The organism is Marinobacterium alkalitolerans, from assembly GCF_017776525.1.
In the GTDB taxonomy this organism is placed as follows: domain Bacteria; phylum Pseudomonadota; class Gammaproteobacteria; order Pseudomonadales; family Balneatricaceae; genus Marinobacterium; species Marinobacterium alkalitolerans.
On sequence record NZ_JACVEW010000007.1, the window covers coordinates 1 to 57,671 of the forward strand.

Annotated in this window: 43 protein-coding genes and 1 tRNA gene (1 of these 44 running past the window's edge); 20 read left to right on the forward strand and 24 right to left on the reverse strand. The window is 58.3% G+C overall.

Annotated elements, in window-relative coordinates; all coding sequences use genetic code 11:
• Positions 1–273: 273 nt before the first annotated feature.
• The gene (locus H9C73_RS05835) at positions 274–1,704 is read left to right on the forward strand and encodes a two-component system sensor histidine kinase NtrB (protein ID WP_236014116.1); all 1,431 of its coding nucleotides are present in this window, start codon (positions 274–276) and stop codon (positions 1,702–1,704) included.
• Positions 1,705–1,769: 65 nt separating this feature from the next.
• Here the strand turns inward: H9C73_RS05835 and H9C73_RS05840 are convergent, their stop codons facing one another.
• The 4 genes from H9C73_RS05840 to H9C73_RS05855 form a co-directional block, all read right to left on the reverse strand.
• Entirely contained in the window at positions 1,770–2,150 is a 381-nt protein-coding gene (locus H9C73_RS05840) for a RidA family protein (protein ID WP_209286870.1), read from the reverse strand.
• A gap of 71 nt (positions 2,151–2,221) precedes the next feature.
• On the reverse strand, positions 2,222–3,784 hold the full coding sequence (locus H9C73_RS05845) for a BCCT family transporter (RefSeq protein ID WP_209286871.1): 1,563 nt from the start codon (positions 3,782–3,784) through the stop codon (positions 2,222–2,224).
• Positions 3,785–3,886: 102 nt separating this feature from the next.
• The gene (locus tag H9C73_RS05850; protein ID WP_236014117.1) at positions 3,887–4,885 is read right to left on the reverse strand and encodes a dipeptidase; all 999 of its coding nucleotides are present in this window, start codon (positions 4,883–4,885) and stop codon (positions 3,887–3,889) included.
• 13 nt (positions 4,886–4,898) lie between these two features.
• A complete protein-coding gene (locus H9C73_RS05855) occupies positions 4,899–6,341 on the reverse strand; it encodes an aldehyde dehydrogenase family protein (RefSeq protein ID WP_209286872.1) in 1,443 nt (480 codons plus the stop codon).
• 126 nt (positions 6,342–6,467) lie between these two features.
• On the opposite strand from H9C73_RS05855, the gene H9C73_RS05860 reads away from it, so the two are divergent.
• From H9C73_RS05860 to H9C73_RS05875, 4 genes are all read left to right on the forward strand, one after another.
• Positions 6,468–7,373 carry a LysR family transcriptional regulator gene (locus tag H9C73_RS05860; RefSeq protein WP_209286873.1) on the forward strand — a complete coding sequence of 302 codons (906 nt, stop codon included), beginning with the start codon at positions 6,468–6,470 and terminating at the stop codon, positions 7,371–7,373.
• A 252-nt stretch (positions 7,374–7,625) separates the two neighbouring features.
• Positions 7,626–9,335 (forward strand): hypothetical protein, encoded by a 1,710-nt coding sequence (locus H9C73_RS05865; protein WP_209286874.1) that lies wholly within the window; start codon positions 7,626–7,628, stop codon positions 9,333–9,335.
• Between the two features lie 10 nt (positions 9,336–9,345).
• On the forward strand, positions 9,346–10,083 hold the full coding sequence (locus tag H9C73_RS05870) for a DUF3726 domain-containing protein (protein ID WP_209286875.1): 738 nt from the start codon (positions 9,346–9,348) through the stop codon (positions 10,081–10,083).
• 90 nt (positions 10,084–10,173) lie between these two features.
• Positions 10,174–10,935, forward strand: coding sequence for a sulfite exporter TauE/SafE family protein (locus H9C73_RS05875; RefSeq protein WP_209286876.1), 762 nt, complete (start codon positions 10,174–10,176; stop codon positions 10,933–10,935).
• Between the two features lie 15 nt (positions 10,936–10,950).
• On the opposite strand, the gene H9C73_RS05880 is transcribed toward H9C73_RS05875, so the two are convergent.
• The 7 genes from H9C73_RS05880 to H9C73_RS05910 all read right to left on the reverse strand — a co-directional run bounded on the left by H9C73_RS05880 (position 10,951) and on the right by H9C73_RS05910 (position 20,247).
• A complete protein-coding gene (locus H9C73_RS05880) occupies positions 10,951–11,733 on the reverse strand; it encodes an enoyl-CoA hydratase (protein ID WP_209286877.1) in 783 nt (260 codons plus the stop codon).
• Positions 11,734–11,801: 68 nt separating this feature from the next.
• Complete coding sequence (gene ttcA / locus H9C73_RS05885; RefSeq protein WP_209286878.1) at positions 11,802–12,725, reverse strand: tRNA 2-thiocytidine(32) synthetase TtcA; 924 nt, start codon at positions 12,723–12,725, stop codon at positions 11,802–11,804.
• Between the two features lie 98 nt (positions 12,726–12,823).
• Positions 12,824–14,398 (reverse strand): BCCT family transporter, encoded by a 1,575-nt coding sequence (locus H9C73_RS05890; protein ID WP_209286879.1) that lies wholly within the window; start codon positions 14,396–14,398, stop codon positions 12,824–12,826.
• Between the two features lie 124 nt (positions 14,399–14,522).
• On the reverse strand, positions 14,523–16,562 hold the full coding sequence (locus H9C73_RS05895; protein WP_209286880.1) for an ATP-binding protein: 2,040 nt from the start codon (positions 16,560–16,562) through the stop codon (positions 14,523–14,525).
• A gap of 9 nt (positions 16,563–16,571) precedes the next feature.
• Positions 16,572–17,753, reverse strand: coding sequence for a response regulator (locus H9C73_RS05900; protein WP_209286881.1), 1,182 nt, complete (start codon positions 17,751–17,753; stop codon positions 16,572–16,574).
• A 150-nt stretch (positions 17,754–17,903) separates the two neighbouring features.
• On the reverse strand, positions 17,904–19,379 hold the full coding sequence (locus H9C73_RS05905) for a DUF3360 family protein (protein ID WP_209286882.1): 1,476 nt from the start codon (positions 19,377–19,379) through the stop codon (positions 17,904–17,906).
• 82 nt (positions 19,380–19,461) lie between these two features.
• The gene (locus H9C73_RS05910) at positions 19,462–20,247 is read right to left on the reverse strand and encodes a CLCA_X family protein (protein ID WP_209286883.1); all 786 of its coding nucleotides are present in this window, start codon (positions 20,245–20,247) and stop codon (positions 19,462–19,464) included.
• A gap of 58 nt (positions 20,248–20,305) precedes the next feature.
• Between H9C73_RS05910 and H9C73_RS05915 the strand changes: the two genes are divergently transcribed.
• Positions 20,306–21,973, forward strand: coding sequence for a VRR-NUC domain-containing protein (locus tag H9C73_RS05915; RefSeq protein WP_209286884.1), 1,668 nt, complete (start codon positions 20,306–20,308; stop codon positions 21,971–21,973).
• Between the two features lie 71 nt (positions 21,974–22,044).
• Here H9C73_RS05915 and H9C73_RS05920 read toward each other — a convergent pair.
• A tRNA-Ser gene (locus tag H9C73_RS05920) sits at positions 22,045–22,132 on the reverse strand.
• Between the two features lie 209 nt (positions 22,133–22,341).
• Here H9C73_RS05920 and H9C73_RS05925 point away from each other — a divergent pair.
• Positions 22,342–23,319 (forward strand): calcium/sodium antiporter, encoded by a 978-nt coding sequence (locus H9C73_RS05925; protein WP_209286885.1) that lies wholly within the window; start codon positions 22,342–22,344, stop codon positions 23,317–23,319.
• Positions 23,320–23,333: 14 nt separating this feature from the next.
• The gene (gene corA / locus H9C73_RS05930; protein ID WP_209286886.1) at positions 23,334–24,287 is read left to right on the forward strand and encodes a magnesium/cobalt transporter CorA; all 954 of its coding nucleotides are present in this window, start codon (positions 23,334–23,336) and stop codon (positions 24,285–24,287) included.
• On the opposite strand, the gene H9C73_RS05935 is transcribed toward corA, so the two are convergent.
• Positions 24,282–27,146, reverse strand: coding sequence for a bifunctional diguanylate cyclase/phosphodiesterase (locus H9C73_RS05935; protein WP_209286887.1), 2,865 nt, complete (start codon positions 27,144–27,146; stop codon positions 24,282–24,284). The genes corA and H9C73_RS05935 overlap by 6 nt on opposite strands.
• 131 nt (positions 27,147–27,277) lie before the next feature.
• Positions 27,278–27,748, reverse strand: a complete 471-nt coding sequence (locus tag H9C73_RS05940; RefSeq protein WP_209286888.1) for an Lrp/AsnC family transcriptional regulator — start codon at positions 27,746–27,748, stop codon at positions 27,278–27,280.
• A gap of 209 nt (positions 27,749–27,957) precedes the next feature.
• Between H9C73_RS05940 and H9C73_RS05945 the strand changes: the two genes are divergently transcribed.
• From H9C73_RS05945 to H9C73_RS16330, 10 genes are all read left to right on the forward strand, one after another.
• Positions 27,958–31,473 carry an indolepyruvate ferredoxin oxidoreductase family protein gene (locus H9C73_RS05945; RefSeq protein ID WP_209286889.1) on the forward strand — a complete coding sequence of 1,172 codons (3,516 nt, stop codon included), beginning with the start codon at positions 27,958–27,960 and terminating at the stop codon, positions 31,471–31,473.
• On the forward strand, positions 31,466–32,659 hold the full coding sequence (locus H9C73_RS05950) for an amino acid aminotransferase (RefSeq protein ID WP_209286890.1): 1,194 nt from the start codon (positions 31,466–31,468) through the stop codon (positions 32,657–32,659). The genes H9C73_RS05945 and H9C73_RS05950 overlap by 8 nt, the downstream gene beginning before the upstream one ends.
• A 92-nt stretch (positions 32,660–32,751) precedes the next feature.
• Positions 32,752–34,137 (forward strand): sodium-dependent transporter, encoded by a 1,386-nt coding sequence (locus H9C73_RS05955; protein ID WP_209286891.1) that lies wholly within the window; start codon positions 32,752–32,754, stop codon positions 34,135–34,137.
• Between the two features lie 173 nt (positions 34,138–34,310).
• Entirely contained in the window at positions 34,311–35,273 is a 963-nt protein-coding gene (locus H9C73_RS05960; RefSeq protein WP_209286892.1) for a GlxA family transcriptional regulator, read from the forward strand.
• A gap of 213 nt (positions 35,274–35,486) precedes the next feature.
• Complete coding sequence (locus H9C73_RS05965) at positions 35,487–36,137, forward strand: ABC transporter permease (protein ID WP_209286893.1); 651 nt, start codon at positions 35,487–35,489, stop codon at positions 36,135–36,137.
• Between the two features lie 39 nt (positions 36,138–36,176).
• Entirely contained in the window at positions 36,177–37,337 is a 1,161-nt protein-coding gene (locus tag H9C73_RS05970) for an ABC transporter ATP-binding protein (RefSeq protein ID WP_209286894.1), read from the forward strand.
• Between the two features lie 11 nt (positions 37,338–37,348).
• Entirely contained in the window at positions 37,349–38,080 is a 732-nt protein-coding gene (locus tag H9C73_RS05975) for an ABC transporter permease (RefSeq protein ID WP_209286895.1), read from the forward strand.
• A 36-nt stretch (positions 38,081–38,116) separates the two neighbouring features.
• A complete protein-coding gene (locus H9C73_RS05980; protein ID WP_209286896.1) occupies positions 38,117–39,004 on the forward strand; it encodes a glycine betaine ABC transporter substrate-binding protein in 888 nt (295 codons plus the stop codon).
• Positions 39,005–39,056: 52 nt separating this feature from the next.
• The gene (locus H9C73_RS05985; protein ID WP_209286897.1) at positions 39,057–39,893 is read left to right on the forward strand and encodes a nitrilase-related carbon-nitrogen hydrolase; all 837 of its coding nucleotides are present in this window, start codon (positions 39,057–39,059) and stop codon (positions 39,891–39,893) included.
• Positions 39,894–39,937: 44 nt separating this feature from the next.
• Positions 39,938–41,269 carry an MmgE/PrpD family protein gene (locus H9C73_RS16330; protein ID WP_209286898.1) on the forward strand — a complete coding sequence of 444 codons (1,332 nt, stop codon included), beginning with the start codon at positions 39,938–39,940 and terminating at the stop codon, positions 41,267–41,269.
• 54 nt (positions 41,270–41,323) lie between these two features.
• Here H9C73_RS16330 and H9C73_RS05995 read toward each other — a convergent pair whose 3' ends face one another.
• A complete protein-coding gene (locus H9C73_RS05995; protein WP_209286899.1) occupies positions 41,324–42,205 on the reverse strand; it encodes an amidohydrolase family protein in 882 nt (293 codons plus the stop codon).
• Between the two features lie 90 nt (positions 42,206–42,295).
• Complete coding sequence (locus H9C73_RS06000; RefSeq protein ID WP_209286900.1) at positions 42,296–43,186, reverse strand: alpha/beta hydrolase; 891 nt, start codon at positions 43,184–43,186, stop codon at positions 42,296–42,298.
• A gap of 225 nt (positions 43,187–43,411) precedes the next feature.
• Between H9C73_RS06000 and H9C73_RS06005 the strand changes: the two genes are divergently transcribed.
• Positions 43,412–44,809, forward strand: coding sequence for an MFS transporter (locus H9C73_RS06005; protein WP_209286901.1), 1,398 nt, complete (start codon positions 43,412–43,414; stop codon positions 44,807–44,809).
• Positions 44,810–44,888: 79 nt separating this feature from the next.
• Here H9C73_RS06005 and H9C73_RS06010 read toward each other — a convergent pair whose 3' ends face one another.
• From H9C73_RS06010 to peaA, 8 genes are all read right to left on the reverse strand, one after another.
• The gene (locus H9C73_RS06010) at positions 44,889–46,304 is read right to left on the reverse strand and encodes an aldehyde dehydrogenase family protein (protein WP_209286902.1); all 1,416 of its coding nucleotides are present in this window, start codon (positions 46,302–46,304) and stop codon (positions 44,889–44,891) included.
• A 75-nt stretch (positions 46,305–46,379) separates the two neighbouring features.
• Positions 46,380–47,726, reverse strand: a complete 1,347-nt coding sequence (locus H9C73_RS06015; protein ID WP_209286903.1) for an alginate export family protein — start codon at positions 47,724–47,726, stop codon at positions 46,380–46,382.
• Positions 47,727–47,879: 153 nt separating this feature from the next.
• Positions 47,880–49,799: a sigma-54-dependent Fis family transcriptional regulator gene (locus tag H9C73_RS06020; RefSeq protein ID WP_236014118.1), complete on the reverse strand. Its 1,920-nt coding sequence runs from the start codon at positions 49,797–49,799 to the stop codon at positions 47,880–47,882.
• A gap of 213 nt (positions 49,800–50,012) precedes the next feature.
• Entirely contained in the window at positions 50,013–51,314 is a 1,302-nt protein-coding gene (locus H9C73_RS06025; protein WP_209286905.1) for an alginate export family protein, read from the reverse strand.
• Between the two features lie 106 nt (positions 51,315–51,420).
• On the reverse strand, positions 51,421–52,545 hold the full coding sequence (peaD, locus tag H9C73_RS06030) for a quinohemoprotein amine dehydrogenase subunit beta (RefSeq protein ID WP_209286906.1): 1,125 nt from the start codon (positions 52,543–52,545) through the stop codon (positions 51,421–51,423).
• A gap of 19 nt (positions 52,546–52,564) precedes the next feature.
• On the reverse strand, positions 52,565–52,891 hold the full coding sequence (qhpC, locus tag H9C73_RS06035; protein WP_010323735.1) for a quinohemoprotein amine dehydrogenase subunit gamma: 327 nt from the start codon (positions 52,889–52,891) through the stop codon (positions 52,565–52,567).
• A 1-nt stretch (position 52,892) separates the two neighbouring features.
• Positions 52,893–54,323, reverse strand: a complete 1,431-nt coding sequence (gene peaB, locus H9C73_RS06040) for a quinohemoprotein amine dehydrogenase maturation protein (RefSeq protein WP_209286907.1) — start codon at positions 54,321–54,323, stop codon at positions 52,893–52,895.
• A 68-nt stretch (positions 54,324–54,391) separates the two neighbouring features.
• The gene (gene peaA, locus H9C73_RS06045; RefSeq protein WP_209286908.1) at positions 54,392–55,987 is read right to left on the reverse strand and encodes a quinohemoprotein amine dehydrogenase subunit alpha; all 1,596 of its coding nucleotides are present in this window, start codon (positions 55,985–55,987) and stop codon (positions 54,392–54,394) included.
• A gap of 451 nt (positions 55,988–56,438) precedes the next feature.
• Here peaA and H9C73_RS06050 point away from each other — a divergent pair, with 451 nt between their 5' ends.
• Positions 56,439–57,671, forward strand: the 5' portion of a protein-coding gene (locus tag H9C73_RS06050) for an aldehyde dehydrogenase family protein (RefSeq protein WP_209286909.1). It continues 258 nt past the right edge of the window; only the first 1,233 of its 1,491 coding nucleotides appear in the window; the start codon lies at positions 56,439–56,441; its stop codon lies beyond the right edge, outside the window.

Below are 57,671 nucleotides of genomic sequence, written 5' to 3' on the forward strand. Positions count from 1 at the left end.
GAGCGTACAGCGCATTATGCGAACACTTCAGGTGAGCTTGTTCGAACGCATGCCCCTTTGGGCTCTGCTTAATCCTCCTCCACTAAAGCCACAAAAAAGGGACCCTCAAATGAGGATCCCTTTATGATCGAAAACTATGGGACAGCAGTGGCCTGCGGGCGCTTTTTTGTTGCCCTGGTTGCATAAGCGTCGCCAGACCCGCGCCCTGACGCCTATCTTTCGTTATAATCCGCTGAGAACAGGTTTCATTTACGGGATAACGGATCTCTATTCATGATAATGCGCTTTCTTTTGCCAACCGCGCTGCTGCTGCTTTCACCGCTGACTCAGGCAAGCCTGCTGGCCCCCTTTCGTAACGAAGACGGCAGCACCCGCTGGCAATATGTCGCCAACTTCTCCAGTGGCGTGCTGATTATTCTGCTGACCATCGTCGTCATCACCCTGTTTATCACCTGGCGCCGTGCACGCCGGTATAACATCGAACTGGAAGAGATCCGTGGCCATCTGGAGGAGCGGGTACAGGACCGCACCGCCAAGCTGGAACAGGAAGTCTCCGAACACGTTATTACCACCCAACGGCTGCAGGCGTCAGAAGCCTACATCCGCAACATTCTGAGCTCCATGCCGCTGGTACTGGTGGGGCTGGACGCGGACGGCACCATCACCCAGTGGAATCGCCGTGCCGAAGAGCGCTCGGGCATTGCGGCCGATGAGGCCATCGGCCAGAATCTCTGGTCGATCTATCCGGATATTACGGTCACCCCCAAGCATATCGAGCAGTCGCTGGAGCGAAATGAATCGCTGACGCTCAGGTACAGCCAGCCCGGCAGCTACCACATGGACATCACCGTGTATCCGCTCGAGCATACGCAAACACCCGGCGTGGTGATTCTTGTAGACGATGTCACGCGCCAGGTGATCGCGGAAAACATGCTGATCCACCATGACAAGCTGTCATCCATGGGTGAACTGGCCACCGCCATGGCGAACGATATCAACCCGCCGCTGCAGGCGATTCTGTTTGACCTGCGCAACTTCCAGAGCCTGCTGGAGTCGGGCCGATTGCAGGAAGGACAGAACGGCCAGCAGGCCGAAGTGGAGCGCGTGCAGCAGTTGTTGGAAAACGCATCCGAAAACGGCCGTCAGGTAGAATCCGTCATCCGCAACCTGCTGGAGTTCGCGCGGGGTCGCAGCAGCAAGGCCCATGACGCCAATGTGGTCGATATTCTTGAGCACTCTGTCGAGCAGGCCAGCGACGCGCTGTCTCTGCCCAACGCACAGCCGTTTCGCAATATGCAGATTGAGCGGCATTATGAAGACAGCCTGCCCATGGCACCCTGCTATATCACCGAGCTGCAGCAGGTATTCCTGAGCCTGTTCCGCCATACCTATCAGGCTCTGGTCGACAAGGCCAGGCGCAGCGATGCCGACTTCACGCCGACCATCAAGCTGTTCGTATCCGAGTGCTATGACGCGCTCTCCATTCGCATTCAGCACAATGGCACCGGCCTGACCAGCGAAGAACAGATGTATCTGTTTGAGCCCTACCTGCACAAGGGCAACGAAGCCAAGGCCGCCGAAGATGCGGACAAGCGACTCTCCTTCCCCTATTTCGTGATTACCGAGCAGCACAAGGGACATATGGCCGTGACCTCTGACCCGGAGATCGGTACAACCTTCCACATTCAGCTGGAGCTGCACTGAAACGACGGTGGCGCCACAAGGGCGCCACTAGGGGAACAACTCATTTTACACTTGAGCCTGTCAGCTCAGTCTGAGGGCACTGCTGCGTAGGCAACGATTTCGCACAGCATCTCCTCTCGCGCCAAACCGGCCACGACCATGGCCGCCCGGTTCGGGTAGGGCGCTTCAAAGTACTCAGCATAAACCTGATTGAACACGGGAAGCTGAGCTCGATCGGTAACGTAGATTAGCACCTGTGTGACATGCGCCATCGTCAGCCCTGCCGCTTCGATGGTGTGCTTGAAATTCTCCATGGTTTGACGCGCCTGGGCTTCTATACCACCCGGGACGACCTGCCCCTGATCATCAATTGGAATCTGTGCGGTGGACAGCATGCCATTGGCAATCACGGCCCATTCCAGCGGTGCCTTGGAGGCAAAAAGATCAGTTTTAACAGCTGTTTTCATAACCCTCTCAACAGTTGGATAGATATCGAGGGAAGAGGCCGGGCGGCATCCCGCACCGCCCGGCATCACAATCAGAGCCCCTGCTCTTTCGCCATCTGACGTGCGATGCGGGGTGCGACCCACAGCGATGGCAGCAGGACCAGCGATACGGGTACGGCTGTCACTACGATGAATGACTGCAGGGCCGAGATCCCCCCTGAACCGATGGAGATCAGCAGGGCAGCCATTACCCCCATCATCACGCCCCAGAAGATGCGCACGCTGGTTTGCGGGTGGTCGGTTCCGGTCATGACCATAGAAACCGCATAGGTCATGGAGTCACCGGTCGTGGCGACAAAGATCGTGGTCAAAATCAGGAAGAGTACCGAGATCAGGAAGCCGGCGGGCAACTGTTCGGTAATAGCCATCAGCGCTGCCGGCAGGTTGAAGCCGGTGAAGGGCTCGGAAATCACACCCGGGTTGTTGAGCTCGAATGAAAGCCCGGCACCACCCACAATGGTGAACCAGAAGCAGGTGATCACCGGCGCGACCACAGAGATCAGCAGCACCATTTCACGAATGGTACGACCACGTGAAATACGCGCCACAAACATCGCCATCAGCGGCCCATAACCCAGGAACCAGCCCCAGAAAAAGACGGTCCACCAGTCCAGCCAGCCGGTATCGGCCCGGAAGGTTGCCATCGGAATGAACTGATCCAGATAAATGCCAAAGGAGTGCAGGTAACCATCAACGATGAAGCCGGTGGGCCCCATCAGCAGGATGAACAGCATCAGCCCCACGGCCAGGATCACATTGGCACGGCTGAGAATCTGAATGCCCCGGTTCACACCACTCACCGCCGAAAGCGTATACAGGCCGATCAGACCCACGAGAATGAACACCTGCGTGCCATAGGTATTGGGAATGCCAAACAGTTTTTCCAGTCCAAAGCTGACCTGCAGCCCCAGAAAGCCGATCGGTCCCACCGTCCCTGCCACTACCGCCAGTACGCAGCAGGAATCAACAACGGCACCCAGCGGGCCTTTCATGACACGCTCCCCAAGCACCGGATACAGCAGCGTTCTTGGCTTCAGGGGCAGACCTTTTTCGTAGTGCAGGTACATGAAGATGATACCGGTCAGGCTGCCCAGAATCGCCCAGGCCAGGAACCCCCAGTGCATGAAGCTCTGTGCCAGCGCATTGTAGGCCGCCTGAAGCGTCCCGGTTTCACCACCGAACAGAGGCGGAGGCGAGGTAAAGTGGGCCATCGGCTCGGCCGCCGCCCAGAAAACACCGCCCCCCGCCAGCAGCGTACACATGATGATGGAGATCCACTGGAACGTGGTGATATCGGGGGTATCCGTCCCGCCCATCACGACGTTGCCGGTTCGGCTCAGGCTCAACACCAGGCCGATCAAAAAGGTGAGCAGGAGCAATACCTGCCAATAGGCACCAAACACTTTGGTCGACGCGGCAAACGCCGTATTGACCCAGTTCGACACCAGGTCGATATCGTAGAGTGCAAATGCAGCAAACAGGACCAGAATCCCGCCGCTAATCAGGAAAACGGGGAGATCCACACCTGACAGCCATGACTTTTTGGGCATATCAAGCTCCTGACTGCTGGCTGCAGCCTGAGTAGTTGTATTCATCTTAGTCTCCTGGCGAGCTTTTATATTTATGGTTCGGAGAGTCGGTGGGGGCATATGCCCCGGCCTCCACAGCCGGGACACTTGGATCAGAGGCAGTACTCGTCACTGAGGACGAAGCGCGTCCTCAAGGAAATTAAGCCAGTTGAGGCCCATGATGCGTGCCACATCCTCGTCACTGAACCCGCGCGCCTGCAGGCCGGCGGTCAGATTGGGGAAGTCGCGGCTGTCACGGAACCAGGACAGTGGGCGCGGCCAGTCCGCATTGGACTTGGAGCCTTCGCCGTAATCCATCTCTTTCGACCAGCGGCCATTGCGCATCCACTCCAGCACCGACAGCGGCTGCTCCTGACACAGGTCGGTGCCAATACCGATGTGCTCGATACCCATCAGATCGGCGGTGCTGGCGACCATGTCGCAAAACTCTTCCAGCGTGCAGTCAGACCCGTTTTTCAAATGGAACGGATAGAGGCTGAACCCCAGCAGGCCACCGGACTCACCCAGTGCCTTGAGCACGGTATCCGACTTGTTGCGCTTGGCCGCATGGAAGCTGGTCGGGTTGGCATGCGAGATCACAATGGGCCGTTCGGACAGCTCAATGGCATCCAGCGTGCTGCGCTCACCACTGTGGCTCATGTCCACCACCATCCCGACACGGTTCATCTCGCGAATCACCTGTTTGCCGAATCGGGTCACGCCACTGTCTTCCGCCTCATAACAGCCGCAGGCCAGCAGGCTCTGGTTGTTATAGGTCAGCTGCATGATCATCAGGTTAAGCTCACGCATCACCTCGACCATGCCGATATCATCCTCGATGGGCGAACAGTTCTGCGCCCCGAACATGATGCCCACCTTGCCCAGCGCCTTGGCGCGACGGATATCCTCGGCGGACTTCACCGGCATGATCAGGTCGCGGTTGTGCTCAAAGTGGCGATTCCACTCGGCGATACGCAACAGGGTTTCGCGGATCTGCTCGTGGTAGACGATGGTGACATGCACCATGGTCACGCCCCCCTCGCGCAACTGTTCAAAGATCTGTCGGTTCCAGTTGGAGTACTGGAGCCCATCCACCACGATCAGGTCTTTGTGCAGGTTCTGGTTCATGGCCCGGCTCCCGTTACGCACGCATGTAGGTGGTTTTGACGACGGTGTAGAACTCTTTTGCATAGGCGCCCTGCTCGCGCGGACCGAAACTGGAATCCTTGCGACCACCGAAGGGCACGTGATAATCGGTGCCGGCAGTTGGCAGATTGATCATCACACAGCCGGTTTTGGCGCGGCGTTTGAACTCGGTGGCATATTTCAGCGACTGGGTGCAGATGCCGCCTGTCAGGCCAAAGTTGGTGTCATTCAGGGTTGACAGCGCTTCTTCAAAATCCTTCACCTTGATCACACAGGCGATGGGCGCAAAGGCTTCTTCACGGTTGATGCGCATATCATTGGTGGTACCGGTAAACAGCGCCGGCTGCATGTAGTAGCCTTCTGTGTCTTCCTGCAGGACCTCGCCACCGTATACCAGCTCACCGCCTTCACGCTTGGCCAGCTCCAGGTATTCCAGGTTCTGCTCCATCTGGCGGGCATCCGCCACGGCACCGATGTGCACGCCCGCTTTCAGAGGATGCCCCACCACCAGCTTCTGCATGCGGGCTTTAACCGCCTCTACAAAGCGATCATGAATACCTTCGGTGACGATCAGGCGGGAAGAGGCAGTACATTTCTGGCCGGTGCCGCCGAATGCACCGTTGACGGCACACTCAACCGCGTTGTCCAGATCAGCATCGTCCAGTACCACCAAGGCGTTCTTGCTGCCCATCTCCAGCTGGCACTTGACCAGATTCACCGCTGTAGCCGCCGCCACCTTGCGACCGGTTTCCAGCGAGCCAGTGAAGGTCAGCGCATTGATGTCACGCGAGTTGATCAGTACATCACCCACCTGGGATCCCGGCCCCATCACCAGATTGAAGGTGCCAGCGGGCAGGCACTGACGGGAAATGATTTCGGTCAGCGCCCAGGCGGATGCGGGTACCTGGTTGGCCGGCTTCCAGACCACGGCGTTACCAAAAGCCAGTGCCGGTGCGATTTTCCACGCCCCGGTTGCCGTCGGGAAATTCCAGGGCGTGATAATGCCCACGACACCGACCGGTTCACGGCGAGTTTCGATCTCAACGCCCGGGCGCACGGAATCGGTTGATTCCCCCATCTGGCGCAGTACTTCAGCCGCGTAGTAGTGGAAAAACTGACCTGAACGGTAGATTTCGCCGGCGCCTTCAGCCAGCGTCTTGCCCTCTTCACGGGCCAGCAACTCACCTAGCTCATCCTTGCGAGCGATCAACTCGTCACCGATCGCCATCAGCACCGAATAGCGCTGTTCCAGACCGCTTTTTTGCCAGGCTTCCTGCCCCTGAATGGCAGCAGCGATGGCCGCTTCTGTCTGGGCCTTGTCTGCCTGAGCGTAATGGCCAATCACATCATTGATGTCGGCCGGGCTGATATTGGCGACCGTTGCGGTACCCTCTACCCACTCACCAGCGATATAGTTGCGAAAGATTGATTCAGACATGATGACCTCCAGCAAAATTGTTGGACTCATCATAGGCAGGGTGATGTAATAATAAAAATTAATAAATAAAATTTCAGGATAAGGTTTACTTATCAAAGTAAACCACTGTCGATAGAGGTCATGCCGATGCTGCCGGAACTCAAAATTGCCCAGCTCAGGCACTTTGTCTGGGTCGCCGAACTCAAGGGGTTTCATGCCGCAGCCGAGCGCGCCCACCGCACTCAACCTGCCATCTCCCTGTCCATCAAGGATCTTGAAAACAAGCTGGGCGAAGCCCTGTTTGAAAAGCGCAATGCCAAATCCAGCAATGCAGAACTGACGCCCTTTGGACGCCACTTCTTGCCACAGGCCAAAGAGCTGATCGCCCATCATGACCGTGTCGCTCAGGATATGACCCTGATGGCCGAGCATAAAACCGGCCACCTGAGGCTGGCATCAGTTCCCTCTGTCGCCAGCCGAATGCTGCCTGACATTCTGTCCCGCTTCATTGCCGACGCACCTGATCTGCATATCAGCTTTTTCGACGACAATGCCGCTGCCGTTCTCAATATGGTGGAGCAGCAGCAGGTGGATTTTGGCATCGCCAGCGCCTGGCGGTCCGATGAACACAGCGACAAGACGTTCATTCCCATCTGGCAGGACCATGTCGGCGTTGTCTGCCGCCATGACCATCCTCTGGCAGAGCAGGCAGAGGTGCATTGGCAAAGCCTCAACAAGCACCGCCTGATCAGCAACGGTACCTCACGCCTGCTGGAAGGCACTGACGCCGAAGCCTTGCTGGGAAGCAGCCAGTTTTATGTCTCCAACATGATTTCACTGATCGCGATGCTGGAAGCGGGACTGGGCATTACCACCCTGCCCCGGTTTGCGTTTCCGCGCGACAACCCGCTGCTCACATTCATCCCGTTGACCACACCGGAAGTCGTCAGGCATCTGGGAGTGGTCAAGCTGATCAACAAATCACTTTCGCCTGCGGCCGAGGCCCTGGTGGCATTTATTTTGAAGAACAGCTCGATCCCGGACACCACCTGATAACAGAAAAAATAATGTCTTAGCCTCATTCGATAAGCCCCGCTTATCAAATGATAGATCCTTTTCATTTGTCTGGCTGCCTTGCATTCACGAAGATAATGCCGTCACCCACAGGGTGCACCTCTCCTCTGCCGACTATAACTAAACAGGAAGCGAGCAGAGTCTGTAAGAGCAAGGCTTCCAACACATCCAAGTGTCCCAACACCTTTCAGGCCAATACACGAGATGTGGAGCAAATAGAGGATCATAATAATGACAACGCCTGCTGCCATTCACACTACGCTTTGCGGAGACAATGCCCTCCCGTTGCGCCCTGCCGAACAGGTGATGCATCTGGAGCGACTCGGTTCGATGCATCAGAGCCGCCTGAGTTTCATGCGCACCCTGATTCGCCATATCATGCGAGAACGCTGGCAGATCGACCCTGTACGTTTCGAGCTCGACCCCGAGGGTTTCGGCACGGTCATTTACGAAATCAAGGCCCCTCACGGGCTGTACAGCTTTGTACTGTTTTCCAATTACTTGTCACCGGAAGCGCGCAACGACCGCGTCATTGCCACCGAGTGGGACCTGACCATGGCACTGGTTACCGGCAAGGTAGACGATCTGTACCTCGAAAAGCTGCGCCAGAATGTCCCCAAACAGGAAGCGGGCCGAGTGGATGCTCGAGTCTTCGTCCTGTCACGGGCCAACCGCAGTGCTCGTAACTTCAGCTATGTGGTAGACCAGCTTGCCCAGGGCGAGCAACCGGCCGTCAGCCAGATTGCCAAAGTGGGCTATCTGTACCGGACCACTGCCGTCTATGGCAGCGGCAAACTGGGCATGGCCGACTGGGACAAGGTCAAGACACATTACAAGGATTTCGCCCGCCCCTTTGCCGCCGAAATGTTTGTCTGCCTGATGCTGCGCAACTTCAGCCTGATTCAGGTTGAACACATTGCAAAGCACCGTGCACCCGACACTTTCAAACCCATGCAGCCGGAGATCAAGCGCTACTTCGGTATCGGCAACTCAACCGGCCTGGGTATGGCACCCTATCTGGTGAACCACCCCATTCTGATCAACCGCTGGATCGAGATGCGCGAGCTGGCACTCGCCCGTGTCCGCGTGCTGGGCGACATCTCCCCGCGTATCCGTCAGCAACTGGGAGAACTGCTGGAGCGCTGCATTCAGCACACCCGGGAAACCTGGACCGAAGACGAATGGCAGACCCGCAACAACCAGCAGGTCCTGCAGGATCTCGAAGCGATCACCGCTCAGGTCGCACAACCGTTTGAAGACTGGGATGCACTGATTCGCTGGAGCGAAGAACAGTGTTCACTGCAGGGACAGGAAATGCTGGTGTCCATTTTGCTGGAGCTCTATCCGGAACTGGTAGACGATCTGGAAGACTACCACTGCGCCGAGGAATTTCTGGACCTGGATCCCTTGATGCCGCTGCCCGCACTCAAAGAGATCATCGAAACCCGCTACGCTTGGTCGCTGGCGATCGATTTCAATGCCGAGGGAGCCCGTGAAACCTGCTGGTACCGTTCCGAAGAAAAAATGGAACCGCGCCTTGGCAGCGTCGCGGACATGGAAGCCAAGAAGAAACAGATGGCTCTGGGCGTGGGGTATGCCGTTCGACGCTGCTACGAGCAGCTCTGCGAATACATTGAGCAGCACCCGGACCACAACACCGCACGCTTCATGGTGGCCCGTCCCAAGCTGCGCGGGATCGTAAGGCGGATACAGAGCATGAACCGCTGTGTCTACGGTGATATCCAGGCCAACCTGCTGGATCGCAACGTCCTGCCCATGCACCTGTTGAGGTGCAAGTTGGCGTTCTTCGGGGTCAGCAAGTTTGATCCGCGCTCACGCCTCTGGGTGCGCAACACCATGTTCCAGGGAGCCCCGCTTCTGGAAGATATCGGTAACCGCTTTGGTGATGACTGGTTCATGCCACTGGCCCCCAAGCAGTAAGGAGCAGCCCATGAATATTTCGATGAACGAACTGAAAGCGGCGCTGCGCCGTTGCTTTGAAGCCTGCGGCTACTTTGTCGGCAACTATGAAGACGCCGCCAATATGGTGCTCTGGCTCGAAAAGCATGGCCTAAATGGACTGACAGAACTGGAACGTGCACTTCCCTTCATAGACCGCGACAGCGACAAGCCCTTGAGCAGCGTGGTGTATGAAGACAGCACCTCCGCCATTATCGACAGCCATGGCCGCAGCGCCCTCAACTGCATTGCGGCTGCCGTTGACCTGGCCCACGCCAAGGCACTGGAAGTCGGCATTGCTACCGTGACCGTGCACAACTGCCACAACCGCATGTTCATTTTGAAAGCACTGACCGACTGTGGTCGTCGCGGCATCAGCGTTGCCGCCTACTGGCAGAACGGCAACGACAATATCACGGAGCATACTGCCGCCATTGCAGCAGGTGAGCGTTATCCCAGCTACAGCGATGCCACCACCTGTCTCAGCGCCAGCCCGGATGACAAACAGGCTTTGACGATTGTGTGCAGCTCCCGCATCAATCTGGCGACGACCCTCAAGCACCGCAATACACGCATGCTCAGTGCAGCTCAGGTTGAGCAGAACAAGGAGCACAGCGTGAATCAGGGGATCGAGATCAAACCCGCGCTGTGGGAGGAGATCAACCGGATTGGAGCCGCGGTACTGGTTGAAAACAGTGAACTGTCCCGTGCCGATGCCGGTGGCCGCTAGGCCCTGATACCACAACCGCTGAGCAAAGCCCTCTGAGCTGGACCCGCACTAGCCACTCAGGGGGCTTTTTTAACGCCTGGACTCATGCACATGTCCCCCTTTGTAAGCGACGCGCTTGCCATCGCCATTGTAACGACCGGTGTCTTAATTCAGTCACGCATCGGCATCGGCTACGGACTGTTGGCGGCTCCCCTGCTGTTTTCGATCGACCCGGCGTATGTACCCGGCCCTATTCTGGCGGTCGGATTCTGTCTTGCACTTCTGACCGTGACGGCCGCACAGCAGACGCTGAGCTGGTCCCGTGTGTTTCCCGCAATCCTCGCACGTATTCCCGGCGCCTGGCTGGGCGCTTCGCTCATCATGCTGATGAGCCCTGCCACACTGGGCCTGTTGTTGGGTGGCATGCTGCTGGTGGGTGCGCTTATCAGCTGGAGAACACCTGCGGTGAAGACCAGTACCGCCCACCTGGCGCTGGGTGGCTTCACATCCGGCGTACTCGGTACCGCCACCAGTATCGGCGGGCCGCCCATTGCGCTGGTCTATCAGTCACAACCACCGGCTACCGCCCGATCAGAACTGGCCGCCTTTTTTCTGGCCGGCACCCTGATTTCACTCGTTATGCTGGGACTGAATGGCCAGCTTGCCATGGCGCATATCTGGCTGACCATCAAGCTGCTGCCCGGTGTTCTGCTGGGGTACTACCTGGCGCTTCTGTCGGAACAGACCTGGGTCATTCGCAGCCTAAAACCCTGGGTACTGCTGATCTCGGTGCTGGCGGCTCTGATGCCCATTACGGAAGGGGTCTTGGCCCTGTCGGCTGATCGCACTGCGACAGCAGCGACAGGGCCATAAAGGAGGGGGTTTCGATCAGCGATGCTTCCACTCGGGCTTGCGCTTATGGATAAAGGCATCGATCCCTTCCTGCGCATCTTCGGTCAGCATATTGCCCACCATCACCTCACTGCAATGATCGTAGGCATCTGCCAGTGACATTTCGCGCTGGCGGTAGAACGCCTGCTTGCCGATCTGAAGTGTCTTGCGCGACTTGGAAGCAATGGTATCGGCCAGCTCATCCACGGTGGACTCCAGCTCTGATTCAGGCACCAAACGGTTTACCAGCCCCATTTCGTAGGCACGTTCAGCCCCGACAAGCCGTCCGGTCAGCAGCATCTCCATGGCATGCTTGGGCTGAATCGCACGGCTCAGGGCCACCATGGGGGTTGAACAAAACAGTCCGATATTGACGCCCGGGGTCGCAAAACGCGCGGTATCGGCGGCAACGGCCAGGTCCGCACTGGCCACCAGCTGACAACCGGCAGCCGTTGCCACACCGTGAACCTGTGCAATGACGGGAACCGGCAGGCTGACCACACGCTGCATCAGGCGGGAGCAGGTATCGAAGGTGCAGCGATAGAAGTCTTCCTCCCCGGCGCCCAGCATCTGCTTGAGGTCATGACCGGCACAGAATCCCTTGCCGCTGCCACGGATGACGACACAGCGTACATCCTGATCGCTGGCAATGCGGTCAAGCTCGGCATGCAGCGCCTGCATGAGTTCAAGTGAAAGGCTGTTATAGGCATCGGGGCGTGTGAGCGTCAGGGTGGCAGTACCTGCCCGGTCCTGGCGCTCAAGCAGTGTGGTATCCGACATGTTGGCTCCCTTTTATTGTTATTCGGGTTTACCCGAATATCAGTCAAAGGGGGCTTCAGGTCAAGCCACTACACGGAGAGAATATCGATCTTTTCCATCACCTGAACGCCGGAGCCGTTCGCGCCGGTGTCTTCATCTTCACCCAGCGGACCGGGTGCTGTCTGGCTGCCCGGAACAATGCCGTGCGGAAAGCCGAGCTGCAGCCCCTTGAAGTCGAACAGTTCATTATCCGCCAGATGTGAAGGCACCACGTTACAAAGGGCACGGAACATGGTTTCAATCCGGCCCGGGTGTGACTTGTCCCAGCCCTGCAACATCTCCTTGATCACCTGTCGCTGCAGGTTTTCCTGTGAGCCACAGAGGTTACAGGGGATGATCGGGAACTGACGCAGCTCCGCATAGGCCGAGATATCCTTCTCACGCGCATACGCCAGCGGGCGAATCACCATGTTCTTGCCATCGTCCGATACCAGCTTCGGCGGCATGGACTTGAGCTTGCCGCCGTAGAACATGTTCAGGAAAAAGGTTTCCAGAATATCGTCACGGTGGTGGCCCAGCGCAATCTTGTTGGCACCGATTTCATCGGCAAAGCCATACAGGGTGCCGCGACGCAGGCGCGAGCAGAGACCGCAGGTGGTTTTGCCTTCCGGGACCACCTCCTTGACGATAGAGTAGGTATCACGCTCGACGATGTGATAGGGCACGCCAAGTGAGTCCAGATACGCCGGCAGCACCTCTTCAGGGAAGCCCGGCTGCTTCTGATCCAGGTTGACCGCTACCAGCTCGAACCGAATGGGCGCGCTCTTCTGCAGGTTCAGCAGAATATCGAGCATCGTGTAGGAATCCTTGCCACCGGACAGGCACACCATCACCTTGTCGCCTTCTTCAATCATGTTAAAGGCTTCAATGGCCTGCCCTACCTCACGGCGCAAACGTTTTTGCAGCTTGTTCAGGCGGGTTTTGGTCTGCTTGTCGAGGCTATCGGTATGCATAGGACGCTTCGTGAATCACTGGTTGAAAATCGAGCGCGAAGTATACAGCAAAGCGGCACCTGTCATAAGGTGCCGCCAACAAGGTGCAAGGTTTCCGGTCAGACCAGACCTTGCTCTCGTGCCATCTGACGGGCAATGCGCGGGGCAACCCACAGCGAGGGCAACAGCACCAGCGACACCGGCACCGCCGTCACCACGATGAACGACTGCAGGGCCGATATGCCTCCCGATCCGATTGAGATGAGAATGGCCGCCGTCACCCCCATCATCACGCCCCAGAACACACGCACACTGGTTTGCGGATGATCCGTACCGGTCATGACCATCGACACGGCATAGGTCATGGAATCACCGGTTGTCGCCACGAAGATCACCGTCAGGATCAGAAAGAGCACCGATACCAGCTGCCCAAGCGGCAGCGACGAGGTGGTGGCCATCAGGGCCGCAGGCAGGTTAAACCCGCTGAACGGTTCTGAAATAACCCCCGGGTTGTCCAGCTCAAAGGAGATGCCCGCACCACCCACAATGGTGAACCAGAAACAGGTAATTACCGGGGCAACCACGGAGATGAGCAAGATCATCTGCCTGATCGTGCGGCCTCTTGAGATCCGCGCCACAAACATCGCCATCAAGGGTCCATAGCCCAGAAACCAGCCCCAGAAAAAGACGGTCCACCAGTCCAGCCAGCCCGTATCGGCCCTGAAGGTTGCCATGGGGATGAACTCATCCAGATAGATGCCGAAGCTGTGCAGAAAACCATCAACAATAAAGCCGGTGGGGCCCATAACCAGAATGAACGCCATCAGCAGCAGCGCCAGCATCACATTGGTGCGGCTGAGTATCTGAATCCCGCGGGTAACCCCACTCACGGCAGACAGGGTGTACACCAGAATCAAACCGATCAGCACACTGACCTGGGTGCTGTAGGCATCTGGAATACCAAACAGAAACTCCAGCCCGAAGCTCACCTGCAGCCCCAGAAAGCCGATCGGACCAACGGTACCGGCCACCACCGCCAGCACACAGCAGGCATCGACGACAGCCCCCAGCGGACCTGACATGACGCGCTCCCCCAGCACCGGATACAGCAGGGTGCGAGGCTTCAAGGGCAGCCCTTTCTCATAGTGCAGATGCATGAAGATAAGACCGGTCAGGCTGCCCAGAATCGCCCAGGCCAGGAACCCCCAGTGCATGAAACTCTGCGCCAGGGCGTGATAAGCGGCCTGAGCCGTTCCCGCTTCTACACCCTGAGCCGCAAACGCGGGTGGAGGTGACAGAAAGTGCGCCATGGGCTCGGCTGCGGCCCAGAATACACCGCCGCCGGCCAGCAGGGTGCACATGATGATCGAGGTCCACTGGAAGGTCGAAATCATCGGTGTCGAGGTGCCGCCCATCACCACCCCTCCGGTGCGCCCCAGCGCCAGTGCCAGACCGATAAAAAACGTGGCCAGCAGCAACACCTGCCAATAGGCGCCAAACAGCTTTGTTGAAAAGGCGAATGCCGAATTTACGAGCCCGGAAACAAGCTCAAGGTCATACACGGCCAATAACGCGAACAGAACCAGTGCCCCGCCACTGATCAAAAATACGGGGAGATCAACGCCAGCAAACATTGATCGATTGGGTGTGTCCATCTCCCGGCAGCGCGCTGCTGCCTGAGTGGTTGTGGTCATAGTGGCCTCCCGGCCGATTTGGAGCATTAATTGCCGGGCAGCGCAGAGCCCGCCCGACAGCGAGCGGCGCATTGTACGCATACTTTCGACCAAAGGCTCGGTTGACTTTCAATCCAGCTTTCGTTCAACCCTTCCCTTCAATACATTGAGGCGAGGTGCCTCGCCGTGAGCCCCTCAAAAGCTTCAGAGCTTTCGGAAAGTTGAAACTCTCTACAGCTTGCAACAGGCCACCAAACTGGCTCCCCAAGCAGGTCTTAAAGGTTGCTCGATGGGAGTGAATGAACCGGGTAGCGGTAAAGTCATCTGTCTGCAACAGCTCTTCCAGCCGAAGGTACAGCGCCTCACACTGGCCATCGCACAGGGAAGGAGTCGGTTTGCCCGTATCCCGCTCGGCCTCCTGATCGATTCCGTATCCAACCGATTCCCTGACGGGCTCCGCCGAAGCAGACACTTCCGCCATCGCAGGAACCCTTAATGGAATTTCAAACCAGAATTCAGACCCGACACCCTGCTGGCTCTGAACACCAATATGGCCGCCCATCAACTCGACCAGCTGACGTGAAATCGCCAGCCCCAGACCACTGCCACCGAACTTGCGCGTGGTGGCACCATCAATTTGCTCAAAACTCTGAAACAGCTTTGCCTGCTGCGCTTCAGCGATACCAATTCCGGAATCTTTCACCCTGAACCGGACCCCGGCCAACTGCGCCCCCTGCCATACCCCCTGACAGCTGATCTGCACGAGACCCTGTTCGGTAAACTTTACCGCGTTGTTGGTCAGGTTCAGCAACACCTGTTCCAGCCGCAGCGGATCGCCCACCAGTGTGCCCGGCAATGCTGGATCCAGCCTCAGTATCAGCTCGAGCCCTTTCTCCTGTGCTCTGAACCCCAGGCCGTCTAAAACGGCACTCAGCACAGACTTCAGGTCAAACTCGACCCGCTCCAGTTTCAGCTTGCCCACTTCGATTCTGGAAAAGTCCAGAATGTCATTGATCACCCCCAGCAGGTGCTGACTGGAGTGCTCGATCTTGCCGAGATAGTCCCGCTGGCGCTCATTCAGTGAGGTGCGCGACAACAGGTGAGTCATGCCGGTAACCGCGTTCAGTGGCGTGCGGATTTCATGACTCATGGTGGCCAAAAAGCCCGCCTTGGCCCGAGCCGTTTCTTCCGCAAACTGACGGGCCTGCTCGATACGCTGTAGAGCCTCCCGCTCCTGTGCAATATCGATCAGCACTCCGACGACGCCCTTGCTCAGATCAGAGCCGTCTACTGCCCTGCCCTGTACACGTACCCACTTGCGCGCCCCGTCCCGGCAGACCAGCTCATGCTCCTCGGAGTAGATACCGGACCCGGCATGAGCAGTCTTGATCTGCTCACCTACGGCCCTGAACGTCGCGTCATCGGGATACCACTCTCGCGTAGAACGCCCCTGCATGGTGCCCGGCGCATAGCCCAGCAAGCGCTCTGCAGCACGATTACACCGCAACACATACCGGTCACGCACAAACACGATTCCGGCCGTGGCGGTTTCAAACAGGGCTTTTTGCTGGTCATGCGCTTCACGAAGACTCGCGGCGAGCTTGCTCAGTGCACGCGTCCTGTCTTCGACCAGCTCTTCCAGGTGCAGCCTGTGCGTTTCCAATTCACGCTCTGCCTCCTTGCGGCCCGTCACATCGTGCCAGACGATATGCAGCATCTTTTTTCCGGCCTGGTTGAAGGCCGTCAGCAACACTTCCGCAATGAAGGTATCGCCGTTGCTTTTAAGCTGACACCACTCTGCCCGCGTGCTGCCATAGGCCTGAGCACGCGACAGTACCTGCAGGACTTCAACCGCCGAGCTTTGCCCAGACAGTTGATTCGGAGGCGACAGGCTCAAGGGGGTAAGCCCGTTCATCGCTTCCGGTGCGGGCATGCAAAAGAGGTTAAGAGCCGCCTGGTTTGCCGCAATGAAGCTGCTATTTTCGGTCAGCGCCATCGGCTGCGGCGAATTCTCGAACAGCATTCGGAAACGGGCCTCGCTCTCCTGCAGCGCCGCGGTTCTCAGTTCAACGGCACGCTGCAGGTAGCCCAGCCAGAACAACCCGCCGACCACCAGCGCCAGAGCAAACAGCATTTCACCGGGCAGCCCCCACAGAGGCGTTGAAAAATCGATTGTCGATTCCATGCTCCAGCCTCAGGCACCCGCCTGCCACTGATCGGGCTCACGCAACCGTTCAGCAACATCGGCAAACTGATCCAGACAGGCCATAAAGGCATCCACCACGTCCGGGTCAAAATGGGTCGCACGTCCTTCAGATATCACCTCTACCGCTTGCTCGATGCTCATGGGACTCTTGTACACCCGCGCCTCGGTCAGTGCGTCAAACACATCGGCCAGCGCCATCAAGCGTGCACTCACCGGTATGCGATCACCGGACAGACCATCGGGATACCCCGAGCCATCCCAGCGTTCGTGGTGTGAGCGGGCGATTTCACTGGCAACACGCAGAAAATTGATCGCCCCCATCGAAGAGCCGGATTGCGTCGAACCAAACGCCATCAGCGCCTGCTCAATGGCACTGTCGATAGCACTGGCGCCGATCACCGAATGCGTTTTCATGACCGTGAATTCGGCCGCAGTGAGAGGGCCGGGTTTCAACAGAATGGCATCGGGAATGCCGATTTTGCCAATGTCGTGCAGCGGGGCGGCACGCACAATGTCCCTGCGGCGCTCGCCTTGCAGTGCGTCCCGAAAGCGGGGGTGTTCCTGCAGCCGTTCTGCCAGCAACTCAACATATTTCTGGGTACGCATGATATGCAGACCGGTTTCCTTGTCACGCATCTCGGCCATGCAGGCCAGCGCCCGTGTCGTAAGGTCACGAATCAGTGCGTTTTCCCAAATGCGTTTTTCAACTTCAGCCTCCAGGTTCAGGTTGTGCCGCGACAGGCGATCACGCGAATCCTTCAGTTCCAGCTGTGTTTTAACGCGGGCCTTCACGATAGCGGGATTAAAAGGCTTGGTAATGTAATCGACAGCTCCAAGCTGCAGGCCTTTCTCTTCGTCTGCCTGAGTGCTGAGCGCCGTAATGAAGATGACCGGAATATCACAGGTGTCAGGCTGCTCTCGCAGGCACTTCAGCACGCTGTAGCCATCCATCTCGGGCATCATGACGTCCAACAGGATCAGGTCCGGCTTCGGGTCCGAAACCGCCACTTCCAGTGCCCTCTGGCCAGTACTGGCTGCCCGAATCAAATATTCTTCGTGCAGCAGCTCGCCCAGAACCATCAGGTTCTCAGCCGCATCGTCTACCACTAAAACGGTCTTGCGGAGCTGCGACGGCTCCGGGTTATACAGTTCCACGTGTTCAGCTATCAAGATCGCAATCCACCACAGCAACCATCATGCTACGCATGCTAAAGAAATTTATGCATAAAACGACATTATTTTATTATACGACATTTAAGACATGCATGGATAAAAAAATGCCGGACATTGTGTCCGGCACTTCCAATGTTCCGTTCAGACTCACGCCTGTACGCTGAATGCCTCCATCAGCGGAGGCAAGCCCGGAAACATGCCGATACCCGCCATCACGGCACAGAGCACCAGAAAAACGATCCCGGGCACGACCCAGCGGCCCACATGTCCCAGCGCCTTGCCCCGCTCCTTACAGCCGATCAGGCCGAGGTTATCCAGCAGCACCGTCAGCGACCAGCCAAAAACCGGGTTGACCAGTGCAGAGGAGAAAATGACTACAGCCGCCGACTGCGTGGTCTTGCCCTCGCGTGTCATTTGCATGCCGGCCTCCAGCAGGGGCAGGTATACCCCGACAATCAGCGCCACACTCAGCACCGGCTGCCAAGTGGCCAGATCCATCGGATAGCCCCACAACGCCGCGACCACACACAGCACGCCGGTCAGAACCGCGCCGGCCGGTATCGGTCGACGCGCAATCGCAGCCGGGACGATATAGGTCCCCCAGGAGGAGGCAATATTGCCGCCGCCCAACAGACTTCCGGTCACCTGACGCGCCGAGGCTGCACACATGGTGTCATCGATATCCATCAGCACTCGCACTGTTTTGGGCGGATAATTCAGCTCCTGAAATACCCTGTGGCCGAGAAAATCGGGTGACCACATGGCTACCGCGAGTACCGCAAACGGGGCGACGGCAATAAAATGGTGCAGCTCCGGCAGGCCGAGCTGCCAACCGGTCTCCTCGCCCCACCAATAGGCCGGATTAAGGTTGGGCATACCGGGCTCGGTGGTAAACTCAAACGGCGCGCCGAGCGCGAATGAAAGCCCGGCTGCCAGTACTGCCCCCAGAGGTATGGCCAGCCAGCGCATCTGGACATGTTCCAGATAGGCATACATCACAATGGTGGCGATGATGACGATGAACGCCAGATAGGCCATATCGAACCCTTCAGCCCAGGCAAACAGCTTGCTGATCTGGCCGGTAATCCCGATAAACCCCAGATACAGCAGCAAACCGCCACAGACACCGTTGCTTGTCAGCCGAGCCAGCAGACTGCCGCCCTTGGTAACCCCCAGGATAAACCCCAGTGCACCAATCATCAGGCCCAGCGCCATCGGGTGGCCGCCGGAGGCCACGATCAGCGGTATCAGGGGAATGAGAGGGCCGTGCGTCCCGGCCAGATTGGCGGTCGGGTTCAGAAACCCGGACACCAGTACCACGAACAACACTGCGGCGATCAGCAGCTCAAAGCGCACGTTTTCAATAACGAAGTCGTTGGACAGCCCCAACTGGGATGCAAAGGCGGCAACGATAGCCGCCACCATTACAATCTTACCGATGGTAGCGGCCATGGCCGGCACCCAGTCTTCAACTTCAAACCGGTAATCACGCAGAGGCAGATTGGGGCGCCAGCGCCTCGGGCGCATGGACTGGAGTTCATGGTCCAGATACTCGGAACGGGAGGCAAAGGCTGCACGGGGCTTGCGCTCTGCCTGGTAGGTCGACTGATCTACTTCGGACATAGGCTCTCTTGGGTCAAAACAGAAAGCCCGCGATTCTAGGGAGCGGTCCCGCAGCTCACAATCGGCACTTCGACTAATAGCATTAAGTCGTAGATCGGCGTTTGAGTGCAGCGCCAAGCTGTTGAAAGTAATTGGCAAATGCCTGGTTGATCTGCTGCCGGTGCGGCGGCTTCGGATACAGTCCCTTGAGGGCCTCGGGGGACTCGCGTGTGCCCTTCACCAGAAAATGGTTTTTCACCGGCGCATCCTGCACAAACGCCTCGAATGCGCGAGCACACAATTCCTCTGGGCGACTGAAATACACCTGCCCAAGCTGCCGATCAACTGCTGCGGAGATCCGAAACAGTTCACTGGGCTCCTCACCCGAAGGTGACAGCATGATCGCCCGCATCACGGCAAACCAGAGGTCGTTCAGCGGGTGAGCCACCGGGGTCGCATCATCCAGCCAGGCCGCCGAGGCAAAACAGCGCTCGCCCACATCACTGAACACCTTGTTGCCGAGGTAATGGTCCAGCGCATGAAACCATTCATGCGCAATACTGCCGGGGCCCGCATTCTTGGCCAGCGCAAAGGTGCGCCGACCGGGCTCATAGTGCGCGGAGACACCCGGGCGCCCGCCCGTGCCATACTGAAGCGCCAGCGTACCCCGCAACGAAATCAGCGTTTCGTTGCCCTGCAAGATCACCATCAGATCACAAAGGGCGTCATGAAAGAGCGCAGCTGCACGGACACGCTCGCCCGTCTTGACCCAACGGCCAATCTCAATGGATCGAAAATCAAAACGCCGCCGTACATCCACGAAATCAACGTCGGCCCCGAGCCGGTGATCAGGGCCCTGGCGATAAAAACGCCGCTGCTCTATGCTCATGCAACTCTTTTCCTGGCCGGGCACGGCCACTGAACACTGAGATACTGACTGAAAAAACATGCCGAACGTGATACCAGCCGGCGCTGACCTGAACGACCCGCTGTACTACCTGAGCAACGCCAGAACCTTGATCAACTGGGTCAGAGAACGCCACGGAGACCTGCTGACGCAGACAGAGCTTTATCGGCTGGACTGCTTCGACAGTTTACCAGAACAGGCCCAGGCGCTGCTGATCCGTATGGTCATGCGACGGGGGGAGCTGTTTCGCAGCGACCAGCTTCAGTATGCCGAGCTGTCAGCCCCCCTTCCTCTTTTGAGGCTGCTGGCGGACGCCGGTTTTGTCCTGCTTGACCCTGCACTGACGGTCGAGGAGCTGGCCTCCCTGCTGTGCAAGTCTGAACTCTGGCAGGTCTGCCACCGGCTCAATCCGGATGCCCCGCCCTCGAAACAGTCTCGCAAACACGACCTGGTAACCTGGATAACACAGACAGACCACGGGGCCAGGACTCTGGAAGACTGGCTCCCCGATGCAGGTTTTGACGCCGTGAGCCTGGAGGTTTCTCCCCTGATGCAACGGTTGCAGCTCATGTTTTTCGGCAACCTTCACCAGGACTGGTCAGCCTTTGTGGTCACGGAGCTGGGCCACCAACTCTATGAGCCGGTTCCTTTGGACAGTGCTTCCCGTGCCTTTCATCAGCGCAGCGATGTAGATCTCTATCTGGCACTGCATACCCTGCAGCAGAGGCTGGAGCAGGGCGAACCCTTGAATGACATTCTGACTGAACTGCCCGCGTGTGGTTCCACGCCCTGGCTGGAAAACCGGCGCCGCAAGCTGATGTTTGCGCTGGGGCAGGCCTTTGAACGCGCAGGACAGCTCTCGCAAGCACGAACACTCTATGCGCAAAACCCGCACCGGGAAGCACGCATTCGACAACTGCGCTTGATGGAGCGGATGGACTTGCCCGAGGCCACCTTCGAAGCGGCCAGTGCGTCACTGGAGGCAATTCAACAGCCCGAGGCACGGCTCCGGATCCATCGCATCCGCGTGCGCAGCGCACGCAAGGCGGGCATCAGTATTGAGCCACCCCGCCAGCCCGTCATCTCAACGCACCGACTCAGCCTTCCACTTGAGGCGAATGAAAGTGTCGAACAGGCCGTCATCGCTCATCTGGCCACACAGGGCATTCAGGCCTTTCATGTGGAGAACCGACTGTTCACCGGACTGTTCGCGCTGCTTTACTGGCCCGCCATCTTTGCGCCGGTGCCGGGTGCATTCTTTCACCCCTTTCAGGCCGGGCCTGCCGATCTCTATCGCCCCGAGTTTCAGGCGTCACGACAGGCGCTCATCGATGCCTGCACAGCGCAACTGGAGACAGGGGGTTACCGGGCGACGATACTGGCACGGCTGGCGCAAAAGCAGAACATCCGCTGTCACCTCATCCACTGGCCGAGCCTGACCGAAGAACGGGTCAACGCCTGCCTGACACTGGTGCCGGCCGAGCATCTCAAGCAGGTGTTTCTGCATATGATGAAGGATTTGCGCTACCACCGTCGCGGCCTGCCCGATTTGATCTGCTTTGACTGGCAGGCACGCCGCTACCAGCTTATTGAGGTTAAAGGCCCCGGCGATCGCCTGCAGGACCACCAGCGACTATGGCTGGAATGCTTTCAGGCACAGGGCATTCCGGCTTCGGTCTACCAGATACAGCACGAACAGACGGAATAAGAAACGTCAGGCCATGAAGCCATAACGAAAAAGCCCTGATGATCGGGGATCATCAGGGCTTCTGAATTCGATGGCGGTGAGGGAGGGATTCGAACCCTCGATACGTTTCCGTATACACACTTTCCAGGCGTGCTCCTTCGGCCACTCGGACACCTCACCGCATTTTTATTGATGCGACATCTGGCTGCGTTGCGCCGCCGCCTCATCAATTGAGGTGCGTATTATAGATGCTTGTTTTCAAAGCACAACCCCCTGCACGGATTTTTTTCAATGCAGTCTGGTTCGCCTCAGGCGGGACGAATGGCTCCGGTCAGAGTATCATGCGCACTGTTTCCACTAACCCGCGTTTCCGAGGAGTTTACTCACTCATGTTGATGGCAATTTTGGCCGTTATCGCTGGACTGGCCGTACTCGTCTGGAGTGCTGACCGCTTTATCGATGGTGCTGCAGCAACCGCACGTCATGCCGGCATGCCGCCCCTGCTGATCGGGATGGTCATTATCGGCTTTGGCACGTCTGCCCCCGAGATGGTGGTATCCGCTTTTGCGTCCATCCAGGGCAACCCCAACCTTGCACTGGGTAACGGGTACGGCTCCAACATTGCCAACATCGCCTTGATTCTCGGTATCACCGCCCTGCTCAGCCCCATCGCCGTGCACTCGCAAATCCTGCGCAAGGAACTGCCGGTCCTGACCGCTTTCACCCTGCTGGCCGGTTTCCAGTTGCTGGACGGTGAAATTTCCCGCGCCGAGGCCTTTATTCTGCTGGCCGTGTTTCTGATGATGATGGGCTGGTCCATCTTTCAGGGCATGCGCCAACGGACAGACGCACTCGGCACCGATGTAGAACACGATATGGAAGGCGAACCGGAAATGCCGCTGGGCAAGGCCGTGTTCTGGCTGCTGCTGGGCCTGGTGCTGCTGGTCGCCAGTTCGCGCGTGCTGGTCTGGGGTGCAGTGGATATTGCCAGCGCCATGGGCGTGAGCGATCTGGTTATCGGTTTGACGGTTGTCGCCATCGGCACATCGCTTCCTGAGCTGGCGTCTTCCATCATCGCCGTACGCAAGAACGAGCATGACCTTGCGCTGGGTAACGTGATCGGTTCCAACATGTTCAACACCCTTGCCGTGGTGGGGATCGCCGGTGCCATCCAGCCCATGACCGTGAGTCCTGAAGCGCTCTACCGTGACTGGGTCATCATGGCGGGCCTGACCGTATCCCTGTTTGTGCTGGGGTATGGCTTCCGTGGCCACCAGGGACGCATCAACCGCGCTGAGGGTGCGCTCCTGCTGTCTGTGTTTGTCGGGTATACCGGCTACCTTGTATATGGAGTCCTGAACAGCTGACACGGGGTAAGGGGATGATACGCTACTTCACACTCACATCAGGCAAGCTGCGTGAGCAGGAAGACTCTCAACCGCTGAGCGAAGCCAGCCTGCAGGCGTCCAGCTGGATCGACCTGCAGGAGGCCGGTGACGAGGAACGGGCACTGGTGGAACGGCACTACCCGGAAAGCCTGCCGGATGCCCGTGATGTAGAGGAGATCGAATCCAGTGCGCGCTACTTTGTCGATGGCGAAGACGTGCACGTGCACTCGCTGTTCCTGTATCAGTCGGAAGGACGCTTTCGCACGGCGACCGTCGCCTTTACCCTGCAGCCGGATCGACTGATCAGCATTCGCGACGTGGACCTGCCCGACTTCCGCCTGACACGCCTGCGGGCGCGACGTGGCTGGATCGAGGCCTCCACGCCACTTCAGATCATGACCTCGCTGTTTGAACAGAAGGTCGACAACCTGGCGGACCAGCTGGAAGATCTTCACCGTGATCTGGAAGACATCAGCACAGAGGTGCTGGCCAAACGGGAATCCGATCTGGGCGAGCAGCTTGACCGGCTGGCCAAGCTGGAGGACAGCAACGGGCAGATTCGACTCTGCCTGATGGATACGCAACGCTCGGTGTCCTTCCTGCTGCGTCATATTCGTCAGCAGAAGCGGGAAGTCAAACTGTGCCGTGAGATGCTGCGAGATCTGGACACGCTGATGTCACACGCGACCTTTGTGTTCGAGAAGATCAACTTCCTGCTGAACGCGGCTCAGGGCTTTATCAATATTCGCCAGAACCAGATCATCAAGATCTTTTCCATCGCGGCGGTGGTCTTTCTGCCGCCAACGCTGGTGGGCACGGTATACGGCATGAACTTTCACCAGATACCCGAACTGGACTGGGCTTTTGGCTACCCCATGGCACTGGGGCTCATGGTCATTTCCGCCATCTCCCCCTACCTGTTCTTCAAGCACAAGGGCTGGTTATAACAGCCCTTTATCCTTCAAGCGCTGCTCAAACTGCGACTGCGGCAGCGGCCTGTCGAAGAAATATCCCTGTGCGAGATTGCAGCCGGCCGATGTCAGGAAGTTGACATGCTCCTCGGTTTCCACCCCTTCGGCCACGGTTTCCAGCCCCAGATGACGAGCAATATCGATAATGGACGAGGTAATCGCCATATCGTCGTTGTCGTCCGGTATCCCCATAATAAAGGTCCGGTCGATCTTCAGCTTGTCCAGTGAGAACCGCTTCAGGTAGGCAAGGCTGGCATAGCCGGTACCAAAGTCATCCAGCGCAATGCGCAGCCCCAGCCCCCTCAGTTCTTCGAGCAGGCGAACGGACGCATCTACGTCCGTCATCAACACGCTTTCGGTCACCTCCAGCACCAGATACTCCGGTGCCAGCCCGCTGCTTTCCAGTCCATGTTGAACATCGGCGACCAGCTCGGGGCGGAACTGAACCGCCGATACGTTCACCGCAATGCTCAAATCGCTGCCGTACAGTGTCTGCCAGTGCCGTGCCTGACGGCAGGACTCCTGCAACACCCAGGCGCCGATCGGGATAATCAGCCCGGTTTCTTCCGCCAGCGGGATGAAACGGTCCGGCATCACCAGCCCTTCGGGGCTGTTCCAGCGCAGCAGGGCTTCACACCCGACCAGCCGCTTCTGCTCAAAGCTGTATTGAGGCTGGAAGTAGAGCTCCAGTTCCTGACGGCGCAGGGCGTGACGCAGGCTGTTCTCCATCATCAAGCGCTCTGACACCTGCTGGTTCATCACCGGGGCAAAGAAGCGATAGGTGTTTCGGCCTTCTCCCTTGGCATGATACAGCGCCGTATCAGCACTCTTGAGCAGGTTGTCGAAGTCATCCCCGTCATAGGGGTACAGCGCCAGACCAATACTCGCCGTCACAACCAGGCTGTGCCCCTCAATGGTCAGCGGCTTGCTGATCAGCTTGAGATAGTGCTGAACACTCTGTTCAAGCTGCGGTAACGACTTGGCCTGCGGCAGCAGCAGAACGAACTCATCGCCCCCGACACGGCTGACGGTTTCATTGCCGGACACGGACTCCACCAGTCGCTGTGCCAGCGCCTTCAACAGCGCATCCCCGGAGGCGTGTCCCAGCGAGTCATTGATATGCTTGAACCGGTCGATGCCGATCACCATGAGCGCGACCTGCTCGCCACCGCGACGGGCGCGAGACAGTGCCTGGATGGTGCGGTCACGCAGCAGACGGCGGTTGGGCAGATCAGTCAGGGTGTCGAAGTCCGCCAGGTACTTGAGCTGGTCTTCAGCCGCCTTGCGCTCGGAGATGTCATTCAACATCGCCACGTAGTTCTGAGGCTCGCCCTGCTCATTCTCGACAACCGTAATGGAAAGCCATTGCGGATAGACTTCACCGTTACGACGGCGGTTCCACACCTCGCCTTCCCAGCGTTTTTCGCTGGCCAGCACGCGCCACATCTGCTCAAAGAAGCGCTCACTGTGACGGCCGGACGAGAACAGCGCTGGCGTTTGGCCAATGACTTCCTGTTCCGCGTAGCCGGTAATTTCACAGAACGCCGGGTTAACAGCCATGATGCGGTTATCGGCGTCACTGATCATGGCGCCCTCACTGGCCGACTTGAAAACGGTTTCTGCCAGATGCAGTTCGCGTGAGCGAGAGGCAAGCTCTTCCTGCTGGGTGTCGATCTCATGCTGGTAACGATGTACCAGCTCCCGCAGCCAGCGAGAGGTCAACAGCGCAACGGCCAACGCGACAATCAGGGCCACCAGCATCAGCAGCAACATATTCTTGATGTCACTGGCCGTTTGCGCCTCCAGTGCCGCTTCCTGACGGTCCAGAGCCGCATTCAGGCTGACCTGATAATTGCCGGCCACCAGCACCCAGCCCCACTCAGGCACCAGCTGCACCAGAGACTGTTTGTGGTGCAGGGTATCGCCACCGGGGCGATACCAGTCATATTCAACAAAGGCGCCTTCAGGTGTCGCATGCTCCATCAGGAAGCTGATAATGTGGCGATTCTCTTCATCGACTTCACTCAGCATCAAGCCTTCTGTTTCAGGGCGACTGGGTGACAGGAGCACCTTCCCGTCTTCACGCACGACCGCCACATAGCCGTCGACACCAAAACTGCGCGAACGCAGGCGCTCCAACACTTCTTCCTTCAAGTCATTTTCTACCTGATAGAGGTAGTCACCGGTACCGATGATCCAGTCCAGCTGATCGAAACGTTCGACGTAGGCAATTTTGTCTTTCATCTCGTCCGGAAAGTCCGGAGCATACCAGCGGTAACGAGAATAGCCGGCCCCGGCAGGGTTTTGCACTGCTTCGATCAGCCCTCGCATGATGAAGTGCCCCGTATCATCCTGGTTATCCAGCAGGGACTTGCCTTCTATGCCGGGGCTCGTGGGCAAGAGCACGCATTCCCCCTCCAGCGTGTCGATAAAGATATACCCGCGCCCTCCAAAGTAACGCAGGTTTCGCATGGACTCACGAATCAGGCTCTTGATCTCACCAAGGGGGCGCCCACGCGAAATTTCATGCTGATAGATAGCTTCGGCACTGGAAATGGCCTGTTGAGTAACCGTTCTGACACGCTGACGTAAAATCGATTCGGTTCGGTCGCGTGAAAAGCGAATATATTCCAGCGTTTTATTGACCTCTTCACGCAACTGGGAACGGTTGAGCTGGTCCATCTCGGCTCGCTGCTGTTCCAGGCGCGCCTGGCCCGTTTGATAGGCGTTGTAGGTGAAAAATGAGGCGATCAGCAACACCAGCAGGCACACGGTGCCCACAAGGGCCCGTGTCTGGTATCGCGGCAGGGTAACTGCATCTATCTTGAGTGGCATCTGGTAATGGCCCGACAACTCGCTGGGGCACTCCCAGTCAGCCCCACTCCCTGGCGGCTTACTGAGAACGGTTTACGTTTAATTGGTTAAGCCGTTATATCACTGCGAAATATGCAGGGCAAACATCCAGATCATGAAAGTGGCAAACGATGCGTATTCTTGATTTCGCGCAAGCCAAAGTTGGAATGGACCTGCGCTATGCCTTTAAGGGTAAAGATCTTTTCATTCAGGAAACGGTCGTAAGAGCCCATATCCGGCACCACGACGCGCAGTACGAAGTCCGCATTCCCCGTTACGGCAAAACACTGGAGCACTTCCGGGTAGGTCAGTACCTGCTGCTCGAACTCCTCGGTGCTGTCGATGTTATGCCGCTGCAACGACACCAGCACAAACACGCTCAGCCCCTGCCCCAGCGCCTCAGGGTCCAGCAGCGCGGCATAACCAGCGATGACACCTTTCTCTTCCAGTGCACGTACCCGGCGCCAGCAGGCAGCAGGAGACAGGCCCACCGTATCCGCCAGTTGCTGGTTGCTGATACGCCCATCCTGCTGCAAGACCTCGAGGATCTTGCGGTCAAAAAGATCCGCCCCACCCTGTTTCATTTAGTAACACCCCAAAATTTTCGAATATTCTTTCCTTACAGTTATTTTATGTGAATTTTCTTTGAATATCTCATGAAATCACGCCCCAAATAGCAAACACCTTTACGGCAGTTCTACCTACAATTTCACCCCATGAATACAGGGCTATCCGTTCAGCCATCGGCGGGTAGTGACTGAATACAACAAGATCCAACAAGAGGAGTCCGGGTATGACTGCCAATACCCCCGCACTCGACGACTATCGTCTCGAGGATCGTTACCTGCGCGATACCGGCCGCGTATTCCTGACCGGTACCCAGGCACTGGTACGCATCCCCCTGATGCAGGCTCGGCTGGACCAGCTGAATGGTCTCAATACCGCCGGCCTGATCAGTGGCTACCGCGGTTCCCCGCTCGGCGCCTATGACCAGGCACTCTGGCAGGCCAAGAAACTGCTGGACGAAAGCAAGGTCGACTTTGTACCGGCCATCAACGAAGACCTGGCCGCCACCATCGTGCTGGGCAGCCAGCAGGTCGAGACCGACGACGACAAGCAGGTCGACGGCGTCTTTGGCCTTTGGTACGGCAAAGGGCCAGGTGTCGATCGTGCCGGTGATGCGCTCAAGCATGGCACCACCTATGGCAGCTCCCCCCATGGCGGCGTCCTGGTTGTGGCCGGTGACGACCATGGCTGTGTCTCCTCTTCCATGCCCCACCAGTCCGATGTGGCGTTCATGGCCTGGTTCATGCCGACCATCAACCCGGCCAACCTGTCCGAATACCTGGAGTTTGGCCTCTGGGGCTACGCCCTGTCCCGTTTCAGCGGTTGCTGGGTCGGTTTCAAGGCGATCTCCGAAACTGTCGAAAGTGCGGCGTCTGTTGAGCTCAAGCCACTGCCGAACTTCGTCACCCCCACCGATTTCACCCCGCCGGCGGACGGTCTGCACTACCGTTGGCCGGATCTGCCGGGCCCGCAGCTGGAAACCCGAATCGAGCACAAGCTTGAAGCGGTTCAGGCCTTTGCCCGTGCCAACCCGATCGACCGCTGCCTCTACAACAACACCGAGGCACGCTTCGGTATCGTGAGCACCGGCAAGGGTCATCTGGACCTGCTGGAAGCCCTCCAGCTGCTGGGCATTGATGAAGCCCGCGCACACGAACTTGGCATCGATATCTACAAGGTCGGCATGGTTTGGCCGCTCGAACGCCAGGGCATCATGAACTTCGTCCGTGACAAGGACGAGATTCTGGTGGTGGAAGAAAAGCGCGGCATCATCGAGAGCCAGATCAAGGAGTACCTGTCTGAACCGGACCGCCCTGGCGAAGTGCTGATTACCGGTAAGCAGGACCAGAACGGCGACCCGCTGATCCCCTACGTGGGAGAGCTGAGCCCGAAACTGCTGGCCGGCTACCTGGCCGCCCGCCTGGAACGCTTCTTCGGGGTGAAATTCAACGAGCGCATGGAAGCGGTCAACTGCAGCCTGGGCATCACCGATCCGGGTGGCGTTCGCCGCATGCCGTACTTCTGCTCCGGCTGTCCGCACAACTCCTCCACCAAGGTACCGGAAGGCAGCAAGGCGCTGGCCGGTATCGGCTGTCACTTCATGGCCTCCTGGATGGGTCGCGACACCGAGTCCCTGATTCAGATGGGCGGTGAAGGTGTCAACTGGATCGGCAAGAGCCGCTATACCGGCAACCCGCACGTGTTCCAGAACCTGGGCGAAGGCACCTACTTCCACTCCGGTTCCATGGCGATTCGTCAGGCGGTGGCTGCAGGCATCAACATTACCTACAAGATCCTGTTCAACGATGCGGTTGCCATGACCGGTGGCCAGCCCGTTGACGGCCAGATTACCGTTGACCGTATTGCGCAGCAGGTCACGGCTGAAGGCGCCAAACGCGTTGTCGTTTTGAGTGACGAGCCCGAGAAGTACAAGGGTAACGAGTCTCTGTTCCCGCAGGGTGTGACCTTCCATGACCGTTCCGAACTGGATGCGGTGCAGCGTGAGCTGCGTGATATCCCGGGCTGTACCGTACTGATCTACGACCAGACCTGTGCGGCCGAGAAGCGTCGTCGTCGCAAGCGCGGCCAGTTCCCGGACCCGGCCAAGCGCGCCTTTATCAACCATCACGTGTGCGAAGGCTGTGGTGACTGCTCCGTCCAGTCCAACTGTCTGTCCGTTGTACCGCGCGATACCGCACTGGGCCGCAAGCGCAAGATCGACCAGTCCTCCTGTAACAAGGACTTCTCCTGCGTCAACGGCTTCTGCCCGAGCTTCGTCACCATCGAAGGCGGTCAGCTGCGCAAGTCCAAGGGGCTGGACCTGGGCGCCGAACTGGAGAAGCGCCTGAGCGGTACGCCGATGCCGACAATTCCGTCCCTGCAAGACAGCTACGACCTGCTGGTCGGTGGCGTGGGTGGTACCGGTGTCGTCACTGTGGGTCAGCTGATCACAATGGCGGCTCACCTGGAATCCAAGGGTGCCTCCGTACTGGATTTCATGGGCTTTGCCCAGAAAGGCGGCACCGTGCTGAGCTACGTGCGTCTGGCCAGCTCGCCGGACAACCTGCACCAGGTGCGTATCGAAAACGGCCAGGCGGATGCCATGGTTGCCTGCGACATGGTGGTTGCCACCTCGCAGAAGGCCCTGAACGTACTGCGCCCCGAGCACTCCCGCATTGTGGCCAACGAAGCGGAACTGGCAACCGCCGACTACGTACTGTTCCGTGACGCCGACATGCAGGCCGAGAAGCGCCTCAAGCTGCTGAAAGACGCGGTGGGCGAGGATCACTTCGATCAGCTCGACGCCAACCTGATCGCCGAGAAGCTGTTGGGTGACACCGTCTTCTCCAATGTGATGATGCTCGGCTTTGCCTGGCAGCAGGGCCTGATTCCGGTATCGCTGGATGCTCTGATGCGTGCCATCGAGCTGAACGGCGTTGCCATTGATCGCAACAAGCAGGCGTTCGGCTGGGGCCGTCTGGCGGCCACCGACCGTGACTACGTCATGTCCCTGCTCAGCGATGAAGCACGTGAAAAGCCGGTCACACCGGAGAAAGAGACGCTGGAGCAGCTGATCGAGCGTCGCATGAAGCACCTGACCGATTACCAAAACGCTGCCTGGGCCAATGAGTACAAGCAGCTGGTCGAACAGACCCGCAGTGCTGAGGTGTCACTGGGCAAGGACTCTCTGGACCTGACCCGTGCCGTGGCACAGCAGCTGTTCCGCCTCATGTCCTATAAGGATGAATATGAAGTGGCACGTCTGTTCACCGAAACCGACTTCCTGAAAGAGGTCGAGCAGACCTTCGAAGGTGACTACCGCATCAACTTCAATCTGGCACCGCCTATTCTGGGCGGAAAGAAGGATGCAAAAGGTCGCCCGATGAAGCGTCAGTTCGGCCCCTGGATGCTGAAGGCCTTGAAAGTTCTGGCACCTTTGAAGGGGCTCCGTAACACTGCGTTCGACCCCTTCCGTTTTTCTGCCGACCGCAAGCTCGACCGTGCGCTGCTGGCCGAATACCGCGAGTTGCTGAACCGGATTGCCCGTGAACTGAATGCCGACAACTACGAGTTTGCACTGGAGCTGGCCCAGTTGCCGTCCGAAATCCGTGGCTACGGCCCGGTCCGCGAGCAGGCAGCCGAAGCCGTCGCTCAGAAGCGCACTCACCTGATGAAAGCGTTCGAAACCGGACAGGCCACGCTGATCAAGGTCGCCAAGGCCGAGGAGGAAGCTCATGTTTGAACAACTGAAAACCCTGCCGCAGGATCCGATCCTGGGGCTGATGAAGACATTTCGCGAAGACCCGCGCAGTGACAAGGTCGACCTGGGTGTCGGCGTCTACCGCGACGAAGCCGGTGAAACCCCGATCATGGCGGCGGTACAGGCTGCCCAGCAGCGTCTGCTGGAAACCGAAACCACCAAGGCCTACATCGGGCCGGCCGGTGCCGAAGGTTTCAACCGCCTGATGGGACAACTGGTACTGGGAGCTGAGCACCCGGCGCTGAAAGAGCAGCGCGTAAACGTGGTGCAGACCCCCGGTGGCTGCGGCGCCCTGCGCATGGCCGCCGAGTTCCTGAAGCTGTGCAAGCCGGATGCAACGGTCTGGGTCAGCACCCCGACCTGGGCCAACCACATTCCGCTGCTGGGTGGAGCCGGGCTGACCATTCGCGAATACCCCTATCTGGACCCGTCCTCCCTGAGCGTCAACTTCGATGCCATGGTGGATTGTCTGGAACAGGCAGAAGCCGGCGATGTAGTACTCCTGCACGGCTGCTGTCATAATCCGTCCGGCGCGGATCTGGACGCCGATCAATGGACCGCTATCACGGACCTGATCGAGCGCAAGGGACTGCTGCCGTTTATCGATATTGCCTATCAGGGCCTGGGCGAAGGGCTGGATAAGGACGCGGACGGTGTTCGCCGTCTGGCAGAGCGTCTGCCGGAGGTGATCATTGCATCCTCCTGTTCCAAGAACTTCGGTCTCTACCGGGAACGTACCGGTGCCCTGATGCTGATTTCGGCCACTGCCCAACAGGGTCTGGCCGCCACCAGCCAGCTGCTCAGTGCGATCCGGTCGCACTACTCCATGCCTCCCTCGCATGGCGCAGCGGTGGTCGAGATGATCCTCGACACACCCGAGCTGATGCAGCAGTGGCAGGGCGAGCTTGATGCAATGTGCTCCCGCATTCTCGAGCTGCGTGCTGCCCTGAGTCAGGCACTGGCCCCTGCCGGTGACTTCAGCTTTATCGAACGGCAGCGCGGGATGTTCTCGTTCCTGGGCGTGAGCCCGGAGCAGGTCAAGATCCTGCGCGAAGAGTTCGGCATTTACATGCTGGACTCCAGTCGGATCAACATTGCCGGTATGTCCACTACGACCCTGCCTCGCGTCGCCGAGGCGATTGCGGACGTGGTCGGACGCACTGAGTAGCCAGACCTTCAGGCCACTGTCGTCCCCAACGGCAGTGGCCTTTCAGTACCGGCACTGACCGATAACAATAACGATACCGGAGAACTCTAACAATGAGTCAAGCAACACCCAAGGCACACCAGCAGGCGGGAAGCCTCTGGTCTTCACGCATGGCCTTTATCCTGGCAGCGGTGGGTTCCGCTGTCGGTCTGGGCAACATCTGGAAATTTCCCTACATCACCGGCGAAAACGGCGGTGGCGCTTTCGTACTGGTCTATCTGGCCTGTATCGCCATCGTGGGCATCCCTGTCCTGATCGCCGAGGTAATGATCGGTCGCCGTGGCGGCCAGAGTCCTGTCGCCAGTATGCGCGACCTTACCACCACCGAAGGCACAGCCAAGGGCTGGCGCCTGATCGGCTGGAACGGCATTATCGCCTCCTTCCTGGTTCTGTCTTTCTATTCCGTGATCGGCGGCTGGTCGCTGTCGTACGTCGGCAAGGCGGCAAGCGGCACCTTCACCGGCGCTGATGCCGACGCCATCGGTGGCGTCTTTGGCAGCATGCTGGGCAGCCCCGGCGACCTGCTGCTGTGGCACAGCGTGTTCATGGCCATTGTGGTACTGATCGTCGGCCGCGGCATCCGCTCCGGTATGGAAAAAGCGATCAACACCCTGATGCCGCTGCTGTTCGTACTGCTGTTCATCATGGTTGCCTACGCCACCACTACCGGCAAATTCGGCGAAGCGGTCAGCTTCATGTTCTCGCCGGACTTCAGCAAGCTCACCACCGAAGGCGTTCTGACCGCCCTTGGCCACGCGGCCTTTACCCTGAGTATCGGTATCGGCGTGATGATGGCCTACGGCTCCTACCTGCCGCAGAAGGTGAATATCGCGCGCACCGCCATGACCATCGCCTTCATGGACACAGGTGTTGCCCTGCTGGCAGGCCTCGCCATCTTCCCGCTGGTGTTTGCCAACGGCCTTGAACCGGGCGCAGGCCCTGGTCTGATCTTCGTTACGCTGCCGCTGGCGTTCGGTCAGATGACCGGTGGCCTGATCTTCGGCACCCTGTTCTTCTCGCTGCTGCTGGTCGCCGCTCTGACCTCTGCCATCTCCATGCTGGAGCCGGTCGTTGAATGGCTTGAGGAACACAAGGGTGTCAGCCGTGCCAAGAGTGCCCTGTTCGGCGGCCTGGCCATCTGGCTGGTCGGCATCGGCACCGTGCTGTCCTTCAACAACTGGGCTGAATTCCATCCGCTGGCGTTCATTCCCTTCTTTGAAGGCAAGACCGTGTTCGACCTGCTCGACTTCCTGGTATCCAACCTGATGATGCCGCTGGGCGGACTGGCGATTGCACTCTTTGCCGGCTGGGCCATGAAGCGTCAGGGTCTGGATGATGAGATCGGTCTCAAGGGCGCCACCTACAGTGCCTTCATGTTTGTACTGCGTTTCCTGACACCGGCCGGTATTGCCGTTGTCTTCCTGTACAACCTGATCTGATATCCGACCGTGCCGGAGGCGTTCTGCCTCCGGCCACTTTTCCTCTCGAAGCACCACATCAGGCTTGAATGCCACCCCGGCCTGGTTCATTATTCGCTCCACTGAGCAACTACGACAACACGCCCCACCTGAGCATGCCATCCGTCAGTTCCCTGACGCGGCCGGAGACCCGGATGACCACTGAGGCAAACAGCCAGACTGAAAACGTCGGCTTTTTCCTGATTCCCGAATTTTCGATGATCTCCTTCGCTGCGGTTGTGGACCCGTTGCGCATGGCCAACCGTCTGAGCGGCAAGCCGCTTTATCGCTGGCACTTTTATGGCCCCGGCGACCAGCCCGTTGTGTGCAGTAACGGCATTGCAGTGCCCCCCAGTCGCCCCATGCAGGAAACCGATGACCTTCAGCGTTTGTTCGTGGTGGCGGGCATTAATGCGCATCTGGTTGATCAACAGCCCCTGTTCAAATGGCTCAGGCGCCTTTCGCGACAGGGCGTGGCTCTGGGCGGAACGTCCACGGGCAGCCTGTTGCTGGCCAGAGCCGGACTGCTCAAGGGACACACCTGCACCATTCACTGGGAGAACCGGGAGAGCATGCAGGAGGAGTTTCCGCGACTGAACGTCACCGGTGAGCTGTATGAAATTGACGGTCGCATCTCCACCTGCTCCGGCGGGCTGGCCGGCCTGGACATGATCCTGCAGATCATCGCACTGAAGCACGGAGAAACACTGGCGAACGATGTGGCCGAGCAGTGCATTCACCCCCATATTCGTCCGGCCCATGACAAGCAGCGCATGAAATTTCAGCTGCGTTACCATGCCAATCACCCGCGCCTGGTGCAGGCGCTTGAGCTGATGCGTGAAAATCTGGAAGAGGTATTGAGCTGCGAAGAAATAGCGCAACTGGTGGGCATTTCCACCCGGCAGCTGGAGCGTCTGTTCCATCAGCACCTGCAGCTGTCGCCGGCCCAGTACTACATGGAATTGAGGCTGGAGCGTGCCCGTCATCTGCTGCAGCAAAGCAGCCTGACCATTCTTCAGATTGCAACAGCCTGTGGCTTCAGCTCAACCTCCTATTTTTCGCGCTGTTTCCGCCGCAAGTACGACTGCTCACCGCGCGAGGCTCGCAGCCATACCTGAGTCTCGTCCGCAAATGCGCCCACCGCTGCACGCTATCCACTATAGTGCCAACAGCCCCCTGATGTGCGCTCAGCCCCATACGTCGCAATTAGACCTATAAATGTCGGAAATCTACCACCCCGGATACCCGGCTCTCCATTATTGTGAGCCCACATGCCCCGCCTTTCGAGGCAGAGCCCATAAGAATAATGACTAACTGCATGAGGAAAGACGTTGGATACTTTCGACTTTCTTACCGGCAACATCGACTTGATTCTCAAGTTGACGGTTGAGCATCTCTCTCTGGTCGCCGTTGCGGTGGGACTGGCAACGCTGACGGGCGTTCCCATCGGCATTGCCATCACCCAGAACGAGCGGGTGGCGCGGGTCGTGCTTTACCTGGCCTCGATCATCATCACCATCCCTTCTATCGCTCTGTTCGGCATCATGATTCCGATCCTGTCCACCATTGGTCAGGGGATTGGCTACCTGCCTGCCGTCATCGCCGTACTGCTGTACTCCCAGCTCCCCATCATCCGCAACACCTACACCGCCATCAATAACGTGAACCCGGCCCTGCGTGAGGCGGCTCGCGGGATTGGCATGAACCCGGTGCAGCGCCTGCGCATGGTCGAGATTCCGCTGGCGATCCCGGTGATCATGGCCGGTGTTCGCACGGCAGTGGTGATGAATATCGGAGTCATGGCAATCGCTGCCTATATCGGGGCCGGTGGACTGGGCGTATTGATCAGCCGCGGTATCACTCAGAGTGACCCGCGTCAGCTGATTGCGGGCGCCATTGCCGTCAGCATCCTGGCGGTCATCGCCGACTACGGGCTGCTGTGGCTGCAAAAGCGCCTGACGCCCAAGGGTATCTCCGCCTGATCCTTTCCACTTTTTGCTGCCGCTTAACGGGATAAGACAATGATAAGAATCGACAACCTCACCAAAATTTTCGAGACCCCCAACGGACCTGTTACCGCCGCTGATCACATCAACATGGAAGTCCCCGAAGGCGAGATCTGTGTACTGCTGGGCCCCTCGGGCTGTGGCAAGACCACCACGCTGAAGATGATCAACCGCATCATTCCATCCACGTCGGGCCGGATCTACATCAACGGTGAAGATACGACCGGCATGGATACGGTGGAGCTGCGCCGGAATATCGGCTATGTGATTCAACAGATCGGCCTGTTCCCCAATATGACCATTGAGGAAAACATCGCCATCGTCCCCAAACTGCTGGGGTGGGAAGCCAGCCGCTACAAGGCACGGGCAAAAGAACTGCTGGACCTGGTGGCTCTGGACCCCGGTACCTTCCTCAAGCGCTACCCGCGTGAGTTGTCCGGCGGACAGCAACAGCGTATCGGGGTTGCCCGTGCGCTGGCAGCAGACCCTCCCGTCATGCTGATGGACGAGCCCTTCGGCGCCATCGACCCGATCAATCGCGAAGTGATTCAGGACGAGTTTATGAAGATGCAGCAGGAGCTGCGCAAAACCATCATGTTTGTCAGCCATGATATCGATGAAGCGGTGAAAATGGCCGACCGCATCGCCATCTTCCGTGATGGCCGACTGGTACAGTATGACACCCCGGATGACCTGCTGGCCCACCCGAAAGACGATTTCGTCGAAAGCTTTGTCGGTGATGACCGTGCCCTGAAACGCCTGCGGCTGGTGCAGGTCAAGCAGGTGATGGAACCGGTCACCACCGTTCGGCCTGAAGACAGCCTCAGCACCGCGTTGCAGCGGATCGAGCAACAGGGCTACAGCCACGCCATCCTGATGGTGAACGAGCGTCAGCAGCCGATCGGCTATGTATCACGCAGCGTTGCCCAGACCACCAGCGGACTCTGTGGTGAGCACTACTTTGGCCTCAAGACCGAAGCCAGCCCAGAGGACGACCTGCGCAAGGTGGCCTCCCTGATGTTTACCCATGACACCACCTGGCTCCCCTGCACGGATGCCAACGGCACCTTGGTCGGACAGGTCACACAGCGCGGTATCACCCACTACCTGGGCGCTACCTATCATCCGGATGCGCTGGGCACCCTGCCGCGTCAGCTTCACAAGGTCAGTGCCTGAAGGGGGATATGATGAAAAAACCCGCATTCACCCGCTTCGCATACGGCCTTGCTCTGGTGCTGATGTTTGCGCTGGGCTCACTGGCCGAACAGACCGGCATGCTGGAAGAACTGTTCAGCTATCGGGAAGATGTCGTTTACCTGGTCGGTCAGCATATCGAGCTGGTCCTGATCTCCGGCAGTCTGGCCATCCTGATCGGCGTTCCCCTGGGCACAGTGTTAAGCCGCCCGCGGTTTGCACGCCTGGCTGAAACCGCCATGCAAACGCTGAACATCGGCACCACCATCCCCACGCTGGCAATTCTGGCACTGTCCATGAGCCTGCTGGGTATCGGCATGCTGCCAGCCGTGTTCGGTCTCTGCATTGCGTCCCTGCTGCCAATCGTGCGCAACACCTATACCGGTTTGCTGGAAGTGCCGGCTCACCTGAAGGAAGCGGCGTCCGGTATCGGCATGACCCCGCTGCAGATGCTGTTCCGTGTAGAACTGCCCAACGCCCTCTTCGTGATCTTTGCCGGTATCCGTACCGCACTGGCGATCAATGTGGGCACCGTTCCGCTGGCCTTCCTGATTGGCGGTGGCGGTTTGGGAGAACTCATTTTTACCGGTATCGACCTTGATGAACCTTTCATGATGCTGGCGGGAGCGATCCCCACCGCCGTCTTGGCCATCATCGTCGATATCCTGATCGCTTTACTCGCGTTCCTGATCGTCCCCAAAGGCGTTAATCCCCTGCGTGCCTGATGGCCACACCTGATAAAAACAACGAGGAATACCAAGATGCGCAAACTTTTCAAACACCTGGGAACCACTCTGATGGCCTCCGTATTCGCAGCCAGTGTTCATGCGGACCCGCTGGTGATCGGTGGCAAGAACTTTACCGAGCAGCAGCTTCTGACGGAAATGACGGCACAGTATCTGGACCATCAGGGTTACGACATTGAGCGTCGTGCCGGCATGGGCAGTGCCGTCCTGCGCAAGGCCCAGGAAAACGATCAGATCGACCTGTACTGGGAGTACACCGGGACATCACTGATCGTCTACAACAAGGTGAAAGACAAGATCACCGACCCCAAAAAGGTTTACGAGAAGGTACGTGAACTGGACGCCAAAAAAGGGCTGGCATGGCTGGATGCCTCGGCTGCCAACAACACCTACGCCCTGGCCATGCGCCGCGCCGATGCTGAAGCAAAAGGCATCAGCTCCCTGAGCGATCTGGCCCAGGCACTCAACAAGGGTGAAGAGCTGGTGCTGGCAACCAACGCGGAGTGGTACTCACGCAAAGATGGCTACAAGCAGCTCAAGAAGGCATACGACTTCGATATCCCGCGCAGCAACATCAAGCGCATGGACTCCGGACTGACCTACGTTGCCCTGAAAGAAGGCCAGGTGGATATCGCACTGGTCTTCGCGACTGATGGCCGCATCCCGGCGTTTGACTTCAAGGTTCTGGAAGATGACAAGGGCTTCTTCCCCAACTATGCCATTACCCCAGTGGTTCGCCAGGCGGTGCTGGATGCCAACCCTGAGCTGGCCGATCAGCTGAACACGCTGTCAGCCCAGCTGGATAACGACACCATGTCGGCACTGAATGCCCAGGTGGACGTGGAACGCACCTCGATCGAAGACGTGGCCAGACAGTTCCTGAACAGCAAAGGCCTTCTCTAACCCCTCCTGCCCGGGCCGAGCATCTTGCTCGGCCCTCTTATGGAGCTCAACGATGTACTTCCAAAATCTTTCTGTCGGTGTGGTTCAGCTCAACTCCGAGCATTTGGCACTGGATACCAACTTTACCTGTCATACTGACTGGATCCGCACGGCCAAAGATAGCGGTGTGGAACTGCTGCTGTTCCCCGAACTCTCGCTTACCGGCTACCAGCTCGGGCGCTTCACGCCCAAGGCCGCACTCTCTCGCCACGACGAACGCTTGAGCGCACTCTCCCGAGAAGCGCCCGACATGACCATTGTCGTGGGCTTCGTGGAATACGTCAGCCCCGGTGAGTACTACAATGCGGTGGCCTACCTCCAGCAGGGAGAAGTGGCGGCCGTATACCGCAAGATCAACCTGCCCACCTACGGTGGCCTTGAAGAGGGCAAGTGGTTTCATGCGGGACAGGATCTGGTACTGGTGGACTGCAAACCTGGCTGGAAAGCCTGCACCCTGATCTGCGCGGACCTGTGGAACCCGGCGCTGGTGCACTGCGCCATGCTGCGCCGACCGGATCTTCTATTGGCCCCCATCAACTCGGCCTCGGCTATTGTCAGCGACGAGTTTTCCAACGAGAACAACTGGCAGACCAATGTTGCCTTTTACGCCATGCTCTACGGCGCTCCCGTCCTGATGGCGAATCGCCTTGGCAGTGAAGGCGATGCCTGGTTCTGGGGCGGCAGCCGTATTCTCGGCCCCAGAGGAGAGGTACTGGCATTGGCCGAAGACCGCGAGTGTCTGATTCAGGCCGAACTGGATACCGAGTCCATTGCGGCCGCCCGTTTTGATCACCCCGCCATTCGGGATGCCAATACTCCCCTGATTCAACGCTTGCTTGCCCAGCATTAATAACCCGGGGCGTTCGCCCCGCCTGCACATGGAAGCCCATCGCCGTGCATAGCATTCATCGCTTTATTCATGATTTGACACCGGACCAGCTGCCCCGAAACGTGATTGAACAGGCAGAGCGCTGCCTGCTGGACCTGACCGGGGTGGCTGTCGCCGGCCACCGTACCCGCCTGAGCCGGATTCTCGAGACCTTCGTCACCGATCAGTATCCCGGTGACATACCGATGCTGTTCTCTGACCGTCGCGCCAGCCTTTGTGGCAGTGCACTGTTTGGCGCCATGCTGATCGACAGTCTGGACGCCCATGATGGTCAGGTGCTGACCAAGGGTCATGTCGGCGTTGCCATTCTGCCGGCGCTGCTGGCCGCGGCCCATGCCCGCTCGCTCAATGGGCAAGCGCTGCTGACCAGTCTGGTGATCGGCTACGAAATCGCGACACGCGCCGGAATCGCGCTTCACCGCACCGCCAGCGACTACCACACATCGGGGGCCTGGAACGGTATAGGGGTCGCCGCCATGCTGGCCCGACTGTACCAGCTGAGCGACGAGCAGACCGAAGAGGCGCTGGGCACTGCCGAATTCTATGGCCCCCGCAGTCAGATGATGCGCTGCATTGATCACCCGACCATGGTCAAGGATGGCTCTGGCTGGGGGGCTCTGGCCGGAGTCAGTGCCGTCCTGCTGGCCCGTGCCGGCTTTACCGGTGCGCCGGCCGTCACGCTCAACAGTGAGTCGGTAAGTGATATCTGGCAGGACCTGGGTCAGCGATGGTACATCCTGGAACAGTATTTCAAGGCCTACCCGGTGTGCCGTTGGGCCCAGCCGGCGGTGGAGGCGGTGCGCAGTATGCGACAGACGCCCGGTTTCAGCCCCGAGCAGGTTGAGTCCATTCATGTATACAGCTTCCACGAAGCCACGCGACTGCACAAGGTGCTACCGGCAACCACTGAAGAAGCCCAGTACAGCCTGCCGTTTTCAGTCGCATCGGCCTTGATCGATGATGCGGTCCTGCCCGAGGCCGTCGCCGAAACACCGGAGGGCCTTGGGCATCCCCTGCGACGCCACCTCAGCCAGCGCGTCCAGATGCATGAAACCGATCACTATAACAGCCGCTTCCCCGCCGAACGCTGGGCCCATGCCCGGGTTGTCATGAAGAACGGACAGGAGTGGATTTCCGAGCCATCGATTGCACTCGGCAACCCGGAGAACCCGCTCAGTACCGATGAATTGATCGAAAAGTACAGGGTTCTGACCGACGGACTGCTTGAGGATAAGACGCGTCAGCAGATCCAGTCACTCTGCATGGGTGCCTGGGAACTGGACTCGGCTCAAGTACAGACTCTTATTGAGTGGCTGGCGTCTCCGGTTCGCACCTGAAAACAGATGACCCCGGCACTGCCGGGGTCACGGGGCTTTCATATCACCTGATGCTTAAAAGCCGTAAAGCTGCGCCGGGTTATCGACCAGTATGCGGTTGCGCCGGGCTTCATCCGGCACCCAGCGTGCCAGCAGGTCCAGCAAGTCACCATCATTGGGCATCGGAATGGAAAAGTGCGGATGCGGCCAGTCTGAACCCCAGACGCAGCGTTCCGCATTGGCCTCGACCAGCGCCTGCGCGAACGGGTCCACATCCGCATAAGGGGGGTGCTGTTCCGCCGTGATACGGTAGGCACCTGAGAGCTTGACCCAGGCCTGTCCATCCCGCAGCAGGTTCAGCAAGGCCTGAAATCCGACGTTGCTGACGCCCTTGCGGCAGTCCATGTGTCCCATATGGTCGATTACGACCGGAACCGGCAACGCACGAATACGTGCTTCAAGCTCTTCAAACTCGGATACATCGATCAGAAACTGAAGGTGCCAGTTACGTGCTGCCAGCCGCTGGGCAAGCGCTTCCACATCACGCCAGGCAATGCCACCCTTGAACAGCAGGTTCATGCGCACACCACAGTGCCCGCCTTCCTGGAGGCAATCAAGCTCGCCTTCGTCCACGTCCGCATCCACAACCGCAACGCCCTTGTATTCCAGCCCCTGGCTGTTCAGGTAGTGCAGCGTGTCCAGCTGTAACTGATTGTCGGTGCCATACACGCTCGGCTGAACCAGCACGCCACGGCAGATACCCAGCTGCTGATGCAGGTGGCGGTAGGCCCCCACCGGCGCATCAGGCGGTGTATAGGTACGGTTGGGCGTATAGTCATACAGCCGCTCAGGACCGAATACATGGGCATGTGTATCGCACGCCAGTGCCGGCATGATAAAGGCGGGTGAACGGGGAAAGGGATCGGCGGCATCACAGATGGGGATGTTTGAATTCATCTCAGGCCTCTTTCGGGTCACTCTGAAATCAAAAATCCGGCGCCAGTAGTGCAGCCCGGCGCCGGATAAAAGAGGAACGCTCATGAAGGATCAGACGTTGGCCTGAATCCACTGCGCAATGTGGCTGGAGAACTCGATGAACTTGGGATTGTCGTCCAGCATCCATTCGGTGTGGCCACCTCCGGCCAGCAGGAACAGCTCTTTCGGGCCCGGGTAGGCTGCATACAGAGCCTTGGGCTCGGTAACAGGGTGCAGGTCGTTCTCGGCACCGTGTGCAATCAGCATCGGGATGTTGGAGAAACGCTCATCCAGATGTGCTTCCGGCTTGAAGCTGATCAGTGAGTCGGCGAAATCCAGAGTGGATGTCACACCATAGCCCGGCGCCTTGACCAGCTCGGTGAAGACGTATTCGCGGCTGACCGGATCCAGCGGGTAGATATCAAACGGGTCGATGCCCTTGGGCTCGCCACCATGCGCCAGGCGCATGCGCTCCTGCGCCATGAACTGCTTGAACTCTTTCCAGCCATGCTCGCCCCGCAGTGCCTTCTGAACCCGCACCGCGTCGAAGAATCCGTTCATGGCAATCAGTGCATCCACCTGCCCTTCGCAAATCCGGTAGGCATCAATGATCAGGCCACCGGCCATGCCCCAGCCCGCCAGTACGACCTTGCGACCTTCCTCGTCGGCACGCTGACGGACGATAGCGACAGCACTGGCAATATCACGCACCTGCTCTTCCAGAATGACGCGCTCGCGTTCACCTTCGGAATCGCCAAAGCCACGGTAGTCAAAACCGAATACCGTGAAACCCTTGGGCGTCAGGGCACGGGCATAACGCTCGGGGTGAATGTTTTTCTGACCGGTGAAGCCGGAGCAAACGATCACGATCGGCAGGTTTGAATTTGAGTTCTGCTCGTCGGTGAAAAACGCACCATCCAGGGTCAGGCCATCACTTTTGAATGCAACTTTTTGTTCAATCATTGTTTTTGTACTCTATTTTGCGAAGCTCAGGTTGTTGTTCGACGCTTGCAATGATGGCGAAAACACCGCCCGCAAAATGTACGAAATACGACATAATCAGACACGAAAACGACACCTGCTTCTTTGAGCACCACTCCTTTTTAGCTCCCCATGCGCGCTTGCTGATTTCCCTCACTGGCGCGACCCTCTAGAATGTAATGAACATTCTCTTTTTACAGGCCCCGCATGACTGACGCCTCAGACACTGCCTACAGCAGCGCTTCTGTCCGCTGGCTGACCCTGCTCAGCATCTGTGTTGCCACCTTTCTCATGCCGATGAGCATGTCCGCCGTCAATGTGGCCCTGCCAACCATTGCTGAAGACCTGAGCGCCGATGCGGTACTGGTCAGCTGGATCCCGACCATGAACCTGCTCGGCGCCATTGCATTGCAACTGCCAGCCGGTCGCATCGCCGACATCATTGGTCGCAAGAAGGTGTTCCTCTCCGGTCTGCTGCTGTTCTCGGTCAGCTCCTTCGCCATCATTCTGGTTGAGCACATTTACTGGCTGTTGTTGATGCGCCTGATCCAGGGGGTCTCCGGTGCCATGGTATTTGGCACCGGCATGGCGATCGTGTCGCAGGTATTCGCACTGCACGGTCGGGGCATGGCACTGGGACTGACCTCTACCTCGGTGTATCTGGGCCTCACCTGTGGCCCTCCCATTGGCGGCTGGCTCACCGAAGGCTGGAACTGGCATGCGGTCTTTCTGGCACCACTGCCACTGGCGGTACTCTGCGCCGTACTGGTCTGGATACATGTACGCGAAACCGAGCGTCAGCCGGATCAGCGCCTGGACTGGCTGGGCAGCCTCCTGTTTATCGCCGCTTCCAGCCTGTTTTTCATCGGCCTGTCCGAGCTGCCATCCTGGCAAGGTGCGCTTCTGGGCGGCGTGGGTCTGGGGCTGCTGGCACTCTTTGTCTATCAGCAGGAGCACTCCCCCCACCCTCTGATTCGACTGCGCCGCATGGTGCAAAACAGGGTATTCTTCCGCTCGATTCAGGCCAGCTTTTTGATGTATGCGGCCAACTACCCGCTGCAGTTTTTGCTGAGCCTCTATCTGCAGTACATTCGCGACCTATCCCCTGCCGAAGCAGGACAATTGATGCTGTTACAGGCGATGATGATGGCCATTCTGGCGCCACTGGCAGGTCGCCTGTCAGACCGCTTGGAGCCTCGCATTCCGGCAACGGCCGGCTGCATCCTCTTCGGGGTCGGCTTTATGATTCTGGCGATGCTGGATCAGGACAGCGGCTTGAGCCAGGTGGTACTGGCACTGCTTGTGATGGGGACCGGGTTCGGCCTCTTCTCCTCCCCCAACAACAACGGGGCGCTCAGTGTGGTAGCGACTGAACGGCTGAGTATCGCCTCTTCCCTGCTGAATATCTCTCGCACCCTGGGCAACATGCTGGGCATGGCCATTGTGGTCTTCCTGTTCAACTGGTTGATCGGTAAATCACAGATCACCGCCGATCAGTTTCCCGCCCTGATGCAACTGCTGGAGTGGGCGTTTCTGTTGTGTGCCGGCTACTGCCTGCTGGCGGCCTGGCGCTCCTGGTCGCGCGGCAAGGTACACGTTACCTGAAGACAAAAAAAAGCCGGGGTCATGGACCCCGGCAAGCACTTCCGTAGCAACAAACGCTGAAGTGAGATGATGAAAAGCCTCAGCCTCGGCTGATATTGAGCAGTTGTGGCTGGGTATATTCGAGCAGGCCTTCCTCGCCAAACTCGACCCCGAAACCGGACATCTTGCTGCCACCGAAGGGGCAGTGGGGCAAGACTTCCGCGTGGTTATTGATCCAGGCGGTACCTGTCTCAAGACGCGCCGCCACGGAACGCGCCTGTTCGATGTCACTGCCCCAGACGGAACCGCCCAGACCATTGACGTTATCGTTTGCCATTACGATGGCATCTTCCACATCGCTGTACTTGATCACCGGCAGTACGGGGCCAAACTGTTCCTCATCGACCAGACGTACGCCGTTGCTCACATCGGCAACGATGGTCGGCGGGTAGAAGTAACCGTTGCCCGGCTGTGCCTCGCCACCGCAGAGAATACGTGCACCCTGGGCCCTGGCATCTTCAACCAGCTCGCTCACCAGGTTGAACTGATCCTGGTTCTGCACCGGACCGAAGGTCACGTCAGACTCCAGACCGGAACCGACCACCTGCTGAGATGCGATCTCGGCCAGTTTGCTGCACACCGCTTCGTACTGATCTTCATGCACATAAAGGCGCTTCAGTGCCGCACAGGTCTGTCCCATGTTCAGGAACGCGGTCTGGAAAATGCCTTGGGCAATGGCATCAATATCGGCGCCCGGCAGTACGATACCGGCATCGTTGCCGCCCAGTTCCAGTGTCAGACGTTTCAGGTTATCAGCGGACTTGCGCATGATGTCCTGACCGGTCGGGGTAGAGCCGGTGAAAACGATCTTGCGAATGTCCTGATGCTGCGTCATCGCCCGTCCGATACCGCCTTCACCGGTCACAATATTGATTACACCTGCCGGCACAACCTGATTGATCAGTTCAACCAGCTTCAGGGTGCTGAAAGGTGTCATGGAAGAAGGCTTGGACACGACTGTATTACCGGTACGGATCGCCGGCATGATGTGCCACACCGCGATCATCAGCGGCCAGTTCCAGGGGGTAATAGAACCCACGACACCCAGCGGCTTGTGGTGCAGTTCAGCCAGACGTGTGTCGCTGTCTTCAACCACCTTCACCGGCACATCCAGATCCGCGTTATAGCGTGTCCAGCCGGCGGCGGCACCCACTTCCATCTGTGCCAGTGCCAGTGGCTTGCCCTGCTCCAGCGTTACCAGCTGCGCCAGTTCGTCGGCGTTGGCGTCGATCAGATCCGCGATGCGGTGCAGCATCGCCTTGCGGTCTGCATCCGGTGTGTGCTGGAAGGTTTTGAATGCAGCATTGGCGGCGGCAACCGCCTGATCCACCTGCTCCGGAGTCGCTGCCGGACACTGAGCAAAAGCTTCACCGGTGGCCGGGTTGATCACCGGAAACGGATTACGCTCGCCTTCGACTGCCTCACCGTTAATAAAAATTGTCGATACCGTCTGCATTTTTCAGTCCCTATCTTGCAAACGGCGCTGTGAAAGGGGAAACACAGCGCCGTGTATTAACCGATTAAAGCCTCATCAGAAAGGCACGATGGCGATCACCTGACCATAGACATTGGTGTCATCGCTACCGATCTGCGAACCACCTGTAGCGTCGCTGTTATCTGGAGTATAGAAGCCAATCAGAGGACTGATAATCAGGTTCGGTGTTACCACCCATTCGGCGTACAGGTCGATCTCCTGTCCATCCAGTGCACCGCTGCCACCAGCTGTATCGCTGAAGTCAAAGAACAGCGCACCCACACTCAGCATCTCGGTCGGTGCTGCTTTCACGCCGATGTGGTGTACATCAGCATCAGAGTTGAACGGGCCTGCGTAGTTGGCCGCCACCTCACCCTGGAACCAGGTACCGTAGCCACGGTTAAAGCCGAAGAACAGCGGGTCAAAGCCTTCATCAAAGGATGCATAACGGTAGTTCACGCTCGGCGACCAGGGCATGTCAGCAAAGGTCCAGCCTGCCTCTACATACCAGGCATCAGCATCTTCAGCCGTATTGTCGCCCTGGTCCTGAGTGACAATTTCACCCGACAGGAACAGGTTTTCAACACCGGCATTGCCCTGATAGCGCAGGCTCAGGGTCTGCTGGCCATCACGATTTGTATAGCCGTAGTCCTCGTTAACACCCAAACCTTCAATATAAGCAAGTCCGAAGGTGCCTTCAGGGATCACGTATTCGGCATTGATACCAGCCAGCTCAGTTTCTGCCTGAGCCTTGTTGTTGGATTCGAGCCAGAACAGATCAGCTCGCACCCCCTCGGAGCCCCCCACACGAACAACCGCAGTACGATCAAAAGCCTTGCGTGCCGCTAGCCAATAGGCACCTCCACGGTCCATGTCTGTACCGGCCAGCTGGTCGATGGCATCACCAAAGTTCAGGGCGTCACCATTAATCAGGAAACCATCGCCAATGGAGAAGTTCTGACGACCGAAAGAAATATCCAGACCGTTTTCACCCAGAGCCGAAATCATCTTGCCGGAGCGCCAGCCCAGGTATGCATCTTCCAGGTCCGTTTCAGACTCTTCACCAGACGTGAAACCACCCGCATCACCATCACCCCAGGTCGCGGAGCTGACCAGGTTCAGGCCGCCATATACGGCTGCACCGCTTTCACCATAGGCGTGGCTGCCGGAAATGCCGTATTTGATATAGCCTTCCTGCCAATCGGAGCCACCCGCTTCGCTCTTGGCACCCAGATTGTAATTCTCTTCACTGGTGAACACGCCGAATACCGCTTCGATATCCAGGTTCAACTCGGTACCGTTGTCACTGTGCAGGTTATAGGCAGCAGCCGGTGCAGACAGGGCCGCAGCCACGGCGGCTGTCAGCATGTAGCCGGATGCACGACGAAAGATGTGTTTGTTCATGGGCGTAATTCCTCGGGAATCTGACCGGACCTTTCCGACGGCCCGGAGTACGCAGATGTATTATTGTTGACGCCACTTAGACTAGTGCGCAGCTGTAAACCAGTTACGCGCTTGTTGTGCTAACTTGTGGTGATTTGTAACAGGATGTAAAAATCAAACAATACCCAGTGACTTCATCCGCCGGTACAAGGTGGCACGGCTGATGCCCAGTGACCTGGCTGCCGCAGTCACGCGGCCCTGGTGTTGATCCAGCGCCTGCCGGATCAAGACTTCTTCCGTGGCCTGCAAGGTCCCGGTCGAGGCTGAAGGGGCTTCCTCAAGTTCTTCAAGAAAATCATCCGAAAGGTGCAGCTCACTGAGTATCTGTTCATGCGGCTCCATGAATGCCAGCGCCACTTTAAGCACCATTTCCAGCTGCCGCACATTACCCGGCCAGCTATGCCCTTCAAGGCGCATCATCAGCTGCTCATCAATCTGAACATCACTGCGGCCCAGTCGATTCAGCAGGGTTGCGCACAAACCGGCAAAAGAGGCTCGTTCACGCAACGCAGGCAAGCGAACACAGACTCCCTTGAGCCGGTAATAGAGGTCTTCCCGAAACTCACCTCGAGCCACCATTGCTTTCAGGTCCCGGTGAGTTGCACCGATGAGCGCGATATCCAGTGTCACTTCTTCGCCGCCCCCCAAAGGTGCTACCTTGCGATCCTGCAGGACACGTAGCAGGCGCGCCTGCAGCGAAAGCGGCATGTCACCGATTTCATCCAGGAACAGCACCCCGCCATTGGCCTGTTGGAAACGTCCTACCATGCCCCCTTTGCGGGAGCCCGTAAACGCGCCTTCCTTGTAACCAAACAGTTCGGATTCAATCAGCCCTTCGGGGATAGCGGCACAGTTGACGGCCACGAACCCCTTGCCTCGACGCTGTCCCGCCTGATGCAGGGCCTTGGCAGCCACCTCCTTGCCACTGCCGGTTTCACCGGTGATCAATACCGGGATATCGCTGTCCAGTGCGCGTGCTGCCATGATCAGGCTGCGCTCCAGGCGTGCCTCCCCCTGCGCAAAGGCCTTCAGTGCCTGGTCAGGGGCTGGCTCCGCCGGTCGCTCCAGCTCCCGAGCCGGCGTGACCGGATGAATTCTGCCAGTGGGAAACTGCAACAGTTCGCAGAACAGCTCCCCTGCTCGCGTTTGAATGGTCGCGATCCGCTGGCGCATACAGTTGTTGAGCAGTGCGCCCACCTTCTCCCCGACCAGCTCTTCCAGCAAACGTCCCAGCATCTGCTCACGGTGACGCCCCAGCAGCTGACACCCCTGCTCGTTAATCGCCAGCAGTGTGCCCTCTTCATCCATGGCCACCAGCCCCTGCCAGGGCGTACGCAGGTATTCATGTCGGGTGTGAAAGGCGATGACAATGCGGTTTTCATGTTGGCTGGTAAACAGGCGCGCTTCAATGCTGCGGGCTGCCAACTGGATCACGCCCAGCGTATCCTGAGGCTGATTGTTGCGCCCCAGTCGGGTCATATCCAGCACACCGGTCAACTGCCCATTGGCATCAAAAATCGGCGCCGAGGTACAGGAGAGGTGTGAAACGGTATCGAGAAAATGTTCTTCTTCGTTGATCAGGATGGGGCGTTTTTCTACCAGAGCGGTGCCAACGGCGTTGGTACCGCGGGTTTCCTCACTCCAGGAAACGCCCTGCCTCAAGGCAAGCTTGTGTGAAGGTGTCAGGATACGGTCGCTGCCCTCCAGCGCCAGAATGCGTGCATCCGCGTTGGCCAGCAGAATCAGCCCCTGATCCCCAAACTGGTGCGTCAGCTGCTCCATTTCAGGCATGGCAATCTGTAACAGCTCACGGTGCTGCTCGCGGAACGCCAGCAGGTCGTCGACGTCGTCGATCTGCTCAGGGTCGATGTCGGACGCATCAAGGCCTGCTTCCAGACTGCGCCGCCAGGATGCTTCAATTTCATCACGAAGGTAGCCGTCAGGCAGCTGCCCTTCCGACTGCAGACGCTCGCGGGCGATGCGTGCAGCGTCAACAGGATCGCTGATCAGATCCTGACGTAATCGGGGTGCCATAATTCCGGCCCCTTTGTTTTTATTATCCGGATAGAAAACTGACATGGGTATACCCTCTTGTATACGTCAAACCCTGTGCATGTGCAAACCTCCAACTGTTCTAAGCAAAATATGGACCAAACCGACACTTTCCGATGCTGTATCAGTGGCCGGTGCTGAAAAAAGGGCCGCTGTTGCGACCCGTAAAGTGAAAGGGAGAGCTGATGGCGCAGATCAGAACGGCACGATGGCGATCACCTGACCGTAGACGTTGGTATCATCGTTGCCGATCTGGGTACCGTTGTTGGCAGAGCTGTTATCGGGCGTATAGAAGCCGACCAGCGGACTGATAATCAGGTTCGGTGTCACCACCCACTCGGCGTAGAGATCGATCTCCTGGCCATCCTGACCTCCGTTCTCGGTATCACTGAAGTCAAAGAACAGCGCGCCCACACTCAGCATGTCAGTCGGTGCAGCTTTCACACCAATGTGGTGCACATCTGTGCCCGTACTGAAGGGACCGGAGTAGTTGGCAGCCACCTCACCCTGAAACCAGGTGCCATAGCCTCGACTGAAACCGTAAAACAGCGGATCGAAGTTCTGATCGAAGGATGCGTAACGGTAGTTCACACTGGGCGACCAGGGTAGATCGGCAAAGGTCCAGCCTGCTTCCACATACCAGGCGTCGGCATCGGCTGAGTTGTCCCCTTGATCCTGGGTTACGAACTCGCCCGACAGGAACAGGTTTTCGACACCTGCATTGCCTTGGAAGCGCAGGCTCAGGGTTTCCTGACCATCACGGGTAGTCGAATCAACTGCATCGAGCCCTTCAATATAGGTGGCGCCAAACGTCCCCTCCGGCATGACGTATTCCGCATTGATCCCTGCCAGTTCCATCTGATACTGGCCCACGTTGTCTGATTCCAGCCAGAACAGGTCACCACGCACACCGTCAGTGCCGCCTACGCGCACTATCGCAGTCTTGTCGAATGCCTTGCGCGCCGCCAGCCAGTAGGCGCCGCCACGGTCATAGTTTGCCCCCAGGCCTTCACCCAGATTCAGCGAGTCACCATTGATCAGAAAGCCATCGCCAATGGAGAACATCTGGCGTCCGAGCGTGATATCCAGCCCGTTTTCACCCAGTGCCGGGATCAGGTTGCCGGAGCGCCAGCCCAGGTATGCATCTTCCAGATCGGTATCAGACTCGTCACCGGTGGTAAAACCGGCTGCGTCGCCATCGCCCCAGGTTGCCGAGCTGACCAGGTTCAGGCCGCCGTATACGGCTGCACCGCTTTCGCCATAGGCATGACTGCCGGACAGACCGTACTTGATATAGCCTTCCTGCCAGTCGGCACGCCCTTCATCAGAGGCGGCGCGTGCACCGAAGGGGTCATAGCTTTCCTGGCTGGTGAATACGCCGAATACGGCTTCGATATCCAGGTTCAGCTCGGTGCCGTTGTCGCTGTGCAGCGTATAGGCAGAAGCGTGAGCAGACAGAGCTCCCAGCATGGCTGAGGCCAAAAGTGTTTTATTCATATTGAGACTCCTGTCCCTGTCTAAAAGGGCCCGGACGTTGCGTCCGGGCAAGCCCGGTCAGGCCATGAGTGCAGACAGGGAGTTGAAACGCATTTGTGTGAAAGGGTTAGCGAATGAATACCTGAGACGTCGAGATCGCCATGTCACCGCCCGGCAACTGAATATTGCCCAGCTTTTCAAGGCTGTCGGCATCGTAAATGGCCACGTCGTTGAAGGTGCCTGCGAGGTAGACCTTGCTGCCGTCGTGGTTCATGGCGATGCAGTAATAGGAGTGGTCCAGCTCGGCAGCCCCGATCAACTCCTGTTTCTCGATGTCATACTTGGCCAGGCGGTTGAGCACCCCGAACACGATGTTCGGATCCTTGGGGGACAGGATGCCGGAGAAGTAAATTTCGGTGATCGGACCAAAGTCCGTGGTTTGGGTTTCACCGGTTTCCAGATCAACATTCATGAACCCGTAGATCCAGTCAGCCGTGTTCAAGTCGTAGGACTCATCCTGGAATCGTGCCGTGGTGTACAGAATGGTGAAGTCCTTTGAGGGCGACTGGATCGGCCAGGCGTTGAGTACATCGGGTGGCGCATACAGAGGGCGCTCCCAGCTGCGGCCTGGAATCGCCACGTCGATTTCACCGGAGCTTGCGTCGACCTTGTAGATTTCGGCACCGGCCATATAGAGCGTGCCATCTTCACCGGTCTGCATCACCGTTACCTGGCGGGGTGACGGGAAAGTGCGTACCGGCTTGGCATCCAGCCCGCTGCCGGTGTCATACACCGCCAGTCGAGACGGCTGCACACGGTAGTGATCCCGGTACAGCATGGTTGGATTCTGAACCGCGTAAAGCTCTTCCCCATCGGCACTGATGGCAAAGGAGAAGATCGATTTGGTCCGCTCGTTTTTCTGCAGCGACATGGAGGCATGGAAGGTCACTTCACAGTTGTCCAGATTCACGCCGTAGATGTCTTCATAGTGGTTATTCAGGATGTAGGCCGTCTTGCCATCCGGCGCCATCTGCGTCACCCCGGGGCCAAAGGCATCCGGCAGCTCACAGCTCTTGTACAGACTGTCCGTCTGCAGGTCGATCACATGCATGTTGTTGGGATAGTTGGCGACCACCATGTACTCGTGGCCCTCCTCCAGTGCCGGCCCCTTGGCCAGCACACTGCCGGTCAGCGCTGTCCCCAATACCAGAGCAGCCGTCGGCATCAGTGATGTCAGTCGTTTCGTGTTCATCATTCCATTCACCCTCGGCTCAGTTCTTGTCTTTCGGGAACACGGTCCCCAGATTGCGCCAGTCATCTTTCGAGTTCATGGCGTCCTTGTTCCAGTCCGGATAGGTGTTCATCATGTCCGGCACCTGAGCCGGCCACCAGCAGGGGTCGGCACAGCCGTACAGGTCGGCTTCCATCGGCTGACAGAGTGAAGTGACGCCGCCAAAGGCATCAATTTCCCAGCCCGGGTCGGTGGTTGCGGTACAGCCCGCCAGTGAACTCATGGCCACGACTTCTTCCACGCTGTCGTCGGCCACGGCCTGGCTCAGCAACTGAGCCTTGTTGTTGATTGCTTTGAGATGTTTCATATCAGTGCGCCCTCCGAGGCGAGATAAACTGGTCGATGAAGGCGGGATTGACCGCCATGATGCGGCTGTAGACTTCGATGCCGAAGTCGACCCAGTCGCGCATCAGGTCGCAGTAGTGGTAGGTCGGATGGGTCGGGTCCCCGTACCGGGCGTAGCTCTCGTGGTAACAGCCACCTGAACAGAGGTTACGAATGCGACAGCTGGCACAACCGGTATCGGTGCGGTCCAATCGTTTGGACAGGAAGTCGCCCAGCTCTACCTGCTGCACGCCGCTCTTCACATTGCCAAAGGTCGGCATCTCCGAACCGGTAAAGCGGTGGCAAAGGTTGAGCTCCCCTTCATGGTCCACCGCCAGCATCTTCAGGCCGGCACCACAGGGCAGTGCCTTTTTGTGGCCTTCATGCAGATCGGTGATGAGCTGATGCATATTGGAGAAGCCGATGTTGCGGTGTTCAAGCGCAGCATCCAGGTAACGCTGGCCCAGCCGCTTCATACCGGCAAACACTTCCACCAGCTCTTCGGAGGTGAGGTTGTAGCTGGAAATGTCACCGGAAGTCACCGGCGCAAACCCGACCTCGGAAAACCCCATCTCGTTGAACAGGTGGTCCCAGATCCGCTCCACCTCCGTGGTACCACGGGTCAGCGTTACGCGAGCGCCGACTGGTCTTGAGTCATAGCGCTCCAGCAGGCGTTGCGCCTTGCGACGAACCACGTCATAGGTACCCTGGCCGCCCACGGTGATGCGGTTCTTGTCATGAATCGCCTTGGGGCCGTCCATGCTGACCGAAAGGCCAAAGCGATGTGCGTTGAGCCAGTCGATAATCTCATCCGTGAGCAGGGTGGCATTGGTGGTCATCACATACTCGACCTGCTTGCCCAGACTCGCAAAACGCTGGTCGCAGTAGTCCACCATGGCTTCGATCAGCGGGCGGTTGCTGAGCGGCTCACCGCCGAAGAACACCACCGTGTAGCGGTCTTCATCCGGTGATTCACGCAGCAGCATCTCCACCGAATCGATCGCGGTCTGCAGTTCCATCTTGCGTCCGGCAGACGGAGTATCCAGATCTTCCTTGTAGCAATAGGTGCAACTGAGATTGCAGCCGGTGTTGACGTTCAGCACCACTGTCGTAAGCGGAAACTGATCGACCTTGCGCGTCCCGATCTCATCGGTCAGCGGTCGGCCATCGTTGACCAACTCAAGCGCCAGCAGCTCGCGCACTGTTTCCGTGATCTCCTGTTCAGAGAAACGGCTGCTTAAGCCCGTCACCAGCGATTCGGCGGTTTCAGTTCCGTTGCGCAGCCGGTCCAGCACACCTGAGGTCAGATTATCCAGTGCAAACAGCGAACTGGACGGAATATGGAACAGCATTCGGGTGTCCCCGACCTGCACCTCGTGCAGGTTGTGTTCCACCAGATTGAGTACAGCACCCATATCCGGTCTCCCCTTGTTGAAATTCAACTTGAGCGCCCAAGGGCACTCCCCCTGTTCACAGCGGGTCGTTACGGGATCGGTGGGTTATTCCAGCGCTGCACGGTGACGATCATTTGGCCTTCGGCATTGAACGTCTGCAGACCATCCTGCACCCTTGCCTGTACCTTCAGGTTGCCGGCGTTATTGGTCATCATGCGCCGTTCAGGGTTCGGCCCTGCCGCCGCGGGGGTAAACACACCGGTATTGCTGTTCATGCGACCTGCGAAATGCACGTCTCGATCGGCTTCCGCCACGGCATCGAAAGGCGCCACGGACCAGGTGGCAGGTACAAAGCCAATCCGATAGTCATCAGCGGTACCCGACTGTCCATCTGCACCGGCTGCCCAGGCCTCGGCCTCAAAGCGGGCTTCCACGCGCGGGGTCGAGCTGCCATTGCCACCGATACGGGCCACGGCAAACTCCGGCACAACCTTCACCCGGTCAATGCGGTCATAGACGGCAAAGCGTCCACCTTCTGCCTGACCGACACTGGGCACCATGACACCGCTTGCGTCCTTGGCTGCACGGGCACGCACACGAATCAGATCCGGACTTTCACTGATCACCTCAACCACGTCTACGCCGCTGCCCAGTACAGGCAGGCCCTTGAGACCGGTGCCGACAATGCTGATTTCCGCTTCCGTACCCGCCTTGATGTAGGCTGGCTGCAGCGCCAGGATTTCGCTCTTGCCACTGACATCACGTGCTGCCACCACATCGGCACCGACTTCATCCTTGTCGCGCAGGAACATGCGCCCACTGAGTTGACCATCCTGAAGCGCAAACACCTGGCGCATGACCTGACCGTCGATTTCAATATTGGCGCGCCACTCATAACCGGTATACACCACGGCCTGACCGTCTCCTCTCAGCGATGTGCCGTCTTCATATTGGCCATTGAGGCTCAGGGCGTACTGATCTTCTCCGCTGACCGGCTCAACCTCCATGCGGGCATGGAACATCCCCTTGCCCGGCATATGGCCCGCCAGCGTCCAGCTGCCCGCTACCGGCGCTTCAGGCTGTTGCTGCCAGTCATTCCAGGCGTTGGAATCCATGGGCAGGGTTTGCGCCAGTTCGGGGACCATTTCGTTGAGCGCCAGCTCCAGCCAGTCGCGGTCACGTGCCAACGCCTGAAATTCGGTGGTGGGCCACTGTCCCAAATGGAAATGAACCAGATGTTCCCATTCAGAGGCCGGACGCCGCTGCAGCTTCACACGCGCCCCGGAATGACAGCGGGCACACATTTCGGTGAAGGCCTGAGAGTCGAAGGACTCAGACGTATTCAGGCGTCGCTCCAGTGCGTACCGCGCCCCCTCTGTTTCAGACGGCGCCAACCCCTGACGATCTGCAAGGTACTTCACCAGCGTACGGCGATCTTCATCACTGATCTGAAGCCCATGCATGACCTGCATGCGGGCGATCGTCATCAACCAGCCTTCCGGCGTCTTGCGCTGATGACTGATGCGACTCCAGGCCTGCTCGCCTTCCTGGGTGTGACAGGCCAAGCAGTTGTTTTGAATGATCGCTTCAGCGTCAGATGCGGCTTGAGCATTCTGGGTTGCCAGCGCAACGGACAAAGCCAGCAGACTGCCTCCCAGTGGTTTTAGCGTTTTTATCGTGTTCAAGGTCCGACCTCCTTCAATGGTCATGTCCATGGCGCTCATCTCAAAAATGCAGCATGAGAGCCGGATCATGTTGAGTCACACAGAAGGAAGCACAGCCTGTGCCAAAAAGTTATTTTCTATATAAAACAGCCGGTTATTAACTCTTATACGACTTTTGACCCCGTCTATTGCCCCTTTGCAGGCGTCTAAATCCGAGACAGCTGTATCAGGTTGAGACAGGGAGCTGTTACATCCGCCTGTCGGTCGGCCCCGCTATCCTTGCTTGAATCCCGGATCCTCAGGCTCACGTTTGAACACTTGTCTCATTCTGCGACAGGCCCAAGTCACGCGTACACTTTCGATGAAAATAAAAACACTTTTATTTTCATACAGTTACTAGCCACACATCGATCTGGCACAGCCCTTGCCATGCACTTGCAGGAGCTATCACGATAATGACAAGAGGTATGCCATGAGCGAATTTTCCCTGCATCCGGACACCCAGGCTTTCATCAACCGCACGCACGCCCTGCTGATTGGTGATCGGCGCCCCGAAGGACAGGACGGCCGCCATATCGATGTGATCAACCCTGCAACGGGTGAAAAATTTACCCAGGTAGCCTGCGGGACCGCCGAAGATATCGACCAAGCCGTTTCCTGCGCACGCCAGGCATTTGAAGACTCTGCCTGGAGCAAAATGACACCCGTGGAACGTGAACGCCTGCTATGGCGTTTTGCAGACTTGATAGAAGCCAACGCACAATCACTGGCTGAACTTGAGTGCCTCGACAACGGCAAAAGCGTTGGCATTGCACAGGGCGTCGACATTCAATTGGCCGTGAACTTTCTGCGCTACATGGCTGGCTGGGCGACCAAGATCGAAGGCAGCAGCGTTCAGCCTTCCGTTCCCTTTATGCCGGGCGCCCAGTTCCACGGCTATACCCGTCGTGAACCGGTCGGGGTGGTAGGTGCAATCGTCGCCTGGAACTTCCCGCTGTTACTGGCCTGCTGGAAACTGGGTCCGGCACTGGCAACCGGCTGCACCGTGGTGCTGAAGCCGGCAGAAGATACACCGCTGACGGCACTGCGTCTGGGTGAACTGGCACTTGAGGCGGGTTATCCGCCGGGGGTTATCAACGTGGTTCCCGGGCTCGGCGGTGATGCCGGCGCTGCCCTGTCAGCACATCCGGATGTCGACAAGCTCACCTTCACCGGCTCAACCGGGGTAGGCAAACTGATCGGCAAGGCGGCCATGGATCAGATGACCCGGGTAACACTGGAGCTGGGCGGCAAGTCCCCCACCATCGTGCTGGATGATGCCGATCCTCAGGAAGCAGCAGCGGGTGCCGCCAACGCCATTTTCTTCAACCAGGGCCAGGTGTGTTGTGCAGGCTCTCGCCTCTACGTGCAGCGCAAACTGTTCGACAATCTGGTCGCCGACATCACGGATATCGCCGGCAACATCAAGCTCGGTAACGGCCTGGATCCCAGCACCGAGATGGGCCCACTGGTATCGGCTGTACAACAGCAGCGCGTGCAGCGCTACATTGATAAGGGGCTTACAGAAGGCGCTCGCATCACGACCGGTGGAGACAGCCAGGGGCCGGGGTTCTTCGTACAGCCGACCGTGGTGGTGGATGTGGATCAACGCTCATCACTGGTGCAGGAGGAGATCTTCGGGCCCGTACTGGTGGCCATGCCCTTT

Bases quoted from the DNA above. Each gene is read 5' to 3' on its own strand.
- H9C73_RS05835 (WP_236014116.1), top strand. From the start codon at position 274: ATGATAATGCGCTTTCTTTTGCCAACCGCGCTGCTGCTGCTTTCACCG.
- H9C73_RS05840 (WP_209286870.1), bottom strand. From the start codon at position 2,150: ATGAAAACAGCTGTTAAAACTGATCTTTTTGCCTCCAAGGCACCGCTG.
- H9C73_RS05845 (WP_209286871.1), bottom strand. From the start codon at position 3,784: ATGAATACAACTACTCAGGCTGCAGCCAGCAGTCAGGAGCTTGATATG.
- H9C73_RS05850 (WP_236014117.1), bottom strand. From the start codon at position 4,885: ATGAACCAGAACCTGCACAAAGACCTGATCGTGGTGGATGGGCTCCAG.
- H9C73_RS05855 (WP_209286872.1), bottom strand. From the start codon at position 6,341: ATGTCTGAATCAATCTTTCGCAACTATATCGCTGGTGAGTGGGTAGAG.
- H9C73_RS05860 (WP_209286873.1), top strand. From the start codon at position 6,468: ATGCTGCCGGAACTCAAAATTGCCCAGCTCAGGCACTTTGTCTGGGTC.
- H9C73_RS05865 (WP_209286874.1), top strand. From the start codon at position 7,626: ATGACAACGCCTGCTGCCATTCACACTACGCTTTGCGGAGACAATGCC.
- H9C73_RS05870 (WP_209286875.1), top strand. From the start codon at position 9,346: ATGAATATTTCGATGAACGAACTGAAAGCGGCGCTGCGCCGTTGCTTT.
- H9C73_RS05875 (WP_209286876.1), top strand. From the start codon at position 10,174: ATGTCCCCCTTTGTAAGCGACGCGCTTGCCATCGCCATTGTAACGACC.
- H9C73_RS05880 (WP_209286877.1), bottom strand. From the start codon at position 11,733: ATGTCGGATACCACACTGCTTGAGCGCCAGGACCGGGCAGGTACTGCC.
- ttcA (WP_209286878.1), bottom strand. From the start codon at position 12,725: ATGCATACCGATAGCCTCGACAAGCAGACCAAAACCCGCCTGAACAAG.
- H9C73_RS05890 (WP_209286879.1), bottom strand. From the start codon at position 14,398: ATGACCACAACCACTCAGGCAGCAGCGCGCTGCCGGGAGATGGACACA.
- H9C73_RS05895 (WP_209286880.1), bottom strand. From the start codon at position 16,562: ATGGAATCGACAATCGATTTTTCAACGCCTCTGTGGGGGCTGCCCGGT.
- H9C73_RS05905 (WP_209286882.1), bottom strand. From the start codon at position 19,379: ATGTCCGAAGTAGATCAGTCGACCTACCAGGCAGAGCGCAAGCCCCGT.
- H9C73_RS05910 (WP_209286883.1), bottom strand. From the start codon at position 20,247: ATGAGCATAGAGCAGCGGCGTTTTTATCGCCAGGGCCCTGATCACCGG.
- H9C73_RS05915 (WP_209286884.1), top strand. From the start codon at position 20,306: ATGCCGAACGTGATACCAGCCGGCGCTGACCTGAACGACCCGCTGTAC.
- H9C73_RS05925 (WP_209286885.1), top strand. From the start codon at position 22,342: ATGTTGATGGCAATTTTGGCCGTTATCGCTGGACTGGCCGTACTCGTC.
- corA (WP_209286886.1), top strand. From the start codon at position 23,334: ATGATACGCTACTTCACACTCACATCAGGCAAGCTGCGTGAGCAGGAA.
- H9C73_RS05935 (WP_209286887.1), bottom strand. From the start codon at position 27,146: ATGCCACTCAAGATAGATGCAGTTACCCTGCCGCGATACCAGACACGG.
- H9C73_RS05940 (WP_209286888.1), bottom strand. From the start codon at position 27,748: ATGAAACAGGGTGGGGCGGATCTTTTTGACCGCAAGATCCTCGAGGTC.
- H9C73_RS05945 (WP_209286889.1), top strand. From the start codon at position 27,958: ATGACTGCCAATACCCCCGCACTCGACGACTATCGTCTCGAGGATCGT.
- H9C73_RS05950 (WP_209286890.1), top strand. From the start codon at position 31,466: ATGTTTGAACAACTGAAAACCCTGCCGCAGGATCCGATCCTGGGGCTG.
- H9C73_RS05955 (WP_209286891.1), top strand. From the start codon at position 32,752: ATGAGTCAAGCAACACCCAAGGCACACCAGCAGGCGGGAAGCCTCTGG.
- H9C73_RS05960 (WP_209286892.1), top strand. From the start codon at position 34,311: ATGACCACTGAGGCAAACAGCCAGACTGAAAACGTCGGCTTTTTCCTG.
- H9C73_RS05970 (WP_209286894.1), top strand. From the start codon at position 36,177: ATGATAAGAATCGACAACCTCACCAAAATTTTCGAGACCCCCAACGGA.
- H9C73_RS05975 (WP_209286895.1), top strand. From the start codon at position 37,349: ATGAAAAAACCCGCATTCACCCGCTTCGCATACGGCCTTGCTCTGGTG.
- H9C73_RS05980 (WP_209286896.1), top strand. From the start codon at position 38,117: ATGCGCAAACTTTTCAAACACCTGGGAACCACTCTGATGGCCTCCGTA.
- H9C73_RS05985 (WP_209286897.1), top strand. From the start codon at position 39,057: ATGTACTTCCAAAATCTTTCTGTCGGTGTGGTTCAGCTCAACTCCGAG.
- H9C73_RS05995 (WP_209286899.1), bottom strand. From the start codon at position 42,205: ATGAATTCAAACATCCCCATCTGTGATGCCGCCGATCCCTTTCCCCGT.
- H9C73_RS06000 (WP_209286900.1), bottom strand. From the start codon at position 43,186: ATGATTGAACAAAAAGTTGCATTCAAAAGTGATGGCCTGACCCTGGAT.
- H9C73_RS06005 (WP_209286901.1), top strand. From the start codon at position 43,412: ATGACTGACGCCTCAGACACTGCCTACAGCAGCGCTTCTGTCCGCTGG.
- H9C73_RS06010 (WP_209286902.1), bottom strand. From the start codon at position 46,304: ATGCAGACGGTATCGACAATTTTTATTAACGGTGAGGCAGTCGAAGGC.
- H9C73_RS06015 (WP_209286903.1), bottom strand. From the start codon at position 47,726: ATGAACAAACACATCTTTCGTCGTGCATCCGGCTACATGCTGACAGCC.
- H9C73_RS06020 (WP_236014118.1), bottom strand. From the start codon at position 49,799: ATGGCACCCCGATTACGTCAGGATCTGATCAGCGATCCTGTTGACGCT.
- H9C73_RS06025 (WP_209286905.1), bottom strand. From the start codon at position 51,314: ATGAATAAAACACTTTTGGCCTCAGCCATGCTGGGAGCTCTGTCTGCT.
- peaD (WP_209286906.1), bottom strand. From the start codon at position 52,545: ATGAACACGAAACGACTGACATCACTGATGCCGACGGCTGCTCTGGTA.
- qhpC (WP_010323735.1), bottom strand. From the start codon at position 52,891: ATGAAACATCTCAAAGCAATCAACAACAAGGCTCAGTTGCTGAGCCAG.
- peaB (WP_209286907.1), bottom strand. From the start codon at position 54,323: ATGGGTGCTGTACTCAATCTGGTGGAACACAACCTGCACGAGGTGCAG.